Source organism: Nocardia spumae, assembly GCF_020733635.1.
Lineage (GTDB): Bacteria > Actinomycetota > Actinomycetes > Mycobacteriales > Mycobacteriaceae > Nocardia > Nocardia spumae.
The window spans coordinates 1,152,807-1,210,477 of record NZ_JAJFZL010000001.1 but is presented as its reverse complement, the minus strand read 5'-3'; the positions used below and the strand labels follow the sequence as shown (position 1 = coordinate 1,210,477).

The 57,671-nt window shown below is 66.3% G+C and carries 2 protein-coding genes (both cut by a window edge); both read left to right on the top strand.

The annotated features are described in order from the left end of the window. Nucleotides 1–29,314, top strand: partial view of an MFS transporter gene (locus LKD76_RS04730; protein ID WP_227979721.1) — the 3' portion only. 34,163 nt of this gene lie to the left of the window's left edge; only the last 29,314 of its 63,477 coding nucleotides appear in the window; its start codon lies off the left edge, out of view; it ends in the stop codon at nt 29,312–29,314. A gap of 185 nt (nt 29,315–29,499) precedes the next feature. Continuing rightward, nucleotides 29,500–57,671 carry the 5' portion of an amidase family protein gene (locus tag LKD76_RS04725; RefSeq protein ID WP_227985501.1) on the top strand. Its footprint extends 7,159 nt past the window's final position, so only the first 28,172 of its 35,331 coding nucleotides appear in the window; its start codon is at nt 29,500–29,502; its stop codon lies off the right edge, out of view.

Below are 57,671 nucleotides of genomic sequence, written 5' to 3'. Positions count from 1 at the left end.
GAAGCTGATGACCGGCACGCTGGCCGTGGCGGCGCTGGTGGACGGCGCCGCGGCAGTGAACCTGGCGGCCGGTTCGACCTACACCGTTCCCTTCCTCATCGGAACGACACTCGTCAATGCGGGAGCTGCCGTCCTTTACGGCAGTGTCGCCGACAACCTGCTCATCGGGATGGTCGGGCCCGCGCAGCTCGGGTGGAACCGCCTCACCAACCTGAAGACGCACATCACCCGCATTCTCGGAAACGGCCTGGCGCCCGCGGCACTGAGCGCCGGCGCTTGGCCGGCTGCCCTCATCAGCCTGGGTGCCAATGTCGCGAATCTGACGACGGTGCGGCGCATGCCCGACGCCGACAACAAGCCGAAAGCGGACAAACAGCAAAGCGTGCGGGAGTCTGTCGCCGAGGGGATGCGCACCGTCCGGAATTCTCCGGTTCGGCGGCGTTTCACCGCCAATCAGGCCGTCGCAAATCTGTATCTGGGAGTGCAGGGGCTGCAATACACGTCACTGCTGACCAACTCAGGTCTTCCGCTGTGGCAGCAGGGAACAGCGTTGTTGATCACCCCGCTAGGAGGTGTGGTCGGAAATCTGATCCCCAAGCGGTGGCTGGAGAAGACCAGTCTCGACACACTGCTCACGACCAGATTGGCCGGACTCGGCGTCCCCGCGATACTCGCGGCAACCACCACGGGCCCCTGGGCGGCATCGGCAGGACTGGCCGCCACGTGGGCGGCCCTCGGTATGGCCGGGCCACAGCTGAGTACATACCTGAACAAGACGACACCGCCCGACGTGCGGGCGCGGGTGAGATCCATTGGCACCGCGCTCAATCGGGGTGCGAACGCGTTGGGTCCATTGGCTGCCGGGGGCACGATAGTGCTGCTCGGAAACCAGGCTGCCAGCGCATCGACCGCGGTGGCATTCGGCACCGTGGCCGGCTGGTCGCTGTACCGGCGGCTGTTCAAAGCCCGGCGGCTACTGGACTGCATCAACCAGACATCCCAAGCAACCTGGGCACTCGGCCTCGAAACAGGTACCAAACCCAGGAGATGGCACAAGAGCGCGGAACACCTCCGCAGAGCCATCGCCACCCAACTCGTCCCAATGGAGCCCGGCACCGAGGACCCCGTCGGTCGGGTCGTCGCCGATATTCGAAACCTCGAGGGCGGAGCGGATACCGCCGTCGTCCTCCTCGATGACGGCAAGGATATGCACTCCTTGACCATCACCAACACCGACAACAAGCGCGGTGGCAACGTCGTCGTTTTCGACACCAATATCAGCAACCCGGACGACCCCCACACCGATCCGAGCGACCCCGACCGTATCCCCCGGGTACGCGTGATCGACGAATACACACAGTCCTACCCGGACATCGAAGAGGCATTCGTCGCCTACCTCACCACCGATGAGGAAGACAATCTCACCAACCTCCACCCGCACGACCCCAGCCTGAAAGCACCGCGTACAGACGGGAAGGTGCTCGGCCCGCTGGGCCAGGACGACCTCGGCGCCGACCGGCCGGCGGACGAGACCGGGGCCGGATCACCGCGGGACGACGCCGAAGCGAAGGCCGCGACGGCGCGTGACATCAACAGGGCCATCGCCGGCGAGATATTCGATACGTTCGGCATCGAGGTGCTCGGCCTGGAGAAGCTATCGGTCGAATCCGCGCTCTCGGTCCGAAGCGCGATCATCGATGAGTACGACGAGATCTTCGAGCTGTACAAGCACGGTATCACCGTAGATTCTTCACTTGCCGAGCGAAAAGCCCTGTTGAAATCGCTGCATGCGAATCCGGATTTCGGGATCGATGTGCTGGTTATCGCTCCGATGGCCCCCGGAAGCGATGCCATCTCGGGACGACTGGGGGTAGCTCCCGATGTGCGCGTGATCGTGCTCAACGAGATGCAGTTCAAGGGAACTTACTCGCAACCTGGAGAGAACGGGTTCAGGCACTATCCGACAGGTGACCTCCTCTACGCCACAGTCCGGCACGAAATCGTCCATCTCCGAGACCAGAAGGCGCGCAGCTTCGATCGACAGGAGATTCTGGAATCAATCGAGGCCAAGGCATTCGGGTACCTGCTGACATATTTCGAGAGCCTGAAGAATCCGGAACGATCCCACCGAACCGAAGATCTAGGCGTCTGGACCGAGAATGACTCGCAGACTCTTGGACATTTCCCGTCCATACCCGCCGATGTCACTTTCGAAGACTGGCTGGATCAACTCGATCGATACAGCCTGGGGAAAAAGACCGCGCATCCGAACGATCGGATCTACGAAGCGTTTCGGCATTGGCTGACGCAGCCGAAAGACAAACCCGGATTCGACTTCGATATGTCCGCACTGGAGGACGCCCACCCGGACGGAAACATCCCATTATCAGAAGTCTTCGCAGCATGGTGGAAAGCGATCTCCGGGGATCCGAGGGAGGCTTTGCTCCTCCAGGATCTGGCACGCCACAAGCAGGCACAGCGCGGCTCGGGCGTGCCGGCGGCTCCACAGCTGGGTGACCGCGCGGTTTTCAATCCGATCGAAGCGCTGGCCGAGGCGAACGTCGCCTTCGGTATGAGCGCACCCGCGGACTTCACACATCCGGCCTACGCCCTGCAAGCACTGCTGCGGGGACTCACACCGGTCGAAGTGTGGCGTGATGCCGCCCGTCGCAACGAGGTAGCGCGCCGGCGCGCGGCCGACCGGGGGCCGATCCCCGCGCCATCGGGACCACGCCCGACCGCCACCGCCGATGGTCCGGCAGTGGCATTCGCTCGTTCCTGGCGCGCCCTGACCGAATCCCAGCAAGACGGCAGGCGCACCCAGCCGGGAGCGTTCGCAGTGCCCTACGGCGCGCCTTTCACATTCGACGAAATCGCGCGCCTCGTCGATCGGCAACGCGGCATGTGGTTCGGCATCGACCCGGACGCAGCCGGTGCGGCCGTCGAACAATCCGCCCCGCATTTCATCGAACACCCCCACGTGCCAACCGGAGAGCTGGCACAACAGATTCAGCAGCTGGGTGACCTGGCACGAGAGCGCATGCGCCGACTGGAGTCGATTCGCGACGCGCTGATCGCCGACGGCATCGCGGACATGTTGGGGCTCGGCGAGTGGACGCGCGCCGGAGCAGCCGCGGGCGAACTGGACCTGCGGTTGCTGCGGCAGCGAATCGAAGACAAGGCAGCCGAGCACAACCTCGAGCTGGCTCCGATCCTGTCGGCCGCGAGTATCGACGCGGTGGCTCGGATCGAAGCCGATATGCAACAGGCCAAGGCTCGGGCGGAGGATCTGGCGATCAGGGCGATCACGAAGTCGCCCGACGGCCTCCGGTACAATCACGACACATTCCGTACCGAACTGCTCATGCGCGCAGACGATTACGACCGCGCGGCCGAGTTCCCGGTCGTACTCCTGCAGGTCGACCTTTCCGGACGGATACTCGTCGAAGAGGTATCGCTATTCTCCGACATACCACAGCTACCTACCTCGACGTCCCGGCCGTCCTCCCTCACCGACTCCACCGGTACCGATCAGGGGAACCTGGGGAGGGCCGCGACCGAACCGACGGGGCCGCACGCTGCGGGCCAGGTCTCCACCGTGGCGGAGTGGTTCGCGCAGCAGCGCGCGCTCCGCAGCGCTCTGCAAGCGGAGTTGACCAGAGTCGGCGGTGCGGCGCTGGCGGAGTTCAGCCGGCGGCGTGTGGAGATCGTTCTCAGCGGACTGCTGGAACGGCATCGCGCGGGAACGCTCACCGCGAAGCAGGCACTCGGCATCGAATTGGCGCAGGCATTCCTTCAGGTGGACACTGCGCTCACCGGTGCCGGCGAGCCGTTCGGCACGAGCCCGGAAACTACCGCGCACCACATCGGTTCACCGGAAGCGTCCACCGCCGCACCGATGCGCGGCCTCCTGCCGCCACAGGCGCACACCAGCGAATCCTTCGACGACACCGGCAATTCCAGCCTGAATGTCTGGCGCAACACCGTACGCGCGCTGCAACAGGCCGGCCTGGCGAACGCACCCATCGAGCTGGATGCCGACGGCAGGCCGCTGTGGCCGGCTCGGCTCGTCGGCGATATCGCCGAGACGGACGGATTCACCGCGGTCGCGATCGCGGATGCCACCCAGTTCAGCGCGATCGGCCTCGACGCCCGGCCACACCACCGGCAAACCACCGATGCCGAACCCCCCGCGACGAAACGCGAACTATCCCATGTGGCCGCTCTCACAGCGCAATTCGACGCAGTGCGCTGGGAGCAGGTACTGGCCTCGGCCACAGCGAATCTGGCCCGGGTGCGGACTCGGCTGGACGGGACCACACCGAATCCCCGGCAGATCACCGTCACAGTGCATCCGGGGCCGGACGGCACCACCGGACGGTTCGACGCCCGGGTCGCCACGGCGACCGGACCGGTCCGCATGTCCGGCACTTTCCGAATCGAACGGGGCGTCGTGACCACGGGGGTCGCCGTACCGCACGTCGGCACGTCCGCTACCGCACCACGAGTGCGGACCGCCGAACCGGCGCCGGCCTCCGGCTCGGTGCCCGCATCCCCGTTGGACGAGGGCATCCGGCCACGTACCGGTCGCCGCGCCGTCGAACAGCTGCCGGTCGTGCACATGTTCGGCGAACACGGAGCCGCTCGCGGTAAGAAGACTGAACCCGTTGCCGCACCGGTTCTTCCCGCCACACCACTGGCCGATTCCGATCCGACCGATGCCGAACGGCGCCTGGCCGACAGCGCGCTGACCGGACTCCGCCGGTATTTCGGACCGAATGCCGACGAGCAGACCCTGGTGCAGACCGTGGCCGCCGACAAGGTCACCGCCGCCGCCCGCGCGCACACCGGCAAGGTCGCGCAGTGGTGGGAGGAACTGAACACCGGCCTCCCCGACCGTCCCGGCCTGCCGGCCCTGCAGATCGAACTCGGCCTGTCCGATGGGCAATTCGCACTGCTGCGCACGTATCCGCACTGGATCGGGAACGCCGACGGCATTCCCTACGAGGTACGGGACAGGGCGAACCGGCTGTCGGTCGATCGTAAGATCCGGCATTTCCTGCTGCGCCGGCCGGTGGCCGACGAACCTTCGATCGCCGCGGAGGCCGGCGGTCTCGAACGCGCCCGGGCCCTCGTGCAGCGCACCGCCGCCGAGTTGCGGGCCATGGTTCCCGATCCCACGCTCACCCAGGCCGAATTCGCGGAGTTGCGCAATCTCGTCGCCGTCCGCCACCAGCTGATGGCGATCGAGGACGATGCCGCGAAGCTGTCGGGTCGTCCGCCGGTCCAGCTACTCGCCTTCGACGCCGAAGCTGACGATGGCAACGGACGCGTGATCGTGTCGATCGGCAATGCGGACTCCGCCGCGATCGTGAACCGGATGATGAACGGCTTCCAGACCACGGTCCGGACACTGCATCGCCGTTCCGCTCCCGCGCAGGCCCTGTACGAGATCACGACTCGACGGGCGACCGGCGCCTCGGTGGCCACGATCCTCGACATCGGCTTTCAGTGCCCCACCGACCTCTCCGTTGCCTCACCGCGGATGGCCGAGGAAGGCGGTGAGATCGTGGCCCACGAAATCGCGGCGTTCAACGCCACCCGCGAGTATTACGGGCAACAGCCCGACGGAGCACCGGTACCGGTGCTGCACAACGCTATCGGCCACAGTTACGGTTCGACCACCCTGTGTAACGCGGCAGTGGACGCTTTGGGCGATCCACGGCTGGCCGGCGAAGTCGACCAGGTCATTCTCACCGGTTCTCCCGGGGCCGGTCGTCGCGTGACGCATGCCGATGATTTCGGCGTGCCGGTGTACGTGATGTGGGAGAAGGCGGATCCGGTCGCCAATGTCGGCGCCCAATCAGCCGGCAGGCGTGGCCGATTCGCCAATGCCGGCCACGGCATCAGCCCGGCGGCGGCCATTTTCGGCGCGGCCTCGCTCACCACCGAAGTACCTGGCGGCGCAGCACAATCCACGCTGAAGGATCGCTACGTAGTCACCCCGCACTCCTCCTACTACCTGTGGGCGGACGAGGACGGACGGGCGCCCGGACGCGGACTGGACAATCTCGGCTGGGTCCTGATCGGACGTGGCGATCTGGCAGAACGCGCCGTCAATGCGGAGCCGGCACGCCCGCGGGGTAAGCGCCTGCGGTTGCGCGCGCGGCACGGCGCGACATCATCGAAAGCCCGTGGCGCGGAGGTAGATACAGACTCGGAAGTCGATGCCGAGGTGCAATCGGCACTCGAATCCGGGTCCGTGTGGGGCGCGTCCATGGTGCCCGCTCGCTGCGGTGTCTCCGAACTCGCCTTCATCCGCGGCCATTTCATCAGCACCCCGGCCCGGATGCCGGACGCCGACACCATGGCCATCCTCCAATACACCGGCTTGCACCCTCGCGAGTTGGCCCAATACGCGAACGGCGGATGGACGGACGGCACCCTCGACGAATTCGTCTCCCGCATCACCGAATCCGACGATCCCGCCGCCCTGGCGCTGCTGACCGTGCAGGCACCGCAGGCGCGGGAAGACCACATCGACGGCCACACCCTCACGCTGACCACGGACGCCGACGGACTTCGGTTGCACGAGGTGCGGCCCGATCGCGACGGCGAGCTCGTCGAACACGATCTGCGGGGTGACGCAGCGCTCGCACGTCTTGCCGAGCTCCGGGAACAAGGGCTGCGGGGCGCGACCTTCCATGCCATCGTCTACACGGCCGACGGCATGCCCGAGATCTTCATCGGTCCCCGCACGCAACCGGCGGCCGTCGACGGGCAACCTGCACCTGGCCCCACCACCCGCCTCGGGCGCGCCGAGACCGGTGACGACTCGTCCCGCGACCGGTTGGATTTCATTCCGGACCAGACGGTTCGGGGGCCGGAGTCCACGCCGGCCGCACCGGACACGGCGGCATCCGAGAGCACCGATTCCCCGCGCCCCGAAGGTACGGTGATACCGGCGCAGCGCCCGCGCACACCAACACCTGCCGACAACGACCCGCGCGACGATGTCGAACTGATGGCCGCTGTACGCAACGGTGACAAACAAGCGTTCGGCACGCTGTTCGAGCGCCATATCGACGCCGTGCGGCGGCACGCGCGGAGCCATTTCCGGCACACGGACGCGGACGAGCTGGTGTCTCACGCGTTCACCGCAACGTTGGCAGCCCTGGTTCGCGGTTCGGGGCCCGACACCGCGTTCCGGGCATATGTGCTGACCGCACTGCGCAGGCACGCCTTCACGATGCAGAAGAGCTACAGCGAACGAATCACATTGAGCGAGGACATGTCGGTCTATGACCGAGGTGTTTCCTTCGTCGATACGGCAGTCGAAGACGCCGAACGAAAACTCGTCCGGCGGGCGCTTGCCACAGTGTCCGAGCGGGCTTTGACAATCCTGCTCAACCCCGACCTACCGGCCGCGGAGCTCGCCCAGCTCATCGGCGTGCCCACCGCCAATGCCGCCACCGTGGCGCGGCACCGGGCATTCGAGGAGTTACGAGCGGCTTACCTGCGAGCGCACCTTCCGCAAGACCCGGACGAATCATGCCGCGACACTGTGGACAAGCTCGGCGCGTGGGCACGAAGGACACTGCCCGAGCGGGCCGACAGCAGAGTCGATGCCCATCTTCAGGACTGCGACTCCTGCCGTGCCACGGCCCAGCAGCTGCTCGATGTCAGTGACGGCCTGGCGGTACGCAGGCGGGTGCCGGCCGCGCGCGGCGACGACGAGCACACCGTGAACCGGGAGAGAGGGCCTCTTCCGGCCAGTCCAGCGGACAACCGCCTGGCCCCGATCGTCCCCGGACAACGGGACAATTCACGACCGGGCTCCGCCGAGGGCGTCAACGGGGACAACGCTCGCCCCCGCGATGACGGTAAGCCTCGATCCGGCGGCGCTCGGCAGCGGGGGCGGGGCACCGCGCCCGGCGTGGAAAGCTACGACCCATTCGGCGGTGTGGTGAACGACCGCGCCCCCGCTGTGCTCCCCGGTCAGCTGGACAACCCCTGGCTGGTGTTCGCCGACGACCCCCGCGGGGGCGACGATGTCAGCGCCGTTCGCCCGCGACGCGACGGACAGCCGAATACACAGCAGACCGCATCGCATACCGGCGAGCCGGACCGCGTCGTGCCACTCGTCACCGCGGATTGGCCGGTCACCGACCAACTTTGGGCCACTCAGCAAATCGAGGCGGTGGGCGTGTTCGCGTCCGCGCTCGCCGACAAGGCCGGTGTCCACAGGTCGGCTGCGCGTCGACCGGTTTCGAGGTTCACCGGACAGGCGATGGCGGACGGCCGCCGCGTATTCCACATCCCGATGGGCTCGGTCCGCACCATCGAGGTCGAGATGCGCTCCGACCGGACGATATCGATCGCGATGATGCTGCGGGACACCGATTACGACGCCAACCACGATCACGTGATCGAGTTCGACAATCTCCTGCGCGCACTCACCGGGAGCAGGGGGCCCATACCGGGAGTGCAGGACCTTACCGCGCTGATCCAGCATATCGAGCGGGAGCAGCTGCAAATGCGCGCCGATGGTGTGGGCTACTCACCGGAGATGCCGAGCGACGCGTCGGTCACGCTGCAGCTCGCGCCGGCCCGGTTCGGTACCGAGATCCGGGCCGTCGTGGAAGCTTCCGGCGTACGCGGGGAATTCGAGGTCGGTTACGGCGACACCCCATACCCCACCCGGGGAGTCACCATTCCGGTGCGGACCGGCACCAGCCTCTATCCGATCTCTGATCATGTGCGCGCCGCGTTGCGGGACGCGGACGAATCCTGGGCAGGCCCGGACCGTCCGGCGGATGCGGCGGCCACCTGGTTGGCAGAGGTCGTCGGTACACACGACGGCCGCGTGACGCGATCGATGTCGGTGGCGGTCACTTCATCGGGCTGGCCGGGTGCCCGCACCGCCGTGGTGACGGCCACCGATGCGGTAACCGGCCGGACTCATGCGTTGACGATCCGGGAGAAGTTCGCCGCGGCCGCGGCCGTGGCAGCGGAGGCGTTCCCGGATTCGGCGGATGCCACGATCCGGCCCGGCGATCGGCGAGCCGGCACCCCGAGCACCCACACCGACCTCGCATCGATCACGAACGCGGTGTCCCAGCTGCCGCGGCGAGGCTGGGTCTCGGTAATCGAGAACGGCCCCGACGGGCAGCTCGAATACGAATTGCACCAGGGCGACTTCTCCTTCACCGGCGCGCTTTTCGGCGCCCACATCGTTCGGATGGACCCGCGGACCGGAACGATCGCCCCCTACTCGGCCGACGAATCCGGGCGGTCCGTCGCGTTCCACACAACGTCGTTCGATTCGGCCGGAGAACCACTCGAGCCGACCACGGAGTACCTGCGCCAGCTGGAACGGCGGCGCGCGGAATTGGCGTCGCGGTTGGGCCTTTCCCTGCCCGACAACGGTTCCCGCGCGGCTTGGCGCCGACTCGTCCACAGCCGGCGCGGCCACGTCGAGTCGGAACTGGCGAGCCTGGGCGTATCGGTTGCCCAGTTGCGGGACGACGAACCGAACACCCGTTCGGCGCTGGCGGAACCGCTGTTGCGCGAACGTGGGCAACTGCGCGCCCAACTCGAAGATCTCGCCGAACTGGATTCGGTCGTCCTGCGTTACGATCGGGCGCTCAATCGGTGGCTCATTCCCCGGGCACACGAGATCTTCGAGCGTGAACTCGCCGTGCGCGATGGCCGGATCTGCGCGCCCGGTGTGGTGCATTTCCCTGGACAGCAACCGGAGATCTGGGTCGCGGCCCCCGAAGGCGGGCATATTCGCGCGCTCGAAGCCGCTGTGCGACAGGACCCATCGCTGGCTCCCGCGCTGTGGCAGGGCTGGCGCGTCCGCTACCTGCAGTTGGCGGAGGAGCCGACGGGCACCACGCTGGCGGAGCTGGAGCGCGCGGAGATCGAGCGGGAGTATCGGGCCGCGTTCCAGCGAGAGTTGCACCGGCGACTGCTTCGCGCCTACCTGGCCCTGCGGAGCCGTGGCGCGGCCTCCGCGGCGCCGAAATCCGCGGTACCGACACTCACAGCCTGGCTGGCTCCGCTGGATATCACGTTGACGACCGTCGATGCGAATACCCGGCGGCTACTGCCCGAGCCGGTTCGGATTGCCGTAGACCTCATGCGGGAAGGGATTTCCGGCTGGGAGGACAGTGCGACCCACGGTGCGTCGACACGACAACTCGTCTCGGTCGACGCGGGCCCGTTGGGGAATGTCCCCGTGCCCATCGAATACCGCGAGGGGATCACTTTCAAGAGCGGGTGGACGGTCGCGGCGCCGGACGGAACCGCCGACATCGCCGACCTCATGGCCGAGGCGTTCAGCGGGGCGTATCTCGAGGCGACCACCCTCTTGCGTTCCACTTCTGGGTTCTTCCGCAGTGAGTCGGCGCTGCGGAGGGAAATCGCCAAGCGACTGAGCGATCCCGACCGTGCGGGCGCGCGGCTCATCTCGGAAGGGACACGCGCCACACCGGCCGTCTCGGCGGTGCCGGTCATGACAGACCTTCCCGACGCGGCGGTCGTGGCGCGCCTGCCGGAGCTACCCACCGTCGAGGAACTCGAGCGGTATCGAGCCAAACAGGCCACGGCAATCCTGTGGCCGTACTTCGAGCCGTGGGAAATCGTCGCGGTGCAAGGGCTGGTATCCGACGATCGACCGCACATCGATTCGCCGGATCAGCTGAGGTCGTGGCGGGAACGTCTCGTGGCCACGGCGGCCATGTGGCCGACAGCGGGATTGGAAGATACCTATCGCCGCACGGTCGACCGTATCGACCAGCTCATCGCTACGCGGCGACCGGCGGTTCCGGCGCGTCGGCAGCCCGCCCGCGGCGCCATGCCACCCACCCGCGCCGAGATCGCCGGCGCGCTGGACATCGCACCGCGCAGAGCCGACGCGGATCCGGCGATCGGGGCGGTCCCCGGCGGCGTGAATCCTTGGACCGTCACACGATTCAACCCCGGTCAACCAGACGACCCGGCGCAGCGCAACAACCAGGCCGGCAGGACCCCCTGGCAGTCGGGCTCCAAGGGTGGCGATTCGTCGGGCGAGGGCGGGTCGCGGTCGGCGGCTCCCGAACAGACCGGCCCGCCCACCACCTCGGCGGCCGATTCCCCCACGGCCACAACGGAAGACCAATCGTTCACCGCACGGATCGGTGAGCTCGGCACCCTGTATCGACGGGTCACCGAACTCAAGGTCCGACTGTACGAGGCGACCCAAGAGCTGGCGACGGAACGCATGCGGGCCGAAGACACGCTGTTGCGCGAGCTGGGTCTTCCCGTACCGCAACGCCGGGCACCGGAGGCGTGGAGCCCGGCTCGCTGCGACCGGGAACTGGCGACCCTGCGCGCCCGCGCGCAATCGGCGCGAGAAACGCTGGCCGAGCAGTTGGGGATCGCCCCGGACCAGTTGGATCAGCTGACCATGCCACCGGCGCACCTACGCGTGCTGGGTACGCTCGCCCGCGAATGGGCGCAGGTCCGGCAGGCGGAGGACGAGATTCGCCGGCTGTCCGAACCGCTCGAGCGCTATCGGCACGCCGTCCGCGACAAGCAACGGCTGTCGGACGAGCTGCACACGGCCGCCGCCCGGTCCTATCTCGAACAGCGGCTCGAGGAGAGAAGGCGGCTGGACAACACCACCGGCTACATCAGCGGCCAGGTCTTGGTCCTGGACCGCGACGGGGCCCGCCCCAGGTTGGAGATCGCCGCCTTCGAGGGTCGCCACGCGGCGGCACTGCGCGAATTCGTCGACCAGAACCCTCGGTTCCGCGATGTCTACGCCCGGCGATTCACAGTCGATTTCGTCGAGCTGATCCCGAACCCGGACGGCACGATCCGCACCTTGTGGACGGCAACGAATCCGAACGATGCTCACGATCCCGCGCTGCGACTCGGATGGTTGTCGGAAGAGACGGTGGTAGCCGCGTTCGTGGAGTCGTACATGCGCTACTCCGACCTGGACACGCTCGAGGGGGCCGACTTCCCGGGCTGGCTCGCCGCCCTGGGGACAGACGCCTTCAGCCAACCGGACGCTTTCTACCATCCCCGAGGCGGGGTGGGCGGCTTCCTTTCGGACAATATCGTCGATATCGGTCATCGCATCACCGAACGCGAACGCGGCTGGTTCAACCAGCCCACCGAGGCGATGCTCGAGTCGCTCCTGGAAGAGCCGGGCCCCTTCAGCGCACCGGAGGTCGCCCGCACCCTCGCCACACAGGAGCGCACAGCGGCCGACGCCCGGTATCCCCGACAGCCCGGCCGCGTCGCGGCGACCTCGGTGCGCGAGATCATCGTCGGGGGAATGGCCATCCCGGTGCCGATGGCACGCGTCAACCGGCGCTACGTCATCGCGGAACCGAACGACAGGTACGGCAACACCGAGGCCGAGAACGTCGTCGCGCATTGGTTCGCGCACGCCAGCGCGATGACGGCGAAGGGCCTGTGCGACAAGGTCGCCAAGGCGTTGGCAGCGGGATCGACCGAGTTCGCCTACCGCGGCCCCGACGTGCGGGAGCTCGCACCGCGACCGGCCGTCGCCGCGGAGACCGCCGCGCATGAGATCGCCGACGCGCAAGGCATTCTCACCGCGGGTCGGACCGCCGGCACCGCGCAGGGCCGGACCGTCACAATTCCGTTGGCCACGGGCGTCACCCTGGTGCTGGATACCCGGGGCCGGGCACCGGCGATCGTCATCGCGGAACCTCATGACCACCACCACCTCGACCGGGCGCTCCCCGGATTGCGTGCCGAAGCCGAGGCCGCGGATATCGAGATACGAACCTCGCGGCGTGCCACCCGGCCGGCCCGAGGCGCCATGCCCCCCACTCGCAACGAGATCGCCGACGCCCTGGACATCGCACCACGCCGCGTCGAGGCCGACCCGGCGGTCGGGGCGATCCCCGGCGGGGTAACCCCCTGGACCGTCACACGATTCAATCCCGGCCAGCCCGACGACTCCCAGCACCCCGCTGCCGCGGCCCGTCCGCAACGTCCCACGGACACCATCGCACCGCCGATTCGCCGAGCATTGGACAAGGCGCGGGGCCGGGTCGCGGAGGTGACCGCCGAGGCGCTCGCGAAACTGCGACAGCTGGGCATCGACACCACCCCTCTGCATACGAAGTCCGTCGAGGTGATCGATCCGCTGATCGCGCACATCGACGACTGGCGAGCGCAGCGACTGATGGCCGTCCTGCGCAGGCTAGTCGCCGACGACACCGCCGCCGACGTCCTCAACGAGAATGAACTGCTGGCCGAAGCCGTTCACCATTACGAACGACTGAAGCCCATGATCGTCGATGCGCATCGATATCTGACGGCAGTCCGAACCGCGTTGTCCGTCCTTGCCGCGCGCGACATTATCGCGGCCGAGGGGTTGGAACCGGCCGCCGAGGGTGTGGGCGTGGGCCCGGATCGGATATTGGTCGTCTCACCGCTGCCGGGCCCGCAACGCTGGCTGGTTCCGAAGCAACTTCGAAACTGGGCAGCTCACAACCAGATTCCGATCCACTATCGGCACGTGTCGCTCGCGGTCGACGGCACCGTGATCGACGAGCCGGCGTCGCCGCAGAATCCAACATTCGCCGACGAAAACGGCGATATCTACTATCTGAACGATGAGCCTCGCTTCTGGATGACTGATCTCGTCGACGACCGTCCCTTTTCCGAGAAGCTCACCGAGGCGGTCGCCTCCGGCACGCGCTCCAGAAGGCTCCTCAAAGGTGATCGCGGCGATCGGACAATGTCGGAGTCCGTACACCTCATCGTCTTCAAAAACAAATTCATGGCGATCGACAAAATCGTCCGGACCGCGAATCAAGCCGCTGCCGAGGACTTGGCACCGATCATCTATGAAAGCGTCGGCGCGGATCCGGCGGCTACCGCGCTTGCTATCGACATTCCTGGAACCGAGAAATGGGATCGGCGCCTGCATACGATTCTCGCAGAATTCGTGCCGGGTGTCGGCCGACACCGAACACCATATGTCGGACGCGACGACTGGCGCAGCTATAAATGGCTTCCCGCGTCGAAAAGCCAAGGCTTAGGCGACCTCCTGACGGCAGTGTGGGATCGCTACGAGGGCAAGAACCTGGCCGCCGAATGGGGTTTCCTGCTACGGTCATTCGATTTCAGTAACAGCCTGGAATTCGTTCCTCGGAATTTTCCGGGCGGCCTCGCCCAGAGATTCGCTGAGCGCGACGGGGATTATCTTCGTTACCGCAGGCACGATGTACCGCGTGCGGTACTCGAGGGTTACCGCAGAAATATCGTCGATCGTTTCGACCGCTTCAGACGCCTGAACAAGGAAAAAGCACATCGGTCCATCCTCAAAATTATGGATTCCGTGATCGCCCATTCGTCTCCGGATTCGAACACCGTTCCCGAACGCTTCGATCTGGATGTACTACTGGGGTGGCTTTTCAACGATCTCGTCGACCGACTCCGGCTGCCGATCAGAGAGGAACTGCCTACTGCCATTCATCGCCGGTCTGTGGTTACCCGGCTGCGACGAATGGCCGCCGAACTGTCCGATGAGGTCGCCACCGCCGATGCTTTGGCGATCCACCGCGTCGTGCAGCTGTATCGAGCCGATCTGATGCGAGGCGTGAGCGCCGACGATCTGACCAACACCAGCCACTTCGGTCCCGAACCCGGGGAATCCATAGCCGAGGTCTACCTGGACTTCTTGCACCAGCGTCTGTCCGATCTGACCGAGGGCACGCCGTATCCGGCAGTGACCACCGAATCGGATGCCGCATGGCAGGCACGGTTCGACCGCGAGATCGCCGCTACCGAACGCGAACGCAGACTGCAGGACTGCATCAATCAGGTGATCGAGGCCCTACGCGGGCTCGGTCTCGTCACCGACTCGCTCCAGCCCGGCCAAGACCAATGGAACCACCTGCAGAACGCCATCAAAACCCAGCTGGTGGAAACACAATTCGATCCCGAGGCCGCCGACCCTCTCGCGCACGTTGTCCACGCTGTCGAAAACAACATCGGCGGAGCCGACACCGCCGTCGTCCTCGTCGACCACGGTGAGGGTGACAGCCTGCACGCCTACCTCGTCACCAATGTCGCCGGGACCGCTGTCATCTTCGACACGAATATCGGCGGCATCGACGTCGACGGCCTCGGTCGAGTTCCTCGCGTTCGCACCAGCGACAAGTGGAGCCAGGCCCATCCCAATTTCGACAAGGCGTATGTCGCCTATATGAAGAATGACAACGGCTCGCTCACAGCCATTTTCGAGCACGATGAGAATCTGCCCACGCCCCGCTCCGGCGCCGTCACCGGACCGCCGCGCAACGACGCGACGTCACCCGACGAAGGTTCCGGCGAAGCGCACAGCGGCTCACAGACTCCCGCCGCACCGGCAGACCCGGCGCGCCCGACGACTGCCGATCCCGAGTCCGCGGAGCCGGTGGACCCGGCCGACGGCGATCAGGAATCCAGCGAGAGCGATTCGGGTGCAGATGATTCCGTGCCTGTCCCCGGGGAGGTGAGCAGCGAGGCTCGCGCACACCCCCCGCGATCGGTACTCGTCGGGCTGGCGGCTCGACTGTTCGAGGTCGTGGCCGCCGAACACCCCGGCGAAACCGTCGGATACGACACCGTTCTCGGCACAACGACCGACACGGCATGGATCGATGCCCACCACGCCGGCAGCCGAGTTCCGTTGGCCACCACGAACTTCCAGGATCTTCCGCGCGATGTCCTGTCCGAACATCTGCGTCTGGCGGAGATCGCGCTACCGATCGTCCTCGATGCCTTGGATACCGGAACGGATATCTCGACCGGCGAATTCCTCGAGGATCTGAGCCGCCGAATCCACAACGGGCGGCTCCAGCACCACTGGCGCATCGCCACCCCACAGCAGCGACTGCCGTTCGACGATCCCGGCTATCCCGAGGAACTCCGTGAGCAGAATCGGCGCCTGGCTCGAGCGGCACGTGATGCGGTCGTCGCGGCCGATGCGCTCGATCGGACCGTGGCCGATCCGTTCGAATCCTGCACGACGGGCGCCGAGGTCGCCGCGCAGCTGTGGCGCAGCCATGCCGTCCGCATGTTCGGGCTCGAATTGCCTGACGTGACAGTGGAAGTCGTTCGTGAGCTCGCTCGGTCCATACACCAATTGCTGACGAAATACCCACATGTCCAACTGCTCCAGGTCGGCTTCGGTCCTACCCCGGCGGGACGTCCGTTCGCCACCAGCGACCATGTTGCCGGAACCGATACGAGCTATCCCTACACGCGGTCGATCACATTGTCCGACTCCTTCGCAGCCGACCCGGAGTTCTTCGCTCCGACATGGGCCGCGATGATCAACAGCGGGCGCGCAGTGGGGTCCGTCGAGGAGCCGATCCTCGGGTTGACCCGACGTGAATTCGGCTACGCACTCGATAACGCGACGTGGCTGACCGCGACACGGGACGCCAAGTTGACGCTCGTCGACCACCACGAGAGCAGTCATCGAGGTCCGGGGCGATGGTCTCCGCGCGACGCTTACGCCTGGCATGCCGGCGAGTTCCGCGACTACGGACTCGATCGCGATGGAGAATTGGATGTAGCCGCCGCGCTGGCGGGAGCCTTCTCGGCCATGGAGCACGATCCGGTCACTGCATCAGTCGGGGAGCAGGTGCTGTACGACCTGTTGACCAAGACCGCCTCGCGGGCATCGACCCAGAAGTATCACGGCCGAAAGCGACTCACGGCCGCCTATCGCCCGGTGACACCGATCGAACAAAGCGCCAAGATGGCGCTGGTCGCCGCACTGCGGGCCGACCACGGCGTCGAACTCATCGGGATCGACAACCCCGGCATCACGGCGGAGGTCGCCGGTCAGCTCGTCGCGGCCATACGGCACATGCTCGCCCGGTTCCCGATCCTCGGAGGACTATCCAAGATCAAGATCGCGCCCGGCGACTCCGCCGAATTCGGCCATGCCTCCACCGACGACATCGAGCTCAACGAATTGTGGCTGGCCGCGCCGACGGTGATGTACGCCGATGCGGTGGTGCAGGCGGATACCAGACGACTACGCGTCGACCTCGGTCGCGCGTACTACTGCCTCGCCATTCATGAATTGGCGCATCGTCTGCGCAGCCTGCTGCCCATCGACGCCCCGAGCGCATATGAGGCGGTCACGAAATACTTCAAGGAAACCTACGGCACCGATGACATCGCAGAGTTGCGGGCATGGATGGCGGTGCAGTTCAGCTCCTACGGCATCCGCCGAAAGGACGGCGCTCTCGATACGAACGAGGCCGAGGCGGAATCGGTGGTGGCCGGCGAGGTCGACACTCTGACACCGACCGAGGGCGAGGCCGTCGTCCACAACCGGATCATCGAGCTGGCCGCCGCCGAGGCCGAACGGCGCGGACTGCTCCCGGCCGAAACGGCCATCGCGGGGGGTTCGGGCCGGCCCGCGGCGCCGGCCGAACAACAAGCCGCGATGGCACAACTCGAGGACGCCGCAACGGAATCGGCACGTCCGGCTCCGCGAACACCGTGGAGCAGCCGTGGGTCCGGACTTATCACCGAACCACCGAGCGACACCGAATCACCGGACGACAACGGTCACGAGTCATCTGATCAGAGCCCATCGCAGCCGACCGCGCACGCGGTAGGCGGCCGGTCGGAGCGGGCGGTGGCCCCGGCCGCACATGCGCCGCAGGAGACGCCGGCCACCGACTCGTCGTCCATCGCGCGCGGGAATGAGGATGCGCCGCCGGAAGAGTCCGCGGTGCGGACCATTGTGACGGTGGACCCGCGGGCGAATCTGGGCACCACGATCACCGCCGCCCGGGGAGTCGTGCACGAACTGACCGCTGACTGGCCCCTGGACACGGAAGAACAAGTCAAGCTCGCGGCGGAACGGACGGTGCGGGCGGCGGCCGCCGACTACGCGGATCGCACCGAACCATACGACCTGGTGATCGGAGTGAGCGGCGAACTCGGCTCCCGCATCATCGAATTCGCTGTGCGCGATGCCCGGACCGGGAGGTTGTCGCACGAGAACACCGTGTCCGAGGCGACGGTCGAACCGCGGCGGAGCGCCCTCGTCGCGGACGCGTTGGTTGCGGAACTGGTGATCGGCGCCGATGCGGACCCGGCCGAGATCACCGCGACGGCAATAGACCTGGTCATGGAGGCAAGTGAAGATGTCTGGCCGTCACAGCAATCCGACCAGCCGGCGATTCTCGCCGAGATCCTGGTCGGCAATATCGTCGGCCATCCGGGCGCCGCCGGGACGCTGGTGGTGAACACCGTCCGGGTCGGTGACCATGAAGTCCTCGGGCTACGCCTGCATGTGCGCAACCGCGATACCAGCGGTCTGGACGGGGCCTCGGCGCTGGGACTGCTCACCTTCTACGGCCATCGTTTCGAATTCGAGGTGACCGGACCGGATAGCTTCACCGCATCGGTGATCCTCGGCGACGACTCCGCAGAGGTCGCCGAATTGGTCGCGACCATCGCCGATCATGAAGTGGGGGGAAATGATTCGGTCGCCATCGACCCGGAACCGCGGGATCTGAGTGATGAGCTGGAGGCGGCGACACGAGCGGTCATCGGTCAGCTGGCCGCTGCCGCACGGGCGGACTCCACCGGCGATCTGGCATTGACCGCTACCGAAGTGGCGCCCGGCCTGATTCGACTCGAGGTCAGTGACCGTTCCCGTACTCCACAGCGACCACCTGCCGACGACGAAGATGCCGACGCGCACATCCACGAGCTACCGGCGCCGATGGACCTGCAGGTGGATCCCGGCAATCCGGAGGCGGTGCGATCGGAGATTCTCGACGCGATCGACCAGGTAGTTCCGTTCTGGCCGACTGCGGTGCGCGGCGCGGTGAACGCGACCGTGGCGGCCATCACCGACACCATGGCGGGTGAGCGGATTCGGGTGACTGTCGAGCCCGATGGTCCACGGCTGCGAGTCGCCATCGAGGCGGGTGGCGAGCACTATCGGGCCGGGGAGGAACTGCCGCCGGAGCTGCTGCGAGCATTGGAGTCCGGCGCCACGACCTGGCACGTCCACGACTCGGCCGGACACCGGTCCATCGTCGGCACCTTCGAACGTATCGACAACCGAGTGAGTGTCACCGCGCGGACCGGCACGGACCCGGTCGTCGAATCGCGCGAGCTGAACCTCGGCCCGATGCGGCGCGCGAGGTCCGAAGCAGGTCAGCTTGCCGAGAGCCTCATGCGCACACACGGCGGACCCCTGCCCGGCGCTGATACGTTGACCACGGTCACCGCTGTCGACGCGCTGATCCATGCGGCGGCCCCGGACGGCCACCACGCCATGACCATGTCGGCGACCGTGTCGCGGTCCGGCCTGCTGACTCTGACGGTGACCGAAGGTGAGGGCGCCGAGGCACGCACGGTCGCCCGGACGATTCTCCGTGTATCCGGTGTCCGTGCCAACCAGTGGACCGCCGCGGAGGGCCAAGGGGTCGACGCGGCGGTCTCGGCGGTAACCGACCGGGTGCGCAGCGAGATGACGCGCCACAATTGGACCGACTCCGACCACCTCGACGCCGCCGAACTAGCGATCACCCACACACTGCGGGCGCTGTGGACAGGCGAACGCCTCGACCAGTCGTGGCGGATGCACGTGACGGTGACAGGTGAGCCGGGCGCGAAAGTCGTTACCGTCACGGCGAATAGGCCGAATCAGAGAATCGACGACAATCCCGCGTTGATCGAACTCTTCCAGCGCTCGGTGCAACGGGATCCGGAGATTCTGGCGATCAGGGAGCTCGAGCGGGATCCGAGTTCCGACGCCGCCGCGGTGTTCTTCGGCGGCAACGAATGGCTGGCCGAGCTGTTCCGGCTGGCCGGAACCGATCCGGCGACCAACGCGAGCGACCTGTTCGGCGGCACCGCTCCGCATTCCCATGCCGAATGGCGCGTCGCCGTCGACGCGGGACGAAATCGGTGGCGCGTCGCCGACGCGATCAGTCTGCTTGTGCAGCAAGCGGTCCCGAAGGTCGGCGATTCACGCAGGAGAGCCCGGCGCCTACTCGACACACTGGTCGGCGAACTACTGCTGCGCCACAACCGTGAAGGCGCCATCTCGGCAACTATCGAAATGGGACCGGCGGGCCCGCAATGCCGGGTAGCGGTCGCCGATCGCCAACCCACCGCAGCGCACGATATCTCGCGGCTCCGGGACCTACTCGCCAACGAAGCGGTCAACCGAAACGGAATGGTCTCCCTCGGACGCTTCGGCACCGTCACCTGGGCCGCGTTCGATCTGCCCACAGATCCCGGCCGCACGCTCGACGGCATCGCCGCCGCACTCGACGGAACCGGCACTCCGACACCAGAAACCAAGCAACCAGTACGGCGCAGCACCGACGCGCTCGCCGCAATCGACGCCGTACTCGAAGAAGCCACGGCAGGATCCGCACAAACACCATGGACCACCGATCAACCCACGCAACAAGACAACACCGCTGAGGCCGAGCGACGCGACATGCCCCCGACCGAGCCGCCCATCGCGGAGCGGCCGGATTCCGAGGAACCGGCGGCTGTCACGGAACCCAGCACGGATACCGAAAACAGCCAGGTCTACCACCGACTCATGGCCCAACTCGGCAACCCACGAATCGCCCGAGACCTCACCGCCAGAGTCCACGCCCGCGCCGCCCGAGAACCACAACCTGCCGACACCACAGCCACCGCACAACGACTGCTCGACATCGCCGACGAAGTCCTGGCCGAACACCTGGCCGCCATGGCACAACTCGACGACGCCACTGGCAACCGAGTCGCGCCCAGACGACAACAACGCCTCACCCCCTTCCAACACGGCGGCCTGTTCTTCCACAACCTCCCCGACAACCAACAACCAGCCACCCCAGACGAACCCGCCGTACCCGAGCCCCAGCACACCCCAACACCTGCCGACAGTCCCACCGCGAGCACCCCGGATCAGGAAGATCTCGCGGCACAACGGCCGGCCGTCCACCCGCTGGGCGTCGCAGACCAGCCGTCCGGGCGGCCGCCGCTCGATCGGACGGCCGGCGAACTGTCGCCCGCCACTGGCGAAACGGTGCTCGAAGAAAACCCCACGGACACGACCAGTTCCGACCCCACCGCGAACGAAACTCCCAAGGACACGAGCAGTTCCGACCCCGCCCCCGCCGAGAACCAACCCCCCGCGCAGACGCAGCCCACCGATTCGCTGCTGCACCTGGTTCGCAACGACCTCGACATCGGCATCCGTCTCGGCGCCGGGCTCATCAACGATGTCGGTTCCGAACTCGCGCAAATGGTGCTGATGCTGTACCTCGCGGAACACAGCGGACCTGGAATGGCGGGCGCCGCCGGCTTTGCCACCCAGCTGACACCAATCGCCCTCGCCCTGCTCGCGGGCCATTTGACCGACCACACACAGCCGAAGAAGTTGCTGATGGCCAGCCAGGCGGGGGTGATAGCAGCAGACCTGGCGGCAGCGGCCGCCCTCGGATCCGGAACGGCGTACACCGCCCCCATACTCATCGGGACGACGCTCGCCGGATCAGCGGCCTCCTCGATCTACGGAAACGCCATCGGCAGCGCGGTCATCGGAATGGTCGGCAATGCGCAGTACGGGCTGACCCGTTTCAACCTCGTCAAATTCAACCTCGCCCGAGCTTTGGGGAGGGGGCTCGCGCCCGCGGTACTGAAAGCCGGGACCTGGCTGGCTCCCCTCATCAATGTCGGAACGAGCATTGTGGATCTGGCGGCACTGTCGAGGATGCCGGCCTTCCCGGCCGCGCCGAAACGGGATGCATCGAAGAGCGTCTGGGTCCACATGCGCGAGTCGATCGCCGAGGGCGCGAATACCATGAAGGACCTCCCGCTGCGGCGGGCTTTCATCACCAACCTGGCTATCGGCAATGTGTACTTGGGAGCCCAGACAGTAGCCCTTCCGTTGCTGATCGCCGACTCCGGCATTTCGGGGTGGCAGCAGGGAGCTGCGCTGTCGCTCAGCGCGATGGGCGGTGCGATCGGGAGTACGGCCGGGAGTCTGATACCGGAAAGATGGTGGGGGAAAGCAAGTCTCAATTCATTGCTCGCGACCAGATTGGCCGCGGGTGTGGCGGTGCCCGCGACGATCGCGGCGGCTTTCCCCAACCCCTGGGTCGTCTCGGCGGGCTTCGCCAGCACCTACGCGGTCCTCAGTGTGGCGCAAATGCCGCTCGTCACCTACATGAACAGGACGACCCCGGCGGCGGTGCGCGGCCGAATCAAGGCCCTCAGCGATATGACGACGAGAAGCGGACTCGCGCTGGGGCCGGTGCTCGCCGGCGGCGCACTGACGCTCTTGGGACACCAAACCACCGGCGAAATCATGGCCGCGACCTTCGGCACCGTCGCGGGCTGGTCGATCTACCGGATGTTCAAAGCCCGGAAACTGCTGGACTGCATCAACCAAACAGCCAAGGCAACCTGGGCCCTCGGCCTCGACAACGGAACCACACCGAAGAAATGGCAAAAGAGCCCCGAACACCTTCGCCGAGCCATCGCGACCCAACTCGTCACAATCGACTCCGACACCCAGGACCCCGTCGCCGCAACCATCGAGAAGGTACGAAACCTCGAGGACGGAGCCGACACCGCGGTCTTGCTGCTTGACGACGGCAAGAAAATGCACTCCCTCACCATCACCAACACCGACAACAAACCCGGCGGCAATATCGTCATCTTCGACACCAACATCACCAACCCGGACGACCCCCACACCGACCCCAGCGATCCCGACCGCATCCCCCGCGTCCGCACCCTCGAGACCTGGAAACAGACCTACCCCAACATCAAGGAAGCCTTCGTCGCCTACCTCACCACCGATGAAGACGACAACCTCACCAGCCTCCATCCACACGACCCGGAACAGCGGGCCCCACGCAAGGACGGCAAAGTCCTCGGCCCACTGCGGAATTCGGCGGAATCAGGACGGTACGACAATGAGGACGGCGACGGTCGGGCCGATGCGCAGCAGGATCCGGGAGCGCTGTCCGGGGAAGCACCCGCGGCACTCGACGTGGAGTGGGGACAGCCGCCGGCGACGAAGGACGAGGTCGACCGGGCGCGTGCGCGGGTGGCGGCGTTGCTCGGGATGGCCGACCCGGGAGGGGATCGACTGTGGGAGCCGCTGCTGTCGGCGGTCGGCGACATCCAGCTCGAGTTGTTCAACCTGGATGACGCGACTTGGCGCAGGGTGGTCAGCGCCGGGCAACCGGCGAAGCTGACGGGCTGGATCCGTGATCGGATAGCCGCCGATATGGCCGCGCACACGGATATCGCCGGGCGGCGGATTCTCGACGATGACTTGCACAGGCTCCTCGGTGCACCGGAAAGGCGGTGGGGGTTCGATGAATCGACCGATGATCCCCGTGATCCGTTGGCGCAGCTGCGACGTCTGAGCCGAGAAACAGCCGAATCATCGGGTATCGGGCGTCTCGTCGAAGCCATCGAGCGGTTTCAAGATCTGGGTTCCCGAGCCGAATTCGACGTGCGACGGTATCCCACTTCCGCGGATGTTGCGCGCGCGTTCGGGGCGAGACACCCCGGCAGAGGGTTGGAGATCAGTACCGGCCTGAAGATCGAACACGCACGAGAAGTCGCTCGACTATTCCATGATCTGCTGCGCCGGTTCCCCATCGGCCTGTCCACCGTCACAGCCGAGCCACTCGATAGCGGGGACCGTCCGACCGCTGTCGCAGAAGCGGAAACAACGGATTCCTACCTTGCCGCGAAATCGATCGCGCTGAGCATCAACGGCGACGCTTCGACGCAGGAGGTGCACAATGCCATTGTCAGCGCATTTGCCGATGCACTCTTGTTCACGGGTCAATGGCGGGCCGAGGCCCATGCCCTCGGCGAATTGCGGAAACACTATGGCACGGATGAGTCCGGGTTCGCGGCCTGGTTGCGGCAGCAGTTCGACGCGGAGAGCTTCCGCGAAGACGGCACGTTGGATACGCGTCATGCCCTGGTGACGTCGTTCGTGGCGGTTGAACGAGGTGCGCCGAACGTGACCGCCGGGCAGCGGGTCCTGCGCACACTGTTGCTGGATCGAGCTCGGGAGTTGGACCGGCGAAACAGATCCGAACTCCCCGGCCCGGCAACAGAAATTCAGGTCGAGCAGCTGCGGGCGAAACAGGCGATGCTCGAGGAACTCGAGCGCGACTTGGGCATCGAGGCCGAGGGTCTCGATATGGCGGACGTCGATGTGGAAACGGTCCGGGAGTTCATCGAGGAAATTCGATGGCACGCCGAGGAGTTCGGCCGGATGGGCTTACCGTTGGTGATCGGCGTCTTGCAATGGGATGACGACGGCACCATCGGCGCGACATACATGGAATCGGGCAAGCTATGGGTCACTCTGACGGAACGATATGCGATAAACAGAGACCTGCTCCGACACAAGGTCGCATCGCTTGTCGACAGCGGTCACCTGGTTGGGCCGCGCGACCAAGCGGTCCGTTGCGTCGTCGGCCACGAGTTGGGCCACGCACTCCAGGCGCGCGGCAGGCCGGACTATATGTGGAAGGTATTACAGAACGACGAGTGGAAGGCGCTCCTACCCGAGCTGGTACGGCTGTACGTCCGAACAACTCGTCCCGAGAACCTCGACCTCGATGATTTTCAGTCCTGGCTGTGGCGTGAACTCAGCGCCTACAGCTTTTTCGAGGACGGCCGACCCCACCCGGGCGAGGCCTTCGCCGAAGGGCGCAATGCTGTGCGCTGGCACGGACGCCAGGCAACCGACGCACAGAAGCTGATCAACGCGTATCTGGTGGCGGCGGCACAGTTCCCTGATTCGCCCGAAAGAGTACTGCGTGAGATGCGTCGGAAATTGGGTGAGCTGCCTACTGACGATGCCCCGGAGCGGGGTGCCCCGACTGCCGACGGACTACCACCCGACGCGGCCGCGGGCTTCGACTGGAATCTTGACACGGGCGACGAGGAGTGGGCTGCGCCCGCAACCAGTCTCGGCGACTGGTGGGACGACTTCACGTCGCCACCGGCCCAGCAGACCGAGTTCGACGAGTGGTGGGACAACTGGACACCGGCCCAGCCGACCGAATCCGACACCAGCGCGGATCCGCTGCTCGATCCGATCGGCGACGTGACACCGGGACAATCGCAACCAATTGTCGCGCAGGATGATCCGCATCAGCCAGCCGAAGATTCCAAGGCGCTGAGCGATACGGACGACGCGCGGAGCCACGTCGCGGCGCATAGTTCCGAGGACGGCGACGGTCGGGCCGATCCGCCGCGTGATCTGGGCGCGCTGTCCAAGGAAGCATACGAGGCACTCGACAAGCCGGGTGCCGAGTTGCGGGACCTCGGTTCGGCCGACGAGATCGCCGAGCAGCTGATGCGCGATGGACTCCCCGGTCGAACCGCAGTGGTGCTGGAGCTCATCGATGGTGTGGACCGCGCCAGGACGCTCGTCTACGACGGCCGCAGAGTCGTCGAGGTGCGCGATCCGAATACCGATGACGGCATGATCCACGAATTCGTGCCGGGGTCGATCGCTGTCGTGGCGCGGACACGGGCACTGGTGTATTCGCCGGTGGAGGCGGCGGACCGGGACGCGGCGGAGCAGGCGTTGGGCAGACTACTCGGCCGACACGACTCCGACAGATTCCCCGAGCACTTCCCCGACGGCGTGCCCGATCGGCCCACTCGCGCCGCGACAGCGCTGGACTTCGACCCGCCCCGCACCATTGATGGACCGTTGCGAGACAGCGATTGGTCGACCCTGGCGAAGCTGTATCCCAGGGAAGTGTCCGGCTCACGGGGAGCGCCGGCGTCGGCCCGCGCCCTGGCGAATGACGTATGGGGCGAACGCTACTTCCCGCGGGGCCCCGTGCCCGCGCCGGAAACACCGTCCGCGTATCTCGCGCGCCACGCCGATATCGCGATCGCCACCTACTCGAACACCTACCAGGCCGGCGAGTACGACGGCGTCCACGGGTGGGTGGATCTAGACGGTGTGCTCTTGTTCCAGATCGGGGCGGCGCACGGCACCCCTTCGGGCCAGCAGATGTTCCGAGACATGATGGCCGCCATCGGATCCGACGTGCGTGCGATCCGCGCTCCGTGGACGGTAGGCGACAGATTTTCCGACAACATCGACACCTTCAACGCCTGCCGACAGGATCTGCAGCTATCCCCGGAGGACGCGGCACGCCGGACATTCACCGGAAAGATGGCCGGTGACATGGGCTTCACCGAGGTGACCATCAACCATTTGATCGGCCCCGCCGGGGAACACCTCCTCGTCGATGTGACATTTTCGAAGCCATCGGCTCCTCCGGAGCCGAACCCTGCTCGTCATGCGCGACCCGCAAACCGCCGAAACGTCGACCTGAACGCCGCCCTCGATCTGCCTGCACCACGCCGACAGCGGCAGCCACGCGTCGGCGGACCTGGATTCGCCGGACTCCCGGATGGCGCGGTCGCGTTCCACCATGACGACGACAGCGGACAGGAGTGGGGCCAGACCACACCGGTATCAGCCCCCGCCGGCGCCGCGGAGACAACCCCGCGGACCGCCCAGCCCACACCCTGGCGCAAGATTTCGCAACCCACAACCGATCCGACGGACGCACCCGCGGATGCCGAACCGCCGCGGGATCCGAGCGCGCAGTCCAGGGGAGCACACAAGTCGACCGAGGAGCAGCGGCTCGTGCAGTGGCATCAGTCGCGACTGGCAGATCGGTCCGGGCTCCCCAAGCAGGGCCTCGCGGAGTACATCGAGATGCATTCCCTCGACGCGGCACAGGCGCAGCGGTGGCTGGACCGCGCGAGGCTCACCGCGAGCAGTAAGGCCATTCAGCAAGTGGGCCGGTTCCCTGGCTCGGAAGGCCGCGAGGTGACGGCGTGGCTGTCGAAGGCCCGGCGGTATCTCGGAGTGCCACCCGAGCAGATGGATGAATTGGTGGACGCGCCGCCGGGGACCTGGGATGCGGCCGAACAGGGCCGCGGGGGCTTGGACCTGAAACAGGTGCGGGCGTTGCTGCGCCGGGTTCCGGGCGCGCGCGGGATATATACCGAAGTCGCGCGATATTTCCCCGAGCTGCTGACCGAGGACGGCGCAGCCGCGTATCCGGAGGGCTATGAGCGTCTAGGTGACTATCTTCGCTTCCATCGCGAATCCGCGGGCTGGACGCAGGCGGCGCTGGCCGATCGGCTCGGCAAATCCGATTACGCCGTCAGGCTTTGGGAGAAGGGGGCGCCGCCGAAAAAGGCTGTCGACGCCGTAATCGAGGCGATTCCGCTTTCGCGCGGCGTGACATACGACGATCTCGCCGAGAACTATTCCCACCTGGCGAGAGAATCGCTCATATTCCCGAGTCTGCATTCTGCCGAGTCGCTCGGCGAGTATTTGCGTAGCTTTCGGCGCATGAACAATCTCACGATCGCCGACGCCGAGCGCGTCTTCGGATACTCCAAGCATACGATTCGGGAGCACGAGGAGGGAGTGCGCGCGACCACCTATGAGCTCGACATGCTGCAAGCCTACGATCGTGTACTGCATCGCGCCGGCGCATGGAACGACTTGGCCCGAGCATGGGGCTACAGCTATCGGATGGACCCGGCCGGCGAAACGGCCCCCGATCCGAACGACTTCGGATCCGAGCACGACTGGCTGAAAGCGATCCGGCTCTATCACAGAATGACTCAGCAGGAGTTCGGGTCACAGATCGGCAGAAGTAAGACGACGGTCAAGAAGATCGAGCAGCACGATACCAACCCCGACGTCACGTTATTGCTGACGCTCCGGGACTCGCTGGCAGTACCGACCGAAATTCTGGCCGCGGCACTGCGGCGCTTCTACCGCGACGACTTCATCAAGAATACTTCCGACGTCACCAGCGAGCTGTTGGTTTTCCCCAGTTTCGATATCGCTGACTCTTTCGGCACATACCTGCCGCACTTCCGGCGGGTGAACCACCTGTCAAAATTGGGCGCGGCACGTATGCTCGGACTCTCCGACCAGACAGTGGATCACCAGGAACGAGGAACGCGCGCACCGAGAACCGACCTCGCCATGTTGGAGACCTACCGTCATGTACTGCATCGAGCGGGTCCATGGAACGAACTCGCCGAGGCGTGGGGATACGACTATCGGATGGATCCCGCCGGGGAGACGATTCCTGATCCGGTCGTGTATGAATCTATCGGTGCTTGGGTCAAGGCATTACGACTTCATCGCGGGCTGAAACAATCTGAACTCGGCGCCCCGGCCGGCAGGGTTCAGCAATCGATCTCTTTCATCGAGCGCGGGATCGATAGGCCCGGTGTCGTTTTCCTCCGGGAGCTTCGAGACGCTCTGGATATTCCGAACGACACGCTGGTCGAGGCGTTGCGGCGCTTCTACCTACGCACGGATGCGACGTCGGGCGACGAGGCCGAGACACGCCTGTTCTGGAAGTTGATCGCAGCCCGGCCGGGGTCTGAGGAAGAGCGGATAATCAGGACGCAGATCGTTAAACCACACATGTGGATCGCACGCGCGCTGGCACGCCGCTGGTCCAACTTGTCCTACGAGCACCACGAGCTCGTCAACATTGCCAGTGCCGCGATACTGGTCGCGACGAACAACTTCGTTCCGCCAGGCGATTTCGGCGCCGCCGCTTGGTCATCTGCTCAGTTCGCCCTGCGCAAGACCTACTTCCAGCTCCGTTATCCGAACGTGGACAACCGAACACGAAATCTGCTCGTCAGCATCGATACATACCGCAACAGACGTTTCGACGAAACCGACGTGTTTCCCGATGATGCCGAGATCGCTCAGGCGCTGGACCTCCCGGTGGCCAAGGTTATCGAGATGCGGATATTGGCGACAATTCAGACCACAAGACTGGAACAGCCGATCGGCGGACCCCATGGACCCCGACGTGAGGTTGCGAATCCACCCGCCCCGGAGCCGATGAAGGTGCCGGCGGCAATGATGGCGAGAATTCGGGAAGCGCTCTCGGATCTCCCCGATTCGGAATTGGCGGAAGCCGTTGTCATGCTCCACATCATCGGCGACATGCCACTGGACACAGTGCGCCGCCTGCTGCACATCACACCGGAGACCGCCCAGGAGTTGACCGTGGCGGCCAATGAGCGGCTGCGCGCGGCATTCTCCGAACCAGAAGCTCAGAGCGCCGATACCGGCACGGAAGACGACCTCACCAACCTCCATCCGCACGACCCAGAACACCAGGCCCCACGCGAGGACGGCAAAGTCTCTGGCCCACCACGCAATTCACCGGGCAACTAACAGGTCCGAGGTTCCCTGAGCGACGCTCGACCGACTGCCGCGGCACCGGTACCCCACCCCCGGTACAGGCGAGCCGCCGTTATTCCCATCCGGGGAAAGATGCCGTTTCCACCGGGATGATGGCTCCGTCGATCGAGTGGAACACGGGTGCGCCGCCTGTTGGGAGCGGCGAGGTAGGGCAGGCGATGAGTCTCGATGTGCTGCAGGGGCTTCCGCCTGTCGTTGTCGAGTGTCTCATCGGCTATGTCCCGCGCGCCGACGAAAAAGGTCTGCGAGCGATCGGTGACCACTGGGACTACACCGCCACGGGGTGCCGGGACAAGGCCGCAGAGCTGGACGCCCTGGCCGACCGGACCGCGGCGACGAGCAGCGGGCAGGCCAGTGAATCACTGGTTCATCAGTGCCGCAAGACAGCCGGTAGCTTCCGGACACAGGCCGACTACTGCGACAGTCTCGCCAAACAGGCGCACGAGCAGGCCACCCAGAGCGAGTTCATGACGCTGCAGGCGGCCGCGTTCGGGGTCATTCTCACAGCGTCGCTCGCGAGTATGGCCTTGACCATGGGCGCGACCGCGGTGCCCCAGCAGTACTTCGTCCGGCAGGCCACCGATCGGACACTCACGATCTATTGGAAGGCCCTGCTGGAATGGGTTGCCGTGCACGGGCTTCGCGCCGCCACGGAACGTTCGGCCATGCAGTTGGCGGTACGGGCCGGCGTGATCGGGATGCTGCAGGTCGGCGGAATCGACGCCGGTATCCAGGCGTATCAGATCCACGAGGGGCATCGCGAGAAGTTCGACCTGAAGTCGTTCGCGGTGGCCACCGGCGCCGGGCTGGCCGGCGGCATCGCCGGTGGGGTGGCGGGCCATTGGCTGGGCAAGCGGCTGATACCGAAGGTCAGCGCGCGGGCCGAACTCGCCTCCACCGCGGCGCGGCGGATGCTCCTCCAGCTCGGCGGCGCCGCCACGATCGGCGCGGGAGCCGGCCTCGTGGGTGGCGTCGCCGGAACCGCCGTCTCCGTTGCCGCATCGGGTGGCGAATTCACCTGGAAGACCGTGTCTCAAGGTCTGCTCCCGGCCATCACCACCGGCTTCCTCGGATCGGCCGCATATTCGGCACGCCAGATCCGAGTGTCCACGCGCGCACCGGAATTGCTCGCCCGGCCGGTCGACCACGAATCGGCCACGCACGCGCCGGAACCGATGCTCGACGCACAGGGACTCAACCCCGAGGTGGCTCGGATCCTGGACCAGATCCGGAGCGTCCACGACGAGTCGGGCAAGCCGGGGCACAACTCTCCCACCGGGGAGAGTGCGGGCACGGCGATCAAGACGCCGGCGTTGGGCGCGTTGCCGGGCCGGCCGTGGTGGGAGAGCAACCGCGCGGGCGAGTTGGAGGGGGCGAAGGTCGCGAAGGCACACACCTCGTTGCCGGAACGCCCGGTCAATGCCGTCGCACCCGAGAATATTCGGATTCCGAAGACAGCCGCGGATCAGCCCGCGGTGTCGACCGAGCCTCCGGCGCAGGGGCAGCAGTCCACAGCGCCGGAGACCTCGACGCCACCCATCTCGAACCGGTCCGAATCGCTTGTCGTACCCCGCGCCATACCGGCGGAGAAGCCGGCGGCCGAACCGGTTCCGAACCCGAGGCCGGTGGACGGCGCGGAGTCCGGGCCGAGCACCGCAACCACCGCGCAGGGCGCCGGTGAGCGGGGCGCATTCCCCGCGAAAGAATCTACGGCGCAACCGAAGTCGACCCCCGAGCCCGCGCGGCAACGCGACGAGGGCGGCCCGGTAGCCGAGCCCGGCGTCGCCGCGAAGACATCGAAAGATGCTGCCGCACTGCCGGAACCCGGGCAGAAGGCTGCTGTCGCACCCGATCGGCAAGTGCCACAGAAGCTCGACGGCGACGACTCCTTCAATGCCGCACCGCAATCGGGGGACGAGCCCGCACAGGCGCAGTCGACGGCACGACCCGAGCTCGCTGAACCCTCCGGCCCCGCGGCGGTGGCCTCGGACGGCAAGGCGTCGACACCGGCCCTCGCCGGTACGGAGTCGCGCACAGCCTCGGCGGCACCGCTGGGCGATGCCGATCCGTCGAAGATCTCGAAGTCCGGTGCCGAACTCGACGCGCCGCGCAATGTCACACCGGTCATGGCCGATGTGAGCCGGGTCGGGATGCCGCCGTTACCGCCCCCGGCCCCGACCCCGGCGGGCGACGTTCAGCCGGTGCCGGCCGACGCCACTCCCGCCGAGGCGAAAAGCCATATCGCGGAACAGATCGCGCGCGAGGAGCAGCGTGCCGCGAAGCTCCGCGAAGGCGAAGTAGAACGCCTGAACACCTCGGCAAAGACCCGGGATGAGGCCCAGGAAGCGGTGGCCGAACAGCAAGTCTCGCTCGAGCAGGCCCGAAACCGAGAGGTATCCGCCCGCCGCGCGGCGGAGCAGGCACAGGCCACGCAGGAATCGCGTGCCGCGCAGGCGCGCGCCGCCGAACAGACGGCCCGGGAGGCACGTCGGCGCGCCGACACCGCGGAACAGGAAGCGCTGACCGCGAGCGAGCGACGCGGCACGGCCGAACAGGAGGTACGGGCGGCACAGCGCCGGGCTCGCGCGGCACACAAACGGCTGCTCGCGGCCGAAGAGGCGGTGCGCGCGGCACAGGAACAGGTGCGCGTCGCCGAGGAGCAGCTGACCCGGACGCGCGAAAACACGGTCCCCGGTGACGAATCCACCACCAGAGCGCATGAGCAGGCGCGGGAGGCACGCGAGCGGGCACTGGCCGAGCGGGACCGCGCGCGCGAAGCCCGGGAGCGGGCCCGCGCCGCCGACGAGCGGGCCCGCGCCGCACGGGAGGACGCCGAGACGGCCCGTGAGCAGGCGCGTGCCGCGCAGGCAGAGGCCCACGCCGCTCGGGACGAGGCGGTCGCCGCCGGCGAGCGAGCCGCCGGCGAGCGCCGGGAGGCGCAGGCCGCGCTCGCCCGGGCGGTCGCCGAACACGACGCCGCGGTCGCTGCCCACGAACACACCGTCGAGGCCCGCGATCGCGCATCCCTCGCGCTCACGCTCGGACAGGACGCCTACCAGGCGGCGGTGGCCCTGCGTGAGGCCACCATCCGGGAAACCGTGATCGCGCTGGTGAAACTGTCCGACGAGGCGGGCGTGGCGTTGATGCGGGCGTTCGAATCCGGCGCGCTCCCCGACCGGGCCGCCGTCTTCAAGGCGGTAGCGAATGAGCGAGTTCGTGCCGCGCTGGCCGCGGCGCGGGCGATCGGTGCCATACGCGAATTGTCCAGCGCGATAGGCGGTCTCGGACCGATCGAACAAATGGGGCCGAAACAGCTGATCACCGCGATCACACGGGGCAGAACCGAAGAGCGCATCGCCGCGATGACGGAATGGATCCGCCGCGGCGACGATCGCCATCGCATCGCCCGCGAAACCCAGGTCGCGACCTTTCTGGCGCTGGAACACGGTCCGGTCGATATGAAGACCGGCGAGGGGAAGACGCTGGTGATGGTGATGAGCCTGGTCTCCGACGCGGTCGATCACGGCACCGCCCACGCCTGGACCAGTAGCGACCTGTTGGCCGGCGAGCTGGCGGGCGAATTGCACGACTTCCTGGTGCGGCCGGACGGCGATGTCGGTGTCGATGTCGTCCGCATGGATCAGGACGGCCCGTTGCCCGAACTGCCCGAAGGCCGCCGTCGCATCGTCGTCGGCACCAAGGAGGACTACGTATTCCGGGCGCTGAAGGTCGCCAACGACATGGTCGACCAACTGGCCGCGGCCGGAGCCTCCCCGCACGAGATCGAAGCGCTGCGCATGTGGCTCAACGAGAAACCACCGATCGACGCCATCAAGAAGCAGCTCGACCTCGCCGCCGCCGATCACGGGCTTCAACAACGCTACGATCCGTTCCCCGCCGGAAAGCTCACCATCGATGAACTCGATTCCATCTACGACGGCCAGGTCGAATGTGTGCTGTCCCCCGGCGCGGCCGAAGACGCGAGTCCCGAACAGCAAGCGCGAATCAGGAGCATCTGGCAACGCCTGACTACCGCGGAGCGCGAATACGGCCTGACCGCAGCCGATTTCGGCCGCCCGGACAATACGCGCGGGATGTGGAACTCGCGCACCACCGAGGCCGCGATCGCCAAACTCCAGAGGGACGGGGGCGAGCCGGTCACCGCGGAGGATGCGCAACTGTTCGCGCACGCCGCGAACGCCCGCTGGGGTGTCGAGCGCCGGACCCATTACATCGTCTACGAGGAAACGGTCACCGGCGAGAAGAGCGCCGACACCGCATCGGGCGAGAACGGTAAGCCCGAAACCGCGCGCAAGATCGGCATCCTCGCCTCCGAGACCACCGACAAACCGCAATGGGACCGGACCAAGTCCTCCGAGGTCCGGTGGCAGGGCGTGGCTCAGTTCGTCGAGTTCAAAGAGGGCGTCCCGATCCGCGCCGAGCAGCAACATTCGATGCGGATGTCGGCCCAGCAGCTGATCGGCACCGAGCTGTTGTTCCGGCCGACCGGACTGTCCGGAACGCTCAAATACGTCGAAACACCGCTCTACGAGGACTACAACGTCGGTCCTGTATCGGAAATGGGAAAGTACTACACCTCGAAGCTCACGCGGCTCGAACCCATATTTCGGGAGAACAGTTCGGCCAAACTCGAACAAATGGCCCGCGACATACTCAGGGATGCCGAAATCGTGTTCGACGAGGAGACCGGGACGTATCGGCAGGAGGGGCTGCCCCAGTGGGTGGTCATGCTGGACAACGGCGATATCCGCGGTGACCCGCAATCCGGGCGCAAGGGCCTGATCGACTACATCAACGAGATCGGCCACGAACGGTTCACTGAGAAATACGGCGCGAAGTTCGAGCTGAAATACGAGGTCGTCGACGCGGATTTCTATGCCGAACACGGCGGCAGTAATGCCGCCGCCGAATCGCTCGTCCGCCAGAAGATCAAGGAATTCGGTGACCTCGGCACCATCTACATCACCAACAAGGACGGCAGCCGTGGCGCCGACCCGACACCGACGCAGGCGGCCATCGATCGCGGCGGCGTCATGGGCAAAACCTCCGGCGGCCCGGCCTATTCGGAACGAGTGAACCAGCAGGTCGACGGACGCCCCGCCCGCAGCGGCTCCGGCGACGACCGGGAGAACGGCGGAACCCCCGGCAGCACCGTGCATTACATCTCACCCGAGGACTTCCGCGGCACGGTCGCCGACAACGGTGTCGTCCAGCAGATCGTGCTCTACCAGAAAGCCGCCGAAAACCACACGGCCGCCGAGCGAGCTCTGCGCACACACGACACACCGGAAAACCGCGAAAAGGTCGGTGCTGCCGCGAAAGCCAAGGCCGCCACCGAAACCATCCTTCGTGATCAGGCGGTCCCTGCCATGAAGGCCGCCGTCGAAGCAAACCTGCTGGCCTCCCGCCACCACACCACCTACAGAGCCAACGCGCCACCGGCCGTGAACCAGGACACCGACACGTCCGTACCGGAGCGACCGCCGCAACCACCACCTCGGCCCGCACCGGCCACGGGCTCCGCCGACCGCACCCCGACTCCGGATTCCGGCCCGGTATCCGGTCGCGGCACGGACTCGACGCCCGACGACGCCTGGCAGCAGGCCCGGGAGGGAAAACCGGGCGCATTCGTCACACTCCTGGTGCAGCATGGCCAGGCGCTGAACGCGAAACTCGCGAGCACCCTCGGCTGGGATCCGCGCGGCCCCGCCGCCGCGCCGGTTCAACAGCTCACCGAGCACCTCACGCTCGCCGCATTCGCCGCGGCACAACGCAATCAATGGGTCGTCCCCGCGGAGGCGACCCCCGATGCCTGGCTGCTCGAACAGGCACACAACGCACTGCTCGACGGATTCGGACATCTACCCGATACGGTCCCTATCACCGGTGCGCTGGCCGCCATACAGTCCGGCGCCCAGCTCACCACCGAACAGAGCGGCGCCATAACACAACTCACCGCCGCCGTCGGCGAGCAGATCGCCGATATCGACTTCGAGGCCCTGTTCGACACGCCCGCGACTCCCGGCGATTCGGAAACGCCCGACACCGAGACGGCGCGGCCTGATCACCAAACCTTCACGCCACCAGCCGATGCCGGTCAGCACAACACCCCGCAACCGAAGTTCGACCCCGATGCCGCGCCACCGGGGATGGATAACGACACGGCCTGGAATTTGCGCACGCTGCGCCAACGACTCGTGGCGACCTACCGCGACTCCGACCAGTTCTCCGACGCGCTGGCCTCCCTGCTCACCGCCCTTCCCCTCGCCGCGCTCCAGCAGCGACTGGAACAACTCACCCCCAATCAGCGCGAAGCGCTCGACCTGCGCTACCGCCGCGGCCAACGCGGCCTCGACAACGAGCAGGCCGCATCGATCCACAACGCCCGCGCCACCGCGGACGAACAGTGGCAACCGGCCACCATCCAAGCCCTCACCGTCGGCGCGCTCCACGCCCTCGCCCGAACCCTCACCACCGCACCAGCGGTCACCTCGAACCAGCCGATACTCACCGACACCGAAGCCGCCGCAGTCCATCTCCTCGCCACCGGCACACCGAATTCCGTCATCGCCCCCCAACTCGGCATACCTCGCGAGCAAGTGCCTGCCCTCGCCCTCACCATCGGCACCAAATTCGGCACCGCCACCATCGCCGGCAGCGTCACCGAAGCGATCCGCTACGGATACCTCGACCCCACCACCATCGCACTACCCGAACACCCCGGCGCACTCGATATCTCGCCCGTTCAGACCCGGGTCGTGACCCTCGCGGCGCAAGGCAGGGCAGCGGCGGAGACCGCCACCGAACTCGACATCTCCGACACCAAGGTCCGCAACTACCTCACCGACATCGGACACCGGCTCGGCACCCGCACCCCCGCCGCCTCGGCAGCCACCGCCATCCGCACCGGGCTCATCGACATCCACGCACCCGACTGGCCACAACATCGTTCGCCCGCCGCAGAACCCGATCCGGACCCCGCGCACCACCCGAACCGACGAGCCCCCAACCCCGGCACCCAGAACACCGAAACTCCCGGCGGCACAGTCGACGAGCGCCATTTCCCCCGGGCGCTCGCCGCTGCCTACGCCGCGCTCGACGACTCCCCCGAAGGCGAAGAAGCACGCTCCGCTCTCATCAGCGTGTCTCCGGAGATGTTGCAGCGGCACCTCGATCAGCTCCACCCCAGCCAGCGCCGAATTCTCGGGCTGCGATATCGCGGCGGGCTCACGGAACAACAGATCGCCCGAGCCCACAACGCCGACACCGCCCCCCGCGAGCACTGGCGGCCCGACACGGTGCGCGCCATCGCGAACGGCGCACTGCACCGTCTGTTCCGATCGATAACCACCGCACTGTCGACCACCGCCACCGGCCCCACCCTCACCAGCGAGCAGATCGCCCTGATCGAACTGCTCGCCGTCGGCACGCCCAACGCCGTCATCGCCCGATCACTCCGCCTGCCCCCGCATCTCATACCGGACTTCATCCGGGAGCTCGAGCCCCTTCTCGGCACCACCACCATCGCCGGCACCGTGGCCGCGGCGATCCGCCGCGGTGATATCGACCTCACCACCATCGTGCTGCCGAAAAGTGCTCGCGCACTGCGTCTCTCACCTGTCCAGACGAAGGTCCTCACCCGCACCGTCCAAGGGCGGCCGGCGGCCGAGATCGCCGGCGAACTCGAGATCCCCGAGGCAAAGGTGCGCGCCTACCTCACCTACCTTGGACACCGCCTGGGCACCAACACCGCCGCGGCCACCACCGCCACCGCCATCCGCGCCGGACTCATCGACATCCACACACCGGATCGGTCGCACCCCGCGGCGCCGAACAGGAGCGGCGGGAATCTCGACGTTGCCGCGCCCGGGCGAACCGGCGTTTCGATCAACGAGATCTCGATCGCCGAACCATCCAGCAGACAAGAGGATTTCGAACTCGTCCCCGGTCCGGCCGTGGCGGGGCTGCTGTCGGCAACGCCGGCCGAGATCGACGGCACACTGTCGCCGAGACTCGCGAACGACGCGCCCGGGCAGCAAGAACTCCCGACCGAGGTTCTCGAGTGCATGCCCTGGATCGCCCACATGCTGCGCGCTATCGGCATCGACAACACCGATCCCGACAACGCCACCCGGCACCATCGAATCCAGGACACCGCGGCCAACCTCGGCACCCACCTCGAGAAGGTCGTTCTGACCGACGTCGACAACCCCGCACGCCTGGCCCTCGAAAAACTCGAGAAAAACCCCCACCTCGACACCGTGGTCACGGTCATCGGCCACAACGCGGACGACACCACCGGCCGAGAAGCCAAAGCCCACGTCTACTTCGCCACCCGAATCGGCGACGAAATCTTCGTCGCCGACAACCTCATCCCGGGCAACCACCGCATCCGACCCGCACACACCGAACCAACCGACACCACACAACCCTGGAAACCCACCTACGCCGACATCGACTACGCCTACACAATCGAATACACCAACACCGAAAACGGACTCACCCCCCACCAAGCACCCACCGAACCCCAAATAGCCAACGAACACAAAGAACGAAAAGTCACCGGCCCACCCGACAACAGCCAGGTTGAGACCGAGCAGGGGCGGTCGCACCAGCGAGTCACCGAAGAGATCGACATCGCGCGATATCAGTACCATCGCCCGGAACCTCGGGCGGCCGTCATAGCGGTTCTGGATCGTCTGTTCGAAGTACTGGAGGGCCTGCTCCCGGAGGCATCGCCCGCTGCGCTGTGGCGCACCTTCAACGCGCGCGAGAATACGTTGTGGGGCGGAATGATTCCGCACTGGTCTTCGTGGGAGGAGTTGCGCGCCAAGGGAAATCTGCGTGAACTGATGTCGGCGATGCTCAACGCGATGATCCGGAACGCGGAACTTCGACAGACCGCGACCGGATTCACCCTCGATGACGGGATTGCCCGCCTGTTGAATCAGGAGGGCTGGGAGACACGGGCCCGCGCGCTGCGGCTCGATGTGGACATGTTGGCGGAGGTGCGTGCGACCTTCGCTCCCGGAACGACGATTACGGCCGCGATGTTGCGAGAGGTGCGCCATACCCTGGTGCACAACCGTGGCGCCGATTCCGCTTTCGTCGAATACGAGCAGCGTCACGAGTTGACTCGATCGCGTCCGGCGGCCGAACAGCGACGTCGCCATTTCACCTCGAGCGATCTGGCCGCGTTCGGTATGCCGTTGTCGCCCCGCGAATTCGCCGGGCTTCTCCGTCGCCCCCGAGTGCTTCGGATCGACCAGCTCGATCCGAGCGCCGAACTCCCGTACGACGAACAGGGCAAGGTCGACACCGACCGGCTCGAAACAGACCTGCGGGCGGCCGACCCGACCGTCGAATACATTCTGCCGATCTACCGCGACGAATCGGTGATCGCAGTTCACGTCTACCACGATGCCGGGTATATCGACCCGGTCAACGCCGGCCGTCTCGATCCGGCCCGGTACACGGTCGAGCTACCGTGGCGGCAGGGCAACGCGCTCGTCGACCTCAACCCGCGAACACACCTTCACGAGGACCTCGCGGCGCGGGAGATCCTGTCCAGATCGGGTATTTCCGGCACCGCCGATCGGATAGTCGCCCGATTCGGGTGGCTGCGGCCGCCGGGCGTATCCGAAGGTGACTTCATCGCCGCGATGCTGCCGTTCCTGATACCGCACCACTCGCTCTACGAAATCGAACAGGGACTCCGGATGATGGGCAAGTCCCTCACCGGCAATCCGGAATCCGCACTGCGCGAGGAGAATATCGCCGAGTTCCTCGATGAGGTGCACGCCGCCTTCGGTCCTCCGGCGGCGACCGATTCCGAGACCGCGACCGCCTTCGGCACGCCCGAATCGACGATGGCGGTCGCCGATGCGATGGATTCACCGGAAGTATCGGCGTGGGGCTTCGACCGCGCCGGGCCGGCGGCCGAATTCCCGGTGCTGCGGATCGAACCGTTCACCGAGACCTGGGAGGTTCCGCGCGATGAACACGGCATGGTCGATACCACCGCGTTGGTAACCCGATTGCGGTCCCAGGTCGCGGCGATCGATTCCGTTGCGGTGAGTTACGCCCTCGACGAGAACGCCCGGCCACGATTCGACAACGGCCGGGCGATCGTGACCGAGATCAAGGTTCTGCGCACAGTGGGCAGCGTCGATCGGACCAATGCGGGCCGCCTCGACCCTCGAATCTATGTCGTCCCCGGAGCGAGCGAGCTCGCCTCGAATATCCAACGACCCCAGCCGAAACCGGAAGCGTCGCCATCGGAGGGAACCTCGACGAACCGCGCCGGCCGAGCCGCCACCCGCACCGTTCCCGACGCCGTCGGTGCCGTCGGCGAAAATCCACTCTCCGACCACACGCCCACATCCTCTCGCCGTGCGAAGGCGCGAACGATGGGCGAGTTCACTATGGTCGGCGGCCATGGTTTCGCGCGTGGGAACAACGCGCAGCAGGCCACCACACAGCCCGAAGCAACCGGGCAGGACCGCGGCGAACTGGTAGTCGCCGATCAGGACCAGGAAGGCCCCGGCGCCGATGATCCGCTCGAAGCCTGGAAACAGCAGCTCGAGGCGCAGGGAGTCGACGCCGACACGGCGTTGGCGGCGGCCGAAAAAGTCTACGACTATCTGCGTTTCGACCCCGAATGGACGCTGACGCCCGCGCGTATTCCCGAACTCGAGCGCGACGGCAAGATCATCCTGCTGGCCTTTGGCAGTCCGGAGGACGGAACCGCGGTCTTCCTCGATCAGGTCGTCCGCATGCTCGGGCCGGAAAAGGTCATAGTGGTGACCTCCGGATGGGACCGGATACACGGCACCGCAACCAAGAAATTCGGCGCCGAGGACAAGCCCCAACGGCCGCATATGACGGAGGCCGAACGCTACCGATTGATAGCCCTGCAAAACGGCACGCGGCCACTGGATTTCATCCCGGAGCCGCTGGCGGAAAATACTCAGGGCAACATCGTGGAATCGATGAAACTGCTCGAAGAGAAGCTGGGACTTCCGGCGATCGAAGCCGCGGTCGTGGTCAGCTGGCCGGGTCATCTGCGCCGATCCGTCAGCACCAGCAGGTTCTTCTACCGGAAACTCCAGACGCTGTATGCGGTCGCTCCGGAGATTTCCTTCGAGACCTTCATCCGTTACGGGGCTCGCTCGGCGGTGGAGCCCCCGCGGTCTCCAGCACAGGTCACCGCGGCCATCCTGGGCGAACTGAGAGGTCTGCTGGAAGCCCCGGCGTTGGGCAAAATGTCCTACCAGGACATTCCGCTCGAAGTCCTCGAGGCCTACCGTTACGCGGCCGAATCACTGAATATTGCGGTCGCGCCGACTTTGAAACAGGAGATAGCGGACAAGGTCCGCCGGAAGCGGACAGCGGAGGCGGTCGCTCGATTCGGTGAACGCGTTCGAGGCCGGGCCACGACGGACATCGATGGATATCGAGAATTCGTCCATATCGCGGGCGGGCCCCGGCACGAGAGCCTTTACGCCCTGACCCAGGCCATCCGAGACGGCGAGATACCCGCGCACCCGAATCCGGTATTCGATATCGCGGTCCTGAACGATCGAGAGAAGCAAGTTCTCCAGCTTCTCACGACTCGTAGGTCTCGGCTCGAGATTGCCGAATCGCTCGGAATCGCCCGCAGTACCGTGAACGTCGCAGTCCACTCCGCTGTGCGCAAACTCGGTGCGCACAGCGACGCCGAGGCCGTGGCGATGATTCTCGGTGCGCTCGATCGCGAACGCGTACTGAGCCTGCTGGTCCGAGGGAGAAGCAGGAAAAGTGTTGCGCGGGAACTGAATCTGAAGACCGCGCAGGTGAACGAAATCCTGCGCGGTCTCGCGGATGACCTCGGCGTGGAATTCCGGATGCCGCTGGTCGTGGCCGAGGCCGTCCGTCGTGGATTGGTCGCCGGCCCCGAGGTCCCCGGCCTCGACAGTCTCGTGACCTCGGACGAGGCAATGATTTTCGTCCACCGACTGCGTGGACGCAGCAGAGACGAGATCGCGGCCATCCTCGGCATGTCTCGCACAGCGGTCGACAGCCGGATCCGCCGGACCGCACGCAAACTCGGGGTCCGTACCGAAGTTGCGACGGTCGCACGGCTCGTGCGGATCGTCGACGCCATCGAATCGGAAGGTATCTATGTCGTCAATCCCGAGCGCGTCGCGACCGCGCTCGCCACCCTGCGCGATCTCGCCCGCACCTTCCACCTCACCGGTCTGCGAGATTCCCTCACCGACTACGCCGCCGTCGGCGCGGACTATCTCTCGGCCCTGATCACCGTCACTGCCCATGAACTCGCACACGGCGATCGCGAACAGGCGCAGGCTCATCTGTCCACCCTGTTCGACGCGATCATGGCCCTGCTCAACCGATTCTCCGATGTGGCCGAACTCCGAGCGGCGCTCGGGCCGCTGCACCGGTTGCGGCGCACTCTCATCGAGGACCCCAATCCCGTATCGACGGCACCGGAACTGGCAGCCGACAGCCCCGCGCGCCGCGTACTCGACCAGGCCGTGGGCTATCTGCGAACCCGGGCCGTCCCGGAAGAAGTCCTCGCCTGCATGCCCTGGGTCGTCGACATCCTCGGACAACACGGCCTCCCCGTAAACCCCACCACCGGCCTCGCGGCCGCCGACTTCGAACACGCCACCTCCGCCGGACTGCAACACCAGCCCACCACCCCCTTCCACAAATCCGCCGACCCGATGAAGGCGGTCGTAGACACACTCCGCGGCGCACCCATCGGCACCTTCGCCGTCGCCATCGTCGGCAGGGGCGACAACGCGCACGCCTACATCATCACTCGCAAGACCGACCGCACCACCGGACTCACCAACACCTACATCCACGACCAGCTCACCGGCGGCGACCCCCGCCCCTACCTCGACTGGAAAGCCACCTACACCAGCCCCGAACACACCTACGTCGCCTACTTCGACCCCGCGGACCACGGCACCCTCACTCCACGCACCGCACCCATCGACTCCCAAGTCCACCCGAGCTTCGCCGGCATCGACATCACCGGCCCACCCGAAAACCCGGGCGGGGACAACCACCAACCCACCGCCCGGCCGCGCCGCGCCTTCGCCTCCCAGGTCCGCACCTGGCTGCGGTGGCGTCGCGACCGCCCCGGCAGCATCCCGACCTCCTACACCACACTCGGACAGTCCCGCGACCGCCCCGACTCCACCGTTACATCCGCCGCCCCGAACGGGAACAGGCACCGACCGGCGAGCCGTCCCTTCCTCGCACGAGTCCGCAGCTGGCTACGGTGGCGCCGCGACCGCACGCCACAGGTACCGAACTCCGATCACGGTAGTCAGGAACAGATTTCGTTCCGGCAGCGGCTTCGCACGGAAGCGGATCTCCGCTGGCGCCTGCTCGGCACCCAGATCGGAGCATTCGGTGACTCCGTCATGGAATCCGCCCTCGCCATATGGTCGGTCGGCATGTTCGGGGCGGGCCCGGCCGGGGCGATCGTCGCCGCTTCCCAGATCCCTCATATTCTCGCCGCCCTGTACGCCGGATACGGTGCCGATACCGAGAAGCTGATGAAGCTCGCCCAGGGGGGCCAGCTGATCGGTGCGGCCCTGCCGGCCGCCACCGCCGCGGCGATCGTGACCGACGCCCCCTTCCTACCGATCTTCGTCGCCGCGACCATGTTCGCCGATGCGATCGCCTATGAACTGCGCAAGGTCACCGACGGAAAGATCACCGAGCTCATTGTGGGCCCCGATCACGCTGCGGGTTTGCAAAGCTTCACAAACATGGTGTCCCCGATCGTCACAACGCTCGGGACCGCACTGGGGCCGCTGCTGCTCGCGTGGTCGTCTGCGTCGGTTTTCGCCTTGAACGCCCTCACATTCCTGATCAACTGGTGGACGTTCCGCCTACTCCCCGACATGGCGACCGGACCGCAGCGAGCGAACTCGACAGCAGTATCCGAGTCGTTGCCGGAGAAAATGACGAGACTGCTCGACAGCTCTGTCGAGGCGATCACGAGGTTCCGGGACAGCTACGCGGAAGCCCGCAGGTTCGTCAAGCGGACTCCGGTGCTGAACCGGCTCGACCGTGGCATGGATATGCTCAATCTGTATCTGGGCTTCCAGGGCCTGTATTTCGCCTCGCTGCTGCACGAACACGGACTCACCGGCCCGCAGCAATCGGTCGCCAATCTGGGACCCGCGGTCGGGGCGTTTCTCGGCGGAGCCGCCAGCACGCGGCTCGTCGAATGGATCAACCGGCGCCGGTCGACCGGAAACGAGGACCGACCACCACGACGCCGGCCGCGGGTGCGCGCCGGGGCCGCGGAGAACGCGCAGGCCGTTATCCTCACCGCGGCGGCCACGGTCGCAGCCGTAGAAGCGGCCATACCCTCTCCCTTCGCCGCGGCGCTGGGCTTGGCGGCCTATTCGGCGACCAGCAGCGCCATGGGCACGGCTATGTGGGGATATTCCCAGCAAGTCATTCCGCCCGCGTTCAAGGGCCGTCGCAGAGGGTTGTTCGTGGCGACGAGCCGCTCAACCTATCTGCTCGGCGGGGCGATCGCCGGAGCATTGATCCCGGTGGATCCCTCCGTGGCCGGCTGGACCGCCGCCGCTGCCGCGGGGACATTCGCCGGCGCCGCGGCCGGCCGGCAACTGGTACGCAGTAATGCCGCCGCCCGCGTCGTCGAACCGATCCGCGCCTGGCTGCGCCGAATCATCGCGAAACCCGATCGCTACGAAATCACCACCGCGACAAAGGGAGAACTCGCCGCCGCCTACCGCGCCCTGGAACGAGTGGCACCCGGCGACCCCGTCGCCACCACACTCGCCACCGCGAACCTCGCCACCATACGGGCTCACCTACCGCAACTGTCGCCGACGCAGCAGACCGCGGTGATCGCGCTGATCGCCCACCACGGCACACTCGACGAGGCCGTCACAGCACTGGCCGCCGATACCACGCTGACCACCACGGTGGCCCGCACCGTCGTCGCCGGCGCACTGCACCGGCTGGCGCACCTGGTCGCCCGAGCCGACAATCTGGCACACGCCGACAGCTATCTCACCGACGTCGAATGGCAGCTGCTGAAGGCCGCGGCCACCGGCTCAGGCCCCGGAGCAATAGCCGAAAGACGGCGTGTCACCACCGAATCCGCCACAACGGTGTTCGAAGAACTGATCGCGAAGTTCGGTGCCACCGACGCCGCGACGCTGGTCGCCGAGGCAACTCGCCGCGGGTACCTCGACATCACCGATCTGAGACGTGCCCCCCGGCCCGGCGAGGTCGGATTGTCCGAGGACGCCACACACGTGCTGCGACTGGTCGCAGAAGGGCTGTCCGACAAGCAGATCGGCGCCGTCCTCGACCTCCCCGAAACGCGGGTCCGTGACCACCTCCGCACCATCGGCGAACAACTCGGCACGTACGTCCGCTCCGCGATGGTGGCTATCGGCATCGCCGAGGGCGTACTCGATATCGCCGGTGAGCGCGCGGGCGGGCACCAGCACATCGCCACGACCATGCACGGGCGCCCCGGAAATACCCCGACCGCGCCGGACGCCGGTACCACCCGGGAAGCGGACCTCGTCGCGATTCGATCCCGGCAATCGACACTCCGCGTCGATGAACTCGTGCAGCAGGCTCTGGCATCGTCGCCCATCGCGGCAGGATCCACGGTCGCGGCGGCGTGCGGAATTTCCGAACTCCGATTCGGCCACGAATACTTCGCCGACGCGAACACCGCGACAACCATCGAGGTACCCGATGACGACGCTGCTCTCATTCTGCGATACACCGGTTTCCATCCCCGCGAGTTCCTGCAGTACACCCGCGCGCGGCACTACCGGAAATACACCGCGCGGAAGAAGCCCCTCACGACGACCCCCACCCTCCGGGAACTCGCGGAGTCCATCGAAAATCCTGACCTGCCTACGACCCTCGCATATCTCGTCGTCGAGTACCCGAAGAAGAGCGCGGGCTTCGATGACGAATACGACATCAACTCACACGTTGTCACCTTCGCCAGAGGCCCCGGCGGGGAGCTCTTGCTCCACGAACTCCGCCGCGACCCCGAGGGCACAGTGGTCCTCGATGCCGATGGCAACACCATCGAACAGACCCTGAGTGGGAGAAAGGCACACGACCGACGCAAAGAACTGGAAAGCCAAGGCGCACGTTTCACCGTCCTGACCTTCGACACCACCGGCCGGCCCGAAACCCTCGACAACCGCCGCGGGAAACAGACAGCCGGATCCAACACTCGCATCGGCGCCGAACAACCCGGCGCCGTCACGCCGGCCGCCGGCCGGGTCGAGGATACTCGGTTACCTTGGGCCACCGTCGAATCCGCAACGGCTGCCCCGGAACCGCAGCGACCGACGAGCAGTGACCAACCGAGCCGCGTCACGCCCTGGACTGCCACAGAGCTGAACTCCGACGATAAATCCGCGAGCGGAGCGCTACCGGAGACTGGGCGCGAAAAGCCTACCGAAACAAAGGATCTCGCCTCCGCCGGACGCATCATTCGGGACGACGAAGCCCTCGACCTGCCCCGTGCGGCTACCCGTGCCAATCGCACCGGACTCGTCACCCACCTCGGCAAGGACCCCACCATCGTCTTCGCCGACGATCCGCGGGTCGACGACGATGCCCACGCCAACCCCGCACGCCGGAAAGGCGAGCAGCCGAACCCGAACACCGGCACAGCCGAGCAGTCGACAGCCGATACCGACGCGGACTCGAACGGATCGTTGCTCCGCCTGATCCGCACCAGCGGCGAGGCTCGGAATCTCTTTTCCGGTCAACTGGTAGCGGAGATAGGAACCACGGCATCCCAAAACGCGCTCATGTTGCTGATGATGGGCATCGATCCACAGACCGCGGCCATCGTCGGTGCGTTATCGGATGTGCCGAGAGTCGCGCTGGCCCCCTTCACGGGCTACCTCGCCGATACCATCGCACCCACCGGAATGATGAAGCGGGCCAAGCTGGCCATGTTCGCCGCCTCCACCGCCGCCGCTGTCACATCGGGATTCCATGCGCCACACATGGTTCCGATCCTGATCGGCGCGAATGTGCTGAACATCGCGGCCGACACCGTCTACGGGCCGGCCGCATTCCGGGTGAACCGCGAAATCATCGGGGACAACGAACGATTGAATCAGGGATACAGTCAATACAACGCCTTCGTATCCAATCTCTCCCGGACGATCGGGACCAGCCTCGCGGGAGCGCTGGAACCGTGGTTGATCTTCGGACTCGACTCGGCGGCGTCGGGCATCAACGTGAACGGCCTGCGCAAGGTCCGTGAACTGCCACCTGCTCCGAAAACCACTGAGCGGAAAACGATTCGGGACCATTTGCGGACGGTGTTCGCAGCCGGTTTCGACGCGTTGAATCAAGACAGGATCCTGCGCAACTACACCTGGAATCTCGTCGTCACCAACGGATATCTGGGCGTGCAGCACTTCTATTTCATTCACTCGCTGGCCGCGGCCGGCCTGTCCGGCGCCCAGACCTCCGCAGCATTCATCATGCCTTCGATCGGCGGCATCATCGGCAACTCGCTGCCCAAACGATGGTTGAGCAAGGTCGATGTCCACAAACTGCTGGCCGCCAGGTACGTCGGTTTGACCGGAATGGCGGCCAGCGCCCTGCTCGCCGCGACCACGAACGACCCGTTCATCGGCGGGGCCGGTTACGCGGCGGGCTGGGTGGTCCTGGGCGCCGCGGGCGTACACACCAACGCCTACTTCAACCGGAAGGTGCCCGCGGACCGGCGCGGTCGGGCCAAAGCCTTCATCGACGTCACCCGGATCGCCGCCTACTCCCTGGCCGGGCTCGCCGGTGGCACGCTCGTCGCCAATCAAGGATCGACAACCGCCGCGATCGGGATGACGGCGGCCATGGGCACCATCGCCGCCGGATCGGTGATACGCCGATTCGATGTCCGAGGGCGGGTGGAGTACCTGCGCACCTCGCTACGGGACACCGGCAACACACCGGCTCCACCGATCCACCACGACACCCGGGCCCAACTCGTCGCCGGACACACCACCCGGGAACAACCCGCCGCGGCCCGAGTCCTGTCCGTCGACGGCAAACCGGTGGTGGAGCTGCGGGGCCGCCCCGGTATGCCGGACGGCACCCACACGGTAGTCCTGGGCACCGCCCGTCCCGACCGGAACTCGCCCGAGGCGGTCCGTCGCTTGCCCTACCGCGCACAGGCATTCGCCCGCGCCGAGTCCCTGCCGGACCGAGCCGACACGGCCGGCAGCTACCTCGCCGACCTGATCACCGCGGCGACACACGCATTCGGCACCGGCGATGTGGACACCGGCACGCGGCATGTGAAAACCGCGGTCGACCTCCTGACCGCGATCGAGCCCGCCATCACCATCGCCCGCACAGCACGCGCCGAGCTCGAGCGCCTGTATTCGGCACTCGTCCCGACCGCCGACGCGGACACCGCCCGGCTCGTCGCGGACACACTCACCGGACCCACCGAACCGCGCCGGCTCGTCGACGAAGCAGTGAACGCCCTGCGCTCCATCGGCTGCATCACCCACGTAGCCCGGACAGTGTGGGCACACGGCAGCGACCGAGGAACCATCCCCGAGCGTTACGCCACCGACCTCGATGCCCTGCACCGCGCCATCGGCGCCCTGACGCGCCCCGTTCACACCCGGCACGACCCGCGAACCGGCACAACCACCACACCCCTCACGACGATCCGGAACACACTGCGCGACGGCGAAATAGCCGTCGTCGCCGCCGCCGACACCACGACCGGAATCGCACACGCATGGACATTCCACAACATCGGCGGCGAACTGTTCGTCACCGACAACCTCATCCCCGACGAGCCCGGCGTCCCCCGCATGCGCCACATCGACGACTGGCAGACCCGCTACAGCGACGACACCGACCCCGGCCTCCGGTACTTCGCCGCCTTCCCCGGAACCCAGGAAGACCAGGCATCGCCTGTCGCAACCGGCCACAACGCCACTCACGACCTGTCCGGGTTCCACATCCTGGGCAATCCCGCGAACGACGAGCCCACACCCCCCGAGAGCGCCTCGGGACGGGAGGCGACCTCGGCAGCCCACAGTTCGTCCACCGACCCCGAGTTGCAGCGCACCATCCGCCGACACCGCACCGATGGTGACTCCGAAAGGGCAACCGCCGCACTACGAAAGCAGTACGGCGAGGACCTCACCGATTGGCTGGCCGGATATTTCCCGAACCAGCCACGCGTGGTCGCCGACATCACCACCGAGATCCTTACCCGAACTATCGCCGACTACAACGACACCGACACCCTCGAGCGACAGCTCGACCACGCAACACGAATCGTTCTCCCCACACACCTCGATGCGGCCCGATTCCGCCGCGACATCCTGCGCATGGTAACCGCGGGCACCACCAATCCCATCACGATCGAAAAGGCCACCACCCTTCTTTCCGACACCACCTTCGCGGAACTCGATATGAGCCTGCGATCCAACACCCTCGACGACGAGCAGAAAAGAATCATCCGGCGAAACTGGCCACGCAGGAATCAATCATCCCTCCCCACCGACCCGGTCCGGTTCCGCGGCGCTGTCAACAGCTTCCTCCGCAACATCGCCCATATCCGTCGACTTCCCACCGTCGATCTCAATTCCGACCACCTCACCGATGAGCAGACCGACCTGCTGGAACTGCTCGCCGCCGGCCGGACCGGCAAGCAAATCGGCGATCATTTCCACCGAGACCACTTCTGGGTGATCCGTGAAGCACAGTTGATTGCGGATATATTCGGAATTCCCTACAACCGATTCACACTGATCGCCGAGGCCGTACGCCGCGGGCTCGTGACCCCTGGCAACCAAATAGACGACCTACGACAACTCACCCCGGAAGAAATCTCTACCCTCACCGAAATAATCGCGGGAAGCGATACTGCCGCCGTCGCGGCAGCAATCGGGATGACCCCGGACCGCACCCGGGCGCGCATCAACGACATACTTCGCAAGCTGGGCGTCGGAACCGAAATGGAAGCGGTGGCGGTGAGCGTTCACGCCATTGAGCTGGACGGCCAGACCGACCTGCTGACCGGCCTCGCGCGCGGTGAGACCGACAACGATATGGCGCGGCGGCGAAATCAGAGCGCACGCGAGGTCAAGCGCCACATTTCGCACATGGCCGAGAGGTTGGGAATTCCTCTCCGGCGAACCCGGATAGTCGCCGAGGCCACTCGCCGCGGACTGATCCGGCCCCATCCGAGGAAGAAGGCGGCTGTCGGGACAGTACTCACACCACAACAATTGACAGTCCTTACGCACAAGATCGATGGAAGAACCAACCGAGAAGCTGCCGAAGTTCTGGGCAACAGCCCGAACACGATCAACTTGCACGAGCAAGTCATCCTTCGTCGCCTGAAAGCCGCGACCATGGCCGAGGCCGTGGCGATGACCGTTGATGCTATGGATCGCCACAATGCGACAGCTGCCGACGATCCCCGTCACAAATACCGCGTCTACGCAACGGAACGCACGTCGGCGGCGCCACAACAACGACTGCGACACCTTGCCGAAGCCATCCGAAATGGAAGTGTCGATCCACACCCCGATGAAGTCGACGATATCTCCGCCCTCCTCACACCGCGACAAACAGAAATTTTTGCCTACAAGATTCAAGGCCGAACCACGCGCGAAATCAGCGATATCCTCGAAGTAAAGCCGCACACAGTCAGTGCAACGATGTCGGCGGTTGTTCGCACACTCGGGGCCTACGATGCGTTCGAGGCGGCGGCAAAGGCGGTTCGCGCTGTCGATGCGGTGACGAATTCGTCCGGCCGGCAAGCGGATACGAATGTTGCCGAGACCGCGGAGAATCCGCCCGGGGGTGCGCGGCCCCAGGACCCGGAGATCGGGGACGAGGATGCCGCCCTGGACCGCCCCCGCCGAGCGCGGCGCGGCACATCGGCTGCCCGGCCCGTCCGATGGAACGATCCTTCGGTCTTCTTCGCCGACGACCCGCGCGGTGGCGACAACGTCAGTGCCGTCCGCAAACGCGGGAGAGGCACACGGTCATCCGGCCCGGCCGAACCCGAAACCTCCACTCCGGTACCGAATGCGGCCACTCGGATCTTCGACGCGGTTCATGTCGTGATCGCGGACCAGCGAGCGGCGGCAGCGCTGGCCGCGACCATTATCGAAGAATCCGAGGGTCTCAGCGACGCCGACGCCGTCGCCCGTGCCCGGGACCGAGCGCGCGAACATCTGCGCTTCACCCGGTGGCGGCAGGCGTTGGTGGCGGCCATCCCCTCGGACCGGGCCGACCGTGCCGAGGCACTGCATCGGGTGAGCCCGGAGCAACTCGAGGACGGTCTGCGGGCACTGGACCCGGTGGCGCGGCAATTGCTGGAGCTGCAATTCCACCACGGCCTGACACTGGCGACAGCAGCCAGGCGGCTGCACCTGGCCGACAGCCGCGCGCGGACCTTGACCGACAATGCCCTGCACCAGTTGGTGGAACCACTGGACGCTCCGCTCGAGGTCACCCGCACCGCCGCGCCGAATATCGTCGTCGTCGATCCCGGCGACTCGATCCCCGGACTTCCCGCCGCGGCCGATTGCCGGCACTTCGGCGGCACGACCGGTGTGCCACTGCCGGATTCGGTGGCCCGCGCGATGGCCGAACTCGCCGCGCTCAACCTGGCGAATGCGTTGTCGGCCAACAACCATGACAATGTCGTCCTCAGCGACGGTCGCGGCGGGTATTTCATGGCCAGGTTCCCGAAGGCAACCGCCGACGACCTGGACACCAAGACCTTCGACGAGACCCGGCTGCTCGAGGAACTCGCGCGCCGGGGCGTCGAACCGGCCTCCCACGTGTTCGCCCTGGTACCCGGGGTCGTCCTGCCGAACGGGACTCGGGTCGACGTGCAGATTCACGACTTCGTCCTCGATGCCTCCACCGCGGCCACGGCGCCGGGGTTGTCCGAGGAGGCGGTGATCGCCACGATCCGTCACCTGCACGAGCGAACGAAGAATCCCGGATCGACACCACGTTTCCTCTTCCTCGAACAGCTGATCGCCGAGGAAAGAGACAAACTGGCCGGAGTATCGCCGCAATTCGTTCCGATACTTCGAAAGCTGGGCCTTCCACCCGATTTGTTCGGCGCGGTTGCCGAAAGAATCCGACGGAGTGGTCGTGCCACCGAACCCATTCGGTACACCCTCATCCATGGCGACGCCAACGACGGAAACGTGCTGGTGCGCGATGACGGATCGGTGATCCTTCGAGATTGGGAGCTGGCCAGGTCCGGCGATCCGCTCTACGACTTCGCGTGGCGAATGTTCCTCGTCTCGGATCCGGACAGACGGCGAATCCTACGTTCCGCGCTGGGAGGCACCAACACCCTCGTCGAGGCCAACCGCGTCGCGTTGGACATCTATCTGTCGTTCATGAACGCGCAGCGTGTCTTCCACGATGCGGTGCGGTTGTCGCATCGCGCGGCGAACGGCACACTCACTCCGGCGGATATCGCATTCGCTCGCACCGAATTCCTCGACGCGATACGCGCGGTACAGCGATCGTCCGGACTCTCCTCCGGGTCCCGGGAGATCACCGAGGAGAAAGTCTTTCGGGCATTGGGGATCTGGGACGCCACCCGGCACACCGGAACCGGCCATTCGAATACCCGGTACCTGGACCGCATGGTCGCGATCGCCAACCGTCAAGCTCCCCCGCGACCCGCCACCGGTGCGGTCGCCACCCCGGACCTGGTCAACGCGACCACTCGAGAGCTCTTCGACTGGGCCCGAAGCCTGCCGGTGGCAGAGGCGTGGCGGGCGGTCATCGACCTGCGCACCGAGGCCACCGGACACTTCGCCGCCCTCCACCGTGGAGAACGCCCGGCGCTCGCGCTCATGGCCGGTCCGGCGCGCGGCTTGAACGCACTGATCATCGCGTTGCGCGACCGTTTTTCGGATCTCACCTACCTCGTCGACCCGGACTACGTGCACCTGCTCAACAACGCGACGCTGAAGCGGGCAGCGACCGATATCGCGTCGTGGGCGCCTATCGCCCAGGATATGCGCGCCGGTGCCAAGGTCGTGATCGACGCGAGTGCGGACACCCACTTCGACACTCTCGGAACCAACGATCAGCTGGAAATGCTTCCGATATACACGGCGACGGCCCTGAGCCTGCGCCGGCTGGCCGCCCTGGTGCGTGACGCCGACCGATCCGGATCCGACGAGACGATGCGTGACCTGCTCGTCACCACCGCGCAGAGATTGCAGGACTATGACGCCCATTCCGCCTTCTGGCACGACGCGACCGACGGGCGTCTGCGGACGCGAGTCCTGCAACAAGCCGACCAACGACTCGCCGCGGTCCGTCAGCGGTTGCCGGAACGGGTCGCGGCCTACGCGCACGCGCGCACCGCGGCCGAGGATCCGGACAAGGTCGCCGCGGGCGCAGGGCTCGCCGCCGATCTCCTCACCATCGCGACCTATGAGCTCACTCAGACCACCGATTACGAATCGGGCATCGCCCACGTGCACGAGATCGGCGAGATTCTCGACGAGCTCTGCGTGAACGTGGATGTCGGGGCGGCACTGCGCCCAACGGTGACTGCCATCCGGGACCTGCACACTCGATTGACACTGGCGCAGCGACTCGAAGAGCACGGGCACGTCTCGGCCCAGCGAATCCAGCACCTCGCCGACGAATACCTGTTGTCCGACAAGACGATCCGCGCAGCGCTCAGTGCCCTGGCGCCCGCGGCGGTGGGCGAGGACCCGCTCGTGAGTGCCTTCTTGACGATCGTCGGGCGGGTGCGCGCGATCGTCGGCAGCACCGACGCCGCCCGCGACATCGTCGTCCGGGCGCGCGACGACGTGGGACCGGCCGCGGACTTCGACACCCTGGCGGCGGCCGCACACGAACTCGCGATCGAGCAGTGGCGATTCGCCCGCTATCGACAGCGTGTGCTGTATGGATTCCAGCGCACCACCCTCCGCGACAAGAACGATCCGCAGGTGCGTGCCTTGCACTCGGCCACCCGGCAGCAGTGGGAAGCCTGCCTCGACACCCTCGAGCCCGACGAGATCGAGCACTTGCGCCGGATCGACCGGTACGGCGTACCCGGCGACCTCGACATCGCACGGCGTGCCCGTGCCCGCCTGGCCGCGCGACTCGCGGCCGAACGAGCAAGGGCCGCCGAGGCCGACGCTTCGGCGGAGCCGGTGACCCGCGCCCCGATCGGCGAGCGAATTCCCAGCCTGTTGCCGCCGAGCGGGTACAAATATCTCGGTGGCACTGCCGGTGTGGAGATGCCCGACCACATCGCGCGAGCCCTGCTCGAGGAAGCGTTCAACAACCTCGAACTCGCCATGTCGGGCAACTACCACCTCAATATTCCGGTCGGCGATCCGGACACCGGTCAATTCCTCGTCCGGATCGATGTCGACAACGGCGATGGGCTGAACGCACGGACCGAAATCGAACATGAGCTGCTGAAACTACTCGCCGAATACAATGTCGACACTCCTCATCGGGTATTCAAGGTGATGCGGAATGTCCGAATACCCAATCGCAACCACGCGACGGTGCAAATCCTGGGGTATGCCCCCGGCGTGAGTGTCGGTGACGCCCCGGATGTTCCGCTGCGACGTGTGGCCGACGCGGTGAAGCGACTGCATCGGCAATTACGGGCAATACCGGTGAAGCCGATCGACCCAGGTCAGTTCGTCCGAGAGCGGATCGACGCGCTGATGACCACGGTCGAGAGTCACCGCGAGGAATTCGGCTCCTACTTCGACCGGCTCGGCGTCACGGATGAGCTCTTCGCGTTACTGCTGGAGCTGAGCTGGCGGATGGACCCGGAAAAGTCGCAACTCATACACGGAGATCTGAACCAGGGCAACCTACTGGTCAAAGCCGCGGACGGCAGCATTGTCGCGATCGACTTCGAGCTGGCGGGATCCGGACCTGCCTCGTTCGATATGCAACGCTTCCAACTGCTGGCAGGCGATACGGACAACAGCACCCTGCCGTACGCCTTGCTGTTCTACGCCGAGCGCCTCGTCAACGACGCGATCCGGCTCGGCCGCGCGGCCGCTCTGGGTGTGCTGACACCGGAGCAGATCGAATTCATGCACCACGAGTTTCGCGATGCATGGCAATTCGTACAAATGAATTCGGGGTCCGGGCAGCCTATGCCCGGCTTCGCCGCGCTTTTCGGCATCTGGGCGACGGGACCCGCCGAGATCACCGAACCCGCTGTCACAGTGCCGAGATCGGGCGCCGATCAACGCGCTCGCATCATCCCCCGCTTCGCTTCGACGGCACCGGTGGCCCCCGATTTCATTGCGGCGCTGGGTGAGGCGTCCGGAGCGAACTCCGTCGAGGAGGCCGAGCCGCCCATCCCCGACCTGTCCGGCGCTTCGTACGCGACACTGCAGGATCGAGTCGGGCAGCTGAGCGATGCCGAGGCACGCGCTTGGCTCCGGCGACTGCACAACGAACTCATCGACCATCTCGATGGCATCCGACGCGGGCTGCGCCCGCACGGTGACACCATGATCACCACCGCGCGAGTGTCGAACGCGCTGTTGCACGAGCTTCGGGCACGAATCAATGGGGAGTTCGGCGACGAGCAGCTCGACGACTACCGCACCCTCTTCGACACGGCCAGAGCGGCCGCTGTCCGGCTACCGATGCTCCAGGCCATCTACGCAGCGGCAGAGACACTGTCCGATATCACCGCCGCGATCGACGACCGGGGATCGGTTGTCCGCGACGCGGCGGATCTTGCCGAATACTATGGCCGACAATGCTACTGGGTTCTCAACGCGCTGCGCTACGTGCCATGGGGACAGGAGCAGGAACTCGAACCGGACGCCGCACCGACCCTCCCGCACCTCTCACCGGTCGAGGAGGTCGTCAGAACCCTGCGCACCGTGCCGCTCGAACATCTCGGCAAAAAGGTCGATCACCATGTGGCCCAACATCGCGGGAACGGTGCCGATCCGGCGGTCACCGAACTCTTTCTTCACTTGGACGAGCATGCGGCGGCCTTCGCGCACGCCCGGACCGCTACCGGCACCGTCTCGGAGGAGGACTTCGCCGGCGCCGCCGCCACCTATCTGTCCGATGTGCTCGATATGGCTGCCTACTACCTCACCCGCTCCGGCGATATCGGTGCCGGTTTGGACCGGCTGCGGGAAGCGGCCGATATCGCGGCCACCGTGGCGAACCGGCTGCCGACAGTGGCCGGCGCCGACATCGCGGCCGCCGAAATCCTGCAGCTTCACAGCGCCCTGACCGAAATGCACGATCAGACAGCCGCCTATAGGCGCAGAGACATCGCCGTGTCCGTTCTCCGGACCACACCCGATTCCACCTTCCTCCGGACAGTGGGCAACGTCGTGGCCGCCCTCGTTCGAATGCACACCTCCGCTCCGGAGCGCTCCCAGGACTGGTACCGAGCCATCCCACCGGCATGGCTGCGATTCAGGGCCGGCCTCGATACCGCGCAGCCGACAGCCGACGACGAGGTCGAGGTCGAGGTCGAGGTCGAGGTCGCCATCCCAGAGGGAACCCTCGACAACACCGACGACGATGACGATGACGAAGCCGTCTTCGAGGTCAATCCCGAACCTGTCGCCGAAGCCATCCGCCGCCTGCCGTATCGCGAACGGGCCTTTGCGCGTGCGCGCCGGGCCGGATCCGTTCCCGACCAGGCCACGGCCGCGGCCGGCTACCTGGCCGACCTGACGACCATGGCCACCCATTCGTTCACGATCGGAAACCTCGACGCGGGACTACGTTTCGTGAGGTCCGCGATACGCCTGCTCACCCTCAGCGATCCCACCTCCACCTCGGCCCTGATCGGCCTCCAGCGGCTGCTCGATGGCGTCGTTTGGGCAGACGACACAGACCATGCCCTGCGAATCGCCCGGCAGTTGACCGGCGTCACCCATCTGCGCCGGAGCCTCGACGACGCGGTGGTCCACCTACGCTCCGTGGGCTGCGTCACCCACGTCACCCGAACCATCTGGGCATTGGGCAACGACCAGGCATATGTGCCGCGCCGCTGGGCCACCGACCTCGCATCGACCGAAGCCGCCATCGCAGCCCATCTGCACCGGGTACCGACCCGTGTCGACCCCGCTACCGACACCACCATTACCCCCCTGACGACCATCAAGGCCACGCTCCTCGCCCGCGACGGCAATACCGCGGTCGTCACCGCGGGCAACGCCCGCACCGGAATCGGGCACGCGTGGGTGATTCGAAACAACGGGGGCAGGCTCTACGTCACCGACAACCTCATCGACAACGGCCCGGGTATCCCCCGCACGCTCCCCATCGAAGACTGGGAGACCGAATACAGCAACGACTCCGACACCGACCTGCGCTACTTCGCCGCGCACTTCGAAGTGGACGATGACGGCGAACTCGGGCCGGTGGACACCGGACCCGTCGACAGTGATCGCGAAGTGCCCGAGTTCCGAATTCTGGGCAGGGACGTGCCGGACAACCGACCCCGCACTGCCACAACACAACCGGATGAACAACCGATCGAGGAGAGCGATCAGCGGCTCGGTGACCGGGAGGCCGCGCCGACGGCACGCCCCTCCCCCGATCCGTTCGGCGCCGACCAAGATCCACGCGATCCGGTCGCCGAACGCAACCCCGCCGGCGCACGCAACCGCCGCCGACGCAACCTCGGACAATCCAACTACCGGGGTCCCATCGGCGGAGTCGAATTCATCAGCCGTGAGGACTGCACCCCGTGGGCCCCGACACCACCGGGCGAACCGTCGTCCGCGGCGGAAGGCACGCCGCCCGAAGGCGTCGCCCCGCCGGCCGAGGACACACCGGCGAGCAGCGCCGGCACAACGCCGTGGAGCGCCCGGGAGCAGAAGGCGAGCGAACATTCCAAGGCCGCCAACCACCTCGGCCCGAGCGATGAGACGGCGCACCTTTCCGGCCATGAGGAATCGACACCTGGCCGGCGATCGGCCCCCGCCCTGTACCTACCCCGGCCGGACACCCTCGAGGCGGAGTTGCGCGGCTTCGGCCCGAGTTTCCGCTACGTCACCGATCTGCGACGAATCGCGGCCGGTGAGCAGCACGGGAGCGACTGGATCGACAGCCCGGACTACTGGGACTGGCAACTGGGCTGGCTTGCGGAACGCGGTACCCGCCTGAGCATGCTCGCCGCATTCTCCGCCGCCGCGTTGGAGGCGGAAGTCGTTATCGGCCTTCCCAATACAAGTGGAGGCCCGTTACTGCT